The organism is Geodermatophilus arenarius (assembly GCF_042654585.1).
Lineage (GTDB): Bacteria > Actinomycetota > Actinomycetes > Mycobacteriales > Geodermatophilaceae > Geodermatophilus > Geodermatophilus arenarius.
The window spans coordinates 55,226-111,068 of the sequence record NZ_JBHSGR010000018.1 but is presented as its reverse complement, the minus strand read 5'-3'; the positions used below and the strand labels follow the sequence as shown (position 1 = coordinate 111,068).

Here is a 55,843-nt window from a genome sequence, read left to right as displayed (position 1 = left end):
TGGCCTCACGTCACATCGAGGTGACGTGGAGGACACCCGGGTGGAGGGAGCCGGGCGGGCACCAGTGGCCACCAGGACGCCAGGCCGCCGCGCGCAGCGCCGCGTTCGGCTCGGACACCGGCGCTTCGTGAGAGCCAGTCGAGGCCAGGACGGCCGACCAGTGGGCAGGCGAGGGCATCGGTCGCCGGGCTCCGCCCGCGGTCGACCTGACTCCCGGCACCTCGACCACCACCGCCCCGTGGCGCCGCCCGCGGGACCGGCAGGCCGGACGAGGACCAGCCGCGGTGGAGCGACTTCCCTCCCGGCCCGCGGTCTCGCCCGCCCCGAACAGCGCTCCTCGGGTTCCGCTCCCCGGAGGTGCCGGGCGAGCCGATGCGGGTGCAGCCCAGCCGAGCACGCGAGTCGGCCGGCGAGGACGCGTGGTCCCCGGGTCGGCGAGGCGCCGGCACGGCGGTCCCCGACCTGAGTGACCGGCTCAGGGGGAGTGGCCGGGAGGCCTGCGGCCTCCCCGTCGACCGCGACCTGCACCCGGTTGCGCACCGCGCCGCACGAGAGGTCGCCGCACGAGAGGTCATCGCAAGGGTCCGCAACGAGGGGTCACGGGTCCGCTCGACGACGCCGTCACCCCGTCATCCGCTCGCTCCGCGACGACGAGGTCCTCGTCGAGGGCGGGCGCACCTCGCACCGCGCCGACGTCACCGGCCGACGATCCGTCCTGCCGGCGCCGGAGGACCCTGCGCCGGAGGACCCTGCGCCGGAGGACCCTGCGCCGGTATCAGGGCGTGCTGCTGGGGAAGTGCGGCGGGCGCTTCCCCAGGAAGGCCGCCACACCCTCCCGCCCGTCCGCGCTCGCCGCCCGGGCCCGGATCGACAGGGTCTCGCGGCGCAGCGCCGCCTCCGCGGCGGGGGTGGCGGTCTCCCGCAGGAGGTGCTTGGCGGCCACCTGCGCCGTCCGCGAGCCCGCCCGCAGCGTCGCGACCACGTCCTCGACGGCGGCGTCGAGCTCCGCGTCCGGGTGCACCCGGGCCACCAGGCCCACGGCCCGCGCCTCCTCCGCGGACAGCACGGGGTTGAGCAGCGCCAGGTGCAGCGCCCGGTGCAGTCCGAGCGACGCCGTCAGCAGCGTGCTGCCGCCGTCCGGGGAGAAGCCGATCCGCGTGTAGGCGAGGGTGAACCGCGCCGACTCGGCGGCGAGCACGAGGTCGGCGGCCGCGGCCAGCGGCACCCCGGCGCCGGCCGCGGTGCCCTGCACCACCGAGACCACCACCGCGTCCATCCGGTGCAGGTCGCTGACCACGCGGTGCAGCGACTCGGCCAGGTCGTCGACCATCTGCTCGACGTCCGCTGCGGCGGCGAAGGCCGACACGTCCCCGCCCACGCTGAAGGTCCGGCCGGCGGCGGAGAGCACCACGACGTGCACGTCGTCGGCGCGGGCCCGGCGCACCGCGCGGCCCAGCTCCCCGACCGTCGACGGCGTGAGGGGGTTGCCCCGCTCCGGGTCGGCCAGCCGGATCCGCGCGACGCCGTCCCGCTGCTCGTACTCGACCGTGCTCATGGCGGGCTCCTCCGCGGATACGGGGACGACCTGGTCCGAGGGTCCCAGCGCAGCACCCTAGGGCCGCAGGACGGCGCCCGGCGCGTGTCCCCCTCCGTGCATCGCGGCCCGGGCGGCCGCGTCCCTAGCGTCGACGTGGCCGGTCCCACCCGTTCCCCAGGAGGTCCCGTGTCCGACCACGAGCTGCCCGCGCCCAGCACGCGGGCCCGCGAGCTGCGTGACCGCATGGTCACCTTCATGCGGGAGGAGGTCCTGCCGGCCGAGCCCGCCTACCTGGCCCACCGGCGAGCGGCCGGCCCGGACGACCACGCCGTCCCACCGGTCGTCGAGGAGCTCAAGCGGCGGGCGCGGGCGCAGGGGCTGTGGAACCTGTTCCTCCCGGCGGAGTCGGGACTGACCCAGCTCGAGTACGCGCCGATCGCCGAGCTGTCGGGCTGGAGCCTCGACCTCGCCCCGGAGGCGATCAACGGCGCGGCCCCCGACACCGGCAACATGGAGCTGCTGCACCTGCTCGGCACCGAGCAGCAGAAGCGCGACTGGCTCGAACCCCTGCTGGCCGGGGAGATCCGCTCGGCGTTCGCCATGACCGAACCCGACGTCGCCAGCAGCGACGCCACCAACGTCGCCACCCGGATCGAGCGGGAGGGCGACGAGTACGTGATCACCGGCCGCAAGTGGTGGACCAGTGGCGCGATGGACCCGCGGTGCGCCTTCTTCGTGCTGATGGGCAAGACCGACCCGTCGGCGCCGGCGCACCGGCAGCAGACCATGGTGCTCGTCCCCCGGGACACGCCGGGCGTGACAGTCGTCCGCGACCACCCGGTCCTCGGTCACCACGACCGGCACGGGCACGCCGAGGTCTCCTTCGAGGCGGTGCGGGTGCCCGTCACCAACGTCGTCGGGGAGGAGGGCGGCGGCTTCGCCGCCGCCCAGGCGCGGCTGGGGCCCGGCCGGATCCACCACTGCATGCGCGCTCTCGGCGCGGCGGAGCGCGCCCTCGCCCTGCTGACCGCGCGGGCCCGTGAGCGGGTCGCCTTCGGGGGCCCCCTCGCGGACCAGGGGGTCGTGCAGCAGCAGATCGCCGAGTCCCGCCTGGAGATCGAGCAGGCCCGGCTGCTCTGCCACCGCGCGAGCCACGTCATCGACACGCACGGGAACAAGGTGGCCCGGGACCTCGTGGCGATGGCCAAGGTCGCCGTCCCCCGGGCCGCGACGCGCGTCATCGACCGTGCCATCCAGGTCCACGGCGGCGCCGGGATGTCCGACGTCACCCCGCTCGCGGCCATGTACGCCTGGCACCGCGCGATGCGGCTGTTCGACGGCCCGGACGAGGTGCACCTGCGGTCGATCGCGCGCGCCGAGCTCGGCCGCACGCCGGTCCTCCCGCCGCGGGGCTGAGCGCCCCCGGTCAGCCCTCCAGCCGCTCCTTCAGCTCGGCGAGGGCGCTGCGGTAGATGCCCGAGATCGCCTCTGCGAGCCGGGCCTCCTCCTCCGGTGAGCCCGCCGCGAAGTCCGCGGTCCACACGATCTCGGCGCCGCGGGCGTGGTCCCGGACCGAGAGCCGCGAGCGGTACTCCTCGAGCGCCAGGGGGCCGGACAGGTACTCGTAGACGTAGGACCGGCCCGCGTCGTCGTGCTCCACGATCCGCTCGGTGGCGTCCCCGCCACCTCCGGCGAAGGTGGCGTGCCGGACGTCGCCCTCCAGCCGGGAGCTCTCGATGGCGGGCACCCAGGCGGCGATGGCCCCCGCGTCCCCGGCCACCCGCCAGACGGCGTCGGGTGCCTCGGTGATGACGACGGTCTCGGTGACGTTCACGGCAGCTCCTGGTCGGGACGGAGGGTGTCGGGGTGTTCCACGAGGACCCCGGTGAGGTCCTCGACGACCGAGGGGGCGAGGCCACGGGCCCGGAGGAACGGGCGGACCCCGCCGTACCGCTCGTCCACGGCGGCCAGGAACCGGCGCATCGCCTCCGCTTCGACCACCCAGGTCGCGGGCGGGTAGACGTCCACCGCGTCGCCGTAGGACACCATGCCGCGCAGGCGTTCCATGGCGGGTGCGACGTCGTCCGCGCCGGCCGCGTACTCGGCGACGACGTCGTCGCGCCGCACCCCGACCGCGGTGAGCAGCAGCCCGACGACGACGCCGGTGCGGTCCTTGCCGACGGTGCAGTGCACCAGCGCGGGCAGACCACCCGGCCGGGCCAGCTCCCGGAACGCGCCCACGACCGCACCGGCGCCGTGGTCGAGGTACCGGAGGTACGTGTCGACGACCGGGTCGTCCCCGGGCATGGGGGCCACCGCGGAGCCGGGCGCCACGACCCCGCCGACGCGCACGGGGTGCAGGGACTGCCGGATCCCGAGCGCGTCCAGCGGGCCGCGTCCCTCCTGCTCGACCTCGTGCGGCAGCCGGAGGTCGATCGTCGACCGGATGCCGGTGTCGGCCACCAGCCGCCGCGCCGCCTCCGGGCCGAGGAACTGCGGGGTCCCGCTCCGGTAGAGCAGGCCGGGGCGGATCCGCCCGCCGTCGTCGGTCCGCAGGCCGGCGACCTCGCGGAACCCCAGCAGCCCGTCGTAGGTCGCGGTCACTGGGTGGACAGGATGGTCACCACGCAGGCGTTGCCGTCCATCCCGGCGGCGCCGCCGCCCATGGTCTCGACGAGGCCGACGCGGTGCCGGGCCACCTGGCGCGCGCCGGCCCGCCCGCGCAGCTGCCAGGCGATCTCGGCGAGCTGGGCGGTCCCCGTGCCGCCGAGCGGGTGCCCCCGGGACAGCAGGCCGCCGCTGGGGTTCACCGGCTGGGCGCCGTCGCGGGCGGTGTGCCCGGACGGCGCGAGCTCGGCGCCCTCGCCCCGCGGCGCGAGCCCGAGGGCCTCCAGCGTGAGGACCTCGCCGATGGTGAAGGCGTCGTGCACCTCGAGGACGTCGATCTCCCCGGGGGTGCGGCCGGCCTGCGCGAACGCCTTCCCCGCGGCCCGGGCGACCGAGGCGTAGCCCCAGACCTCGTCGCTGCGGTGGTCCCACAGCGCCCCCGAGACCATGGCCGAGGCCTCGATGCGCAGGTCGTCCCGGTTCCCGCGGTCCGGCCCGACGACGGCCGCGCCGGCGCCGTCGCTGGTCGGGCAGCACTGCAGGAAGGTCAGCGGCTCGGCGATCATCCGCGAGGCCAGGACCTCCTCGACCGTCGGCGCGTTGTTCCGCAGTTGCGCGCGGGGGTTGTCCAGCCCGTTGCGCTTGTTCTTGACCGCCACGGCGGCCAGCTGCTCGGGCGTCACGCCGAACTCGTCGACGTAGCGCGCCGCCTGCAGGGCGTAGAGCCCGGGCAGCGGCAGGGACGACGCGCCCTCCGGGTCGGTGGCCTCGGGGACGATCGCGCCGGAGAACAGGGTGGACATCTGGTCGACGCCGAGGACGAGCACGCAGCCGAAGCGCCCGGTCCGGACCGCCTCCACGGCCTCGTGGTAGGCGCTCGTGCCGCTGGCGCAGGCGTTCTCGATCGTCCACATCGGGACGCCGGGGATCCCCATCCCGCGCTGCACCCGGGTGGCGACACCGGGTGGCCCGAAGACCGACCCCACGATGACCGCGTCGATCTCCGCCGGGCTGATGCCGGCGTCCCGGACGGCCTCGGACACGGCGTCCCAGGCCAGGGACTCGACCCGGCGCTCCGGGAAGAGCCCGTAGGCCGAGGTCCCGACACCCCACAGCATCGGCTGGTTCACGGCTGCTCCTCCCGTGCGGCGACCAGGTCGCCGCGATCGGTGCCGGTGATCCGCGCGCGCGTGCCGGCGCGCAGGACCTCCGGTTCGGCCAGGTGGACGAGGACCCGCGGGCCGTCGTCGAGATCCAGGTGGGCCAGCCCGAACGGAGGCCGCCGCTCCCCCACCGGGATGGCGACGACGGTCGAGGACCACACCGTCCCGGTGGCGGCGAAGCGGTCGGGCTCCACGGCGCCGTAGCAGATCGGGCACCAGGGGATCCCCCGCTGTGCGGCGGGGTAGCGGCAGGCGGTGCAGCGCACGCCGAGGACGGCGCCGTCGTCGAACACCGGTCGCGGGTCCGCGACCTCGAGCCCGCCGACCGCCGCGCCGGGGCGTCGCTTCGTCGGCCGGCCGACGCCGAGACCGCTGCCGCCGACACCGGCCTCGCTCGTGCTGGGGGTGGCGGCCGACATCAGTGGTCCCCCTCCAGGGTCAGGGAGAAGCCGGGCCCGTCGACGTGCAGGTAAGCCCCGACCGAGGTCTCGACCAGCTCGCGGACGAAGCGCATCTCCCGCGTCGTGGGCGCGAAGTCGCGCTCGCGCCGCGGGGTGGCCCGCATGACGTCGATGTCGGCCTCGGGCACCAGCAGCCGCAGGATCAGCTCGTCGTCGGAGACGGACTCGCCGAACCGGCGGCGCAGCTCCTGGAGGCTCGGCTGCGGCGGCTGCCAGTCGGTGTAGCTCTTGGCCTTGGGCGTGCTCATGATCGTGTCGAGGACGTCCTGGTCGAGCGGGGCGACGGGGCGGCCGTAGAAGCCGTGCGCGTAGATGAGCACCTCGTCGGGGACGACGGAGTACCGCTGCCCGGTGACGACGTTGAGCACCGCCTGGGTCCCCACGAGCTGGGAGAACGGCGTGGCCATGACGGGGTACCCGAGCTCCTCGCGCACCCGCGACATCTCGTCGAGGACCTCCTCGAAGCGGTCCTCCATGCCCCGCGCCCGCAGCTGGTCCTTGAAGGTGCCGGCCATGCCGCCGGGGAGCTGGTGGCGGTACTGGAACAGCGAGTACTCGGCCGGCCGGCCCACCGGCAGCGCCTCGTACTCGGCCACCCGCAGCAGGTGCTCGGCGACCGGTGCGAAGCGGGACTCGTCGAGGTCGACGTCGAAGCCGGCGTAGCGCAGGTTGGCCACGGTGTTCTCGGTCGAGGGCAGCGAGACGCCGGCGGCCAGCGGGCGGCTGGCGGTGTGCACCCGGTCGGCCCCGGCGAGCACGCCCTCGAGGTAGTTCAGCGGCGCGAGCGCGTTGTTGCTGTGGAAGTGGATCTCCACCGGCAGGTCGCCGGCCGCGCCCTTGATCGCCGAGACCAGGCTGCGGGTCCGCTCGGGGGTGAGCAGGCCCGCGGCGTCCTCGAGCTCGATCCCGTCGGCGCCGAGGGCGACCAGCTCCCGCGTGCGCTCCGCGTAGTACTCGTCGGTGTGGTACGGGCTGTCGGCGAACAGGATGCACGGCAGGGCCGCCGCGCCCTCGGCCTGCACGGTCTTCACCAGCCGGCCGATCTTGTCGGTGTTGAACAGCCCGTCGTAGATCCAGAAGCTGCCGATGCCGTGGGCGCACAGCCGCTGGACCCACAGGTCCATGACGCTGTCCGCGGTCAGGCCGAAGGTGACGATGCCGTTGCTGCGGGTCCCCGCCCGCACGGTGGTGCGCGGCATCGCCCGCGACAGCGAGACCAGCTGGTCCCAGGGGTCCTCCTTGCAGTGCCGCACGAGCACCTCGAAGATCGAGCTACCGACCAGGTCGATGGTGTGGAACCCGGTCCGGTCCAGCTCGCCCGCGATGGGCAGGCCCATGTCCTTGCGCAGCTTCATGCCCCACCAGCTCTGCGGGCCGTCGCGCAGCGTCTGGTCGACGATCTCGATCGTCCGGCGGCGCCCGTCCGCGGTCCTCGGGGCGCGGTCGAGGTAGCTCATCAGGGTCCCTCCAGGTGGTGGGGCAGGCCGTGGGTGGCGATCCACTCGGTGGTGACGCGGCCGGCCCGGAAGTCGGGGTGGTCCAGTGCGGACCGCGCGAAGTCGCGCGTGGTCGGGACCCCGGCCACCTGCAGGCGACCGAGTGCCGCGACGAGGCGGTCGGCGGCGGTGTCGCGGTCCGGGCCGTGCGCGACGACCTTGGCGAGCAGGGAGTCGTAGTACGGGGTGACGACGTAGCCCGGCTCGCAGTGGCTGTCGACGCGGATCCCCTCCCCCACGGGCGGCACCCAGGTGGTGACCGTCCCGGGGTGCGGGGTGAAGCCGCGCGCCGGGTCCTCGGTGGTGATCCGGACCTCGATCGCGTGGCCGTCGACCCGGACGTCGTCCTGGGTCAGCCGGAGCGGTTCGCCCGCCGCGGAGCGGATCTGCTCGGCCACCAGGTCGACGCCGGTGACCATCTCGGTCACCGGGTGCTCGACCTGGATGCGGGCGTTGAACTCGAGGAAGGCGTACCGGCAGGTGTCGGCGTCGTAGATGAACTCGACCGTGCCGGCGCTGTCCAGGCCGAGGGCCTCGCCGAAGGCGACTCCGCTGCGGCGGATGTCCTGCCGCACCTGCTCGGGCAGGTTGGGCGCCGGGGACTCCTCGACCACCTTCTGGTGGCGGCGCTGCAGGGTGCAGTCCCGCTCGCCGAGGTGGATGACCGAGCCGTGCTTGTCGCCGAGGACCTGCACCTCGATGTGCCGGGCGTGGCGGATGTAGCGCTCGACGTACAGGCGTCCGTCGCCGAACGCCGCCTCCGCCTCGCCGGCCGCCGCGGGCCAGCGGGCCCGCAGCTCCGCCTCGTCCTCCACCACCGACATCCCCCGGCCGCCGCCGCCCGCCGCGGCCTTGACCAGCACGGGGTAGCCGAGGTCGGCCGCGGCCGCCACCGCCTCCTCGGTCGAGGAGAGGACCGGCGACCCGGAGAGGACCGGGATGCCGGCGCTGCGCGCCAGTTCCCGGGCGCGGGCCTTGTCGCCGGCACCGGCGACCGCCTCCGGCCGCGGGCCGATGAAGGTCAGCCCCTCCGCGACGCACGCCGCGGCGAAGTCGGGGTTCTCCGAGAGGAACCCGTACCCGGGGTGGACGGCGTCGCAGCCGGTGCCGAGCGCCGCGCTGAGCACCGACGGGATCGCCAGGTAGCTCTGCGTGGCCGGGGGCGGTCCGATGCAGACGGCGCGGTCGGCGAGCCGGGCGGCGAGGCCGTCGCGGTCGGCGGTGGAGACCACGACGACGGTCTCGATGCCGAGCGCGCGGCAGGCGCGGACCACCCGGACGGCGATCTCCCCGCGGTTGGCGACCAGGACGCGGCGGATCGTCGTCCGGACCGGGGCCTCCGGGACCGTGACAGCCGGACTAGCCATCGCTGGGACGGATCCAGAAGAGGACCTGCTCGTACTCGACGAGCTCGGCGTTCCGGGCGCAGACCTCGACGACCTCGCCCGCCGCCGGGGCGACCACCGGGTTCATGAGCTTCATGACCTCGACGATGGCCAGCTGCTGGTCGGCGGTCACCGTGTCGCCGACCTGGACGAACGGCGGCTGACCGGGACTGGGCGCGGTCCAGAAGGCCCCGACGGCCGGCGAGCGGACCGCGACGCAGCCGGTCGTGTCGACCGCGCCCCCGCCGGACGCGGGACCGGCGCCGGCGGCGGCGGCGGCGGCGGGGGCAGCGGCGACCGGTGCGGGCGGCGGGGCGGGAACCGGTGGCGGGGCCGCAGGAACGGGAGGAGCGGCCGGGGGTGCGGCGGCCGGTGCGGCCGCCGGGGCCGGGGTCGCCGCCGCGGTCAGGGCACCGGGCGGGCCGTCCTTCCCGATGGTGATCCGCAGGCCCCGGACCTCCAGCGTCATGCCCGTCCAGTCGGACCGCTGGAAGGTGCGGATCACCTCCTGGAGCTCGCGGAGGGTCGTGCTCAGCGGTACCTCGGCTGCGGCAGCCGGGTCGTCGACCGCGGTCATCGGGTCCCTCCCTGGTGCGCGACGGCCGTCAGCAGGACCGGCAGCCGGTGCGGCGCGACGATCACCTCGACGCCGGCGTCCAGTGCCGCGCGCACGCCGTCCGGGGTGGTGAACAGGGCACCGCGGACGGTCCGGGTGCCGGCGGGGATCGGCGGCAGCTGCTCGCCGAGCTCCTCGGCCGGGACGGCGTCGGAGTCCAGGACCGGCCCGGGCACGTCCGCGTCCGGGTCGGTGACCCGCACCTCGACCAGCTCCTCGGCCCAGGCGGTGAGCCGGCGGAGGTCGTCGTCCGAGCTCTCGTCGACGGCGGAGGACTCGACCTCGCCCAGGTACACCCGGCCGCTCGTCGCGTCCACGGTCACCGTGCGGCCGAGCAGCGCCTCGATCGTCCCCGGGCCGCACCCGGTGACGCACGGGGTGTCCAGCGCCCGGCTGACGACGGCGGCGTGACAGGTGGCGCCGCCCTGCTCGGTGACGACCGCGCCGGCCGCGATCATGCCGTGCACGTCGTCGGGGCTGGTCGACCGGCGGACGAGGACCGACCCCGGCCGCTGCTGGGCCTCCTCGGGCGTCCCGACGGCCAGGCCGGTGGCGACACCGGGGCTGGCCGGCGCGCCGGAGGTCAGCAGCTGCGCCGACGCGGCGGCCCCGGGCGTGATCTCCGGCCGCAGGAGGGTCCGCACCTGCTCGGCGTTGACCCGCCGGACCGCCTCGGCCGGTTCGAGCACCCCCTCGTCCACCAGCTCGACGGCGATGCGGACGGCGGCCCGGGCCGTGCGCTTGGCCGGCCGGGACTGCAGGAGGAACAGCCGACCCTGCTGCACGGTGAACTCGATGTCCTGCGCGTCCCGGCCCTCCCGGTCCAGGCGGTCGGCGGCGGTCATCAGCTCGGCGTGCACGTCCGGCAGCGACTCGGCGAGGGAGCTCAGTGGCCGGGGGGTGACCCGCCCGGAGACGACGTCCTCCCCCTGCCCGCGCGGCAGGTACTCGCCGTAGGGCTCCCGGACCCCGTCGACCGGGTTGCGGGTGAACAGCACCCCGGTGCCGGAGCGGTCGTCGAGGTTCCCGAACACCATCGCCTGCACGGTCACCGCGGTGCCGAGGTCGTCGGGGATGCCGTAGTGCCGGCGGTAGGCGACCGCGCGCCGGGAGCGGCTGGAGGCGAAGACCGCCTCGACGGCCGAGCGCAGCTGCTCCCAGGGGTCGGCCGGGACGGCGCCGACCCCGTCGTCGTCCAGCGCCGCCCGCACCGCCGCGGTGTCCGCGAGGTCGTCGAGGTCCTCGGTGCAGCCCAGGACGAGCCGGCCGTAGAAGGCGGTGAACCGCCGGTGCACCTCGGCGGCGAACGCCGGGTCACCGGTCTCCGCGGCGAGGGCGGCCTCGACGGCGTCGTTGCAGCCCAGGTCGAGGATCGTGTCCATCATCCCGGGCATGCTCACGGCGGCGCCGGAGCGCACCGACACCAGCAGCGGACGCTCGCTGCCGCCGAAGGTCCGGTCCAGCTGCCGCTCGAGGAGGCGGATGCCGGTCTCGAGCTCCTCGGCGAGCCCCTCGGGCAGGCGGCCGCCGGCGGACCAGGCCGCGCACGCCTCGGTGGTCACCACGAAGGCCGGCGGCACGCGCAGCCCGAGCGACCGCATGCGCCACAGGCTCCAGGCCTTGCCGCCCACGAGGTCGCGGCTGGGCTCGCGGGCGGGGTCGTCGGGGACGACGAGCCAGCGGTACCCGGTGCCGTTCGGCCGGGTCACGGTCGGCGCGGTCACTCGGGACGCTCCCGGCCGGTCAGGCGCAGCAGGTGCTCGTGCATCTGGAACCAGACGGTGTGCACCGAGTCGACCCGCACGCCGCTGACGTAGTCGGTCTCGCCGCCCTCGGCGCGGGTGAGGGCGGCGCCGATGCGGTCCAGGAAGCGGTCGACGAGCGGGTCGAGGTCGGCGACCGGGCGGAGCACCTTCGCCGTCCTGTCCACGACCCGCCCCAGCTTGTCGACGATCGCCGCGTCGTAGTCGGGGTCGCCGTGGTCGTTGGGGACGCGGTCCCCGCCGACCTCCTTGGTCTGCCAGTCGGTGGTCAGGGTGAGGACCTGCTTGTTCACGCCGGTCTCGAAGGAGTCCATCGCGTCCGAGACGGCCGGTGACGAGCGGAACTCCGCGAAGGCCTCCGGGTAGACGCCGTCGAGCAGCGCCCGGCCGGCCGGGGTGATCATGAAGTTGCCGCGGGCGGCCATCACCGTCTTCTCCCCCGCGGCCCTCTCCAGCGCCGCCTCCACCTCGGCGACGGGCTGTCCGGTGATCTCGGCGAGCTGCTCGGCGGAGGCGAGCTGCCGGAGCGTGAGCGTGTGCACGGTGAGCTGGTACGGGTCGAGCATCAGACGTCCTCTCGGGTGGAGCCGGCGAGCATGCGGTCGCGCACCTCGCGTCGCAGCGACTTGCCGACCGGACTGGTGGGGAGGTCGGACCACACCTGGACGGCACGTGGTCGCTTGAAGCCGGCCAGCCGGCCGGCGCAGAACCGCTCGATCTCGGCGGGGTCGGCCTCGGTGCGGGTGACGACGGCGGCCGCGACCCGCTCGCCCCACTTCTCGTCGGGGAGCCCGACCACCGCGGCCTGGACGACGGCGGGGTGGCTGAGCAGCGCGTCCTCGACCTCGCGGGGGTACACGTTGAAACCACCGCTGATGATCACGTCGTGCCGGCGGTCGAGCAGGTGGAGGTAGCCCTCGTCGTCCCACCGCCCGATGTCGCCGGTGTGCAGCCAGCCGTCGGGCTCGATCGTCTCGGCCGTGGCCTCCGGCCGCCGCCAGTAGCCGCTCATCGTGTGCGGCCCGCGGGTGAGCACCTCCCCGACCTCCTGCGGGCCGAGCACCCGGCCCTCGGCGTCGCGGACCTGCACCTCGACGAAGGTGTAGGGCTTGCCCGCGGACGTCAGCCGGTCGGGGGTGTGCTCCCAGGGCTGCAGGCAGGTGATGGCCAGCGGCGCCTCGGCCTGGCCGTAGAGCTGGGTGAAGACGGGGCCGAGGACCTCGAGCCCCTTCTGCAGGACCGTCGTGGCGATCGGCGCCCCGCCGTAGCAGAGCCGCTCGAGCGCGAGGTCCGCCCCGGCGGTGGCCGGGTGCTCGAGGAGCATCGCGATCATGGTCGGGACCATGAACGTCGTCGTCGCCCGGTGCTCCTCCGCCGCCTGGAGGAAGGCCTCCGGCGAGAACTTCGGCACGATCACGTTCGCCGCGCCCTTGACCAGGTGCGGCAGGAAGAAGGCGCCGCTGCCGTGGGTGATCGGCGCGGCGTGCAGCATCACCGAGTCCGGGCGCAGGTCCGGCAGCAGGTCGACCAGGAAGTTGGCGACCTCCGCCAGCTCGCTGCGGGTGGTCAGGACGACGGCCTTGGGCCTGCCCGTCGTCCCGCCGGTGTAGGCCAGCCTGAAGGGCGCCTCGGGGTCGCGCCGGACGTCGCAGGGGCCCGCAGGGGCGTCGGCGATCATCCGCGGCAGCTCGTCGGCGGGGACGACGAACTCGGTCTCGGCGGGCGGCTCGCCGGCGAGCACGAGCGCCCGGGCCTGCGAGTCCTCGATCTTGAACGCGAGCTCGTGCGGGGTCTCGCGGGCGTTGAGCGGCACCCGGACGAGCCCGGCCTTGGCCAGCGCGTAGTAGGTGACGACGCCGTCGATGCCGTTGGGCATCAGCACCGCGACGCGGTCGCCGGGTGCGAGGCCGCGGGCCAGCAGCGCGGTGCCCAGGCGGTCGGTCAGCTCGTCGAACTCCGCGAAGCTCACGACGCGGGCGCCGTCGACGAGGGCGGGGGCGGCACCGTACTGGCGTCCGGCCCGCCGGATCAGGTCACCGATCTGCACGGGGTGGTCCTCCTGGGAGCGGGGTCTCCCCGGCCGGCCGCGGGTGCGGGCCCGCGGCCGGCCGGGAGGCGGGGGTGGGTCAGCCGGCGGAGCCGGGCAGGTCGGCGCGGCGCAGGCCGGCGCCGCGGCCCTCGAGGTTCCGCGACCCCCGCTGGGCCAGCCGGTACAGCTCGTCGGCCCGCTCGGTCCGCCAGTGCCGCTTGACCCACTCCTCGTCGAGGTAGCGGTACGGCTCGGCCAGCACGGCCGGCCGGAAGTCCCGGGCCCGGCGGTTGTACTCGTCGACGTCGAGGCGGCCGGCGGACGTCGTCCAGAGGCCGGTCTTGGCGTCGAGGCTGCTGGAGCCGGAGAGCCGGTCCCCCGCCGTCGGGGCGAAGTCGTCGTCGACGAGCACCGAGTACGGGATGCCGGTCAGCATGTTCTGGTTGGCACCCGAGTACCGGGCCATCGAGTACTCGTTCGTCTTCTGGTGCGGGAAGCCGATCAGGCCCACCATCTCGGCGAGGTCGTCGCGGCCGTACTCGTCGTTCATCAGCGGCTTGAAGCGCTGCACGCGGTCGTCGAGGGAGAGCCAGTCGTCCTGCCGGTAGGTGCCGGCGAGGTGGGCGAAGTCCTTGGCCACCGAGGAGTACACCAGCGCGCCGGCGTCGATCATCTGCTCGCGCGTCCAGGTGGCGATCCGCTTCCAGAGGTCGGCGGTCGCCTCGTTGAGGATCTCCCGGTACTGCTCCATCGTCTCGGCCAGCTGCTCGGCGTTCTCCATGCCGACCGGCACGTAGCCGTCGGTGAGCGCGTCGGAGGTGTACATGCCGACGGCGACGATGTTCGCCGCGTCGTAGGCCGGCTCGGCCTCGAACGAGGCCCAGTCGTCCATGAGGTGGAAGTTGGTGTCCTTGAAGACGATGGGGATCGTCAGGTTGGCGACCGGCAGCCGGGTGGCGATGCCGTCCAGCCACGGGTAGTCGCCCTCGGTCAGCTCGAAGAAGTCGCGCACGATGAGCTGGCGGTTGTCCCCGAAGGCGTACGGGCCGCTGTTGTGCAGCCCGATCCGGCACTCGCAGTGCGCCAGGAACGCGTACTGCGACAACTGCGCGACCAGCTTGGTCGCCGCCGTGTGCAGCCGGTCCCCCGGGGTCACGCCGTGCAGGTCGGACTCGAAGACCTGCAGGGTGCGCTCGGGCAGGAGCTGGCTGCGGTCGCCGAACTCCTTGTTGGTGAGGTGCCCGTCGTTGCGGTGGTAGGCGAGGTTGAACCGGCGGGAGAAGTCGAGCACGTCGACGACGTCGTCGACCGCGTCGGCGGGGCCGAGCAGGCCCCAGTTCATCAGCATCTCGCGGCCGATGAGGTAGAACGCCGGCAGTCCCCAGGCGGCGTTGACCGTGTTGACCTTGAGGCTGACCTCGCGGGCGCGGTCGCCCAGTTCCTCGGCCGGGGTCGCCGCGTCGATCTCGCGCAGCAGGGTCGGCCACCGGTAGAAGCTGTTGAGGTAGCTCAGCAGCATGTACGGGTTCATCGGGAAGAGCTTCGACTCCTGGACCGTGCGCGTGATGCACAGCCAGTACGTGGTGTCGCTGAGCTGACGGATGTAGTTGTTGGTCGACAGCAGCGACGGGTAGGTCAGCTTCAGGTTGCGGGCTGTGCCGGTCAGGGGGCTGGCGGTCATGGTCCTCAGGCCTCGCTCTCGACGATCCAGATCCGGGCGTGACCGGTGTCGCCGGTCTCGTAGGCGTCGGCCGCCGGCGGGGCCGCGGTCACCTCGATCTCGACGACGTCGCCGTCCTCCAAGGTGTCGATCCGGCAGTTCATGAGCGTGGGCACGTCGTACTCGCGGGCGAGGATGCCGAGGTGCGAGCGGACGGTGCCGCCGAGGCAGATGACGCCGGTGAAGTGCTCGATGATCGGCGCGGTCAGGGTGCCGCCCGAGTCGTCGATGACCGCGATCGTGCCGTCCGGGACGCCGTCGGCCAGGTACTCCATGACCTGCTCGATGGTCGAGACCAGGGCGACCGGGCCGGTCACGTTCGCGGACTTGCGGATGACGTTGTCACCCACCCCGACCTGGCGTCGCCCGTCGGCGCCCGCCGAGCCCTCGGCGAAGCCGGCGGCGGCGCGCTCGGGGCGCTTGTACTTCTCCGGCTCCGACTCCAGGGAGACCGTCGCCGAGAAGTCGAAGCGGTAGCCCGAGTCGAGCGCCTCCTGCTCGATCGCCTGCGCGTCGGTCAGCGAGAACAGGTCGTACTGGCGGTCGAAGACCACGTCCTTCCACGCCGCGCCGGTGGCCGCGAAGCGCGCCGCGGCCAGCTCGCGGACGGCGGAGTTGAAGCGTGCGGGCAGGGGCAGCATCTCGGTCGTGCCCCACTTCGGGGGCGACACCGCGGGTTCGGACATCGTCACCTCTCTGTGCTCGTCGATGAGCGGGCCGGCGCCGGACGGGGAGCCCGCCGTGTCGCCGGAGGTGGCGCGGCGGGCCGCACCGGGCGGTGGGCTGCGCTGCTGTTCACCTGGACGAAAGCTAGGTAGCGTCGGGAATGTGACCCAGTCCACGTTGGGGGACATTGCCGCGCCGCCGCGACGCCGGACCCCGGCGCGGGCCGTGCTGCGCCAGGTCGACTACGAGCGCGCCTTCGACGTCCTGGAGAGCTGCGCCGTCGCGCCGTCCCTCCCGGACCTCCGCGAGGAGCTGGTGGAGTCGCTGGGCAGCACCTTCGGGCTGCGGCACGTGTCGTTCTTCGCCGGCGCGACGTTCCACAGCACCTTCGGCGACCTGACCCCGCTGACCGAGGGCCTGACCGTGCGGATGCTGCCGGAGTACCACGACCGGTGGTCGCGCTACGACCTGTTCGGTACGCCCGCGGCCATGCGGCAGCTGGTCACCACCGGCGTCTCCTCGCTGGCGGAGCTGCGGGCTATGGGCAGCCTGCCGGCGTCGGCCGACGCCTACGTCCGCCACTTCCTGCACACCACCTGGCGCATGGAGACCGCCGCGGCGATGCGCCTCGAGCTGCCCGGCGGCCACACGGCGCTGGTGGGGATGTTCGACTCGGCGCCCGACCGGCTGGGCCCCCACGAGCTGGCGACGCTCCGCCTGCTCTCCGGGCAGCTGTCCGCGGTCACCCGGCGCCTGCCGGTGTCCCGGCGGCACGCCGCGCTCGCCGGCCTGTCCGAGCGGCAGCAGCAGGTCGTGCAGCTGGTCGCCGACGGGCTGTCGAACGCCGAGATCGCCGAGACCCTGTCGCTGGCCGAGGACAGCGTGAAGAAGTACGTCAGCCGGATCCTGGCCACCACCGGCTGCCAGTCCCGCATGGAGCTGGCGCTCCTCGCCCGCGCGCACGGCTGAGGGCCGCCCGCACGAGGCGGGCGGCCCTCGAGCCGTACCCGAACGGCCACCCCCAGGGTCCCTCCGCCTGCGCCTGCGAGGCGGGGGGAGGGTGGTCCTCCCACTAGAGGAAGGACGACTCCCGGGTCAGGCCGTAGCGGGGGTGCTCGCCGATGACCATGGACTCGAAGATCCCGTAGCCCTCCGCGTCGCCCTCACGGACGCGGATGACGCAGTCGCGCAGCTGGTGGACGGTGCGCGCGGTCTCCGGGTCGGACACGTCGGCGAAGCGTTCCCCGTCGACGTGCGTGGGCCCCAGCCACTGGCCGTGGCGGTGACCCTTGAACCCGAAGTACAGCCCCGTGCCGAGGTGGAACCCGGTGTGGCTGGCCGCCTCCACCTCGATGGTGCGGGTCTGGCCCCAGCCGGCGTCGAACACCATCTTGCCGCCCAGCAGGCGCCGGTTCACCGGGTCGAACTTGAGCTCGTCCTGGAGGGCGTGCAGCGGCCGCTGGGTGCCGTCGGGCAGGTTCTCGAACCCGGAGAAGTACGTCGTCCGCCCGTTGACCCACTGGTGGTAGTGGTGGATCTCGTAGCTGCTGCCGTCGGGCCGCTGCAGCCACATCGGGCTCCAGGTGAGGATGAAGTCCCCGGCGAGCCGGTCGGGCCGGTAGACGTCCGCCGGGGGCTCGCCGACGTCCATCCGCACGCCCCAGGAGTGGTCGCGGAAGCCGAACCACTCCTCGTCGTGGACGTCGATCTGCTCCCCGTCGACCCAGATCCGGCCGCTGACCGTCGAGGGCTGGTGGTAGCGGAGCAGGTCGGAGCAGATCCGGAAGCCGGACGGCTCGCGCTGCGAGTCCTTGGACTCCAGGAAGGGCGGCAGCACCCCGGTGACGGTGAGGTCGAACCGGATCGGCAGCACGTGGTTCTCGCGCAGCACCCACCGGACCTTCCTCAGCGGTTCGAGCACCTCGTAGTCCAGCGGGCCGACACCGACCCGCTCCGGGTCGCTGTCCAGCTGCCGGCTGGCCCGGACGGTCAGCTGCTCCGTGCCGCGGGAGATGCCCGCGAACATGTCGATGACGTTCCGGTTGTGGTACTTGCCCAGACCGACGTCGACCTGCAACGAGCCGTCCCGGGCGAACAGCGACGCCCACAGCTTCTCGGTCCAGGAGACGTCGGCCTGGCTGATCGTCGCGAACGTCTCGGGTGTCTGGTGGCAGAGCAGCTCGTCCGCGGGGACGAGCCGCTGCATCGACTGGCGCATCGATGTCCTCCTGGTCAGGCCGTGCGGGTCGGCGAGAAAGCGCCCGGCATGTCGTTGGCCACCAGCGCGGTCCCGAAGATCGCGGCGGCCTCGTCGTCGTCGTCGAAGGGGTCGGGGTAGAGCGCCAGCGTGTCCGGCGAGAAGGACCAGTCGACCCCGTCGGTCACGCCGGCGACGTCGGCGAACGGCCGCAGCCCGGACGTGTACATCCGGGTCGCGGAGAAGATCCGCTGCTCGCGGTCCATGTCGGCGAACTGCTGGTAGACGGCCAGGTGCGACCGGCTCAGGTCGGCGGTGAGCTGCGCCCACTCCCCCGGGTCGAGGACCCGCTGCTGCCCGTCGGCGGTGTGCCCGACGACGGCGGCGTCGGTGACGGCGCCGAGCAGCTGGTCGGGTTCGGTGAACGTGGTCCCCCAGTCGTTGATCTCGAAGCTGGAGAACGCCGCCGGGTCGTAGGTGAGCACCAGCGTCAGGCCCGTGAAGGGCGGCCGCAGCTCCCGGGCCCACGGGTAGTCGAACGTGCTCGGTCCCAGGGACAGGTAGTCGCGGACGATGGTGTGCCGGCCGTCGGGCTGCACGTACGGGCCGGAGTCGTAGATGCCGACCCGGGAGTCGGTGAAGTAGAGGAACGAGTAGCCGGCGACGGTTGCATTGAGCCGCTTGAGCGCCTTGGCCGCGTCGGCGTCCAGCCGCTGCGTCGCGGCGCTCAGCGAGGTGACGGCCTCCGCCGGGAGGTAGCGGTTGGTGAAGCCGGCGTCCTTGTTGTCCAGGGTGCCGTCGCCGCGGTGGGCCAGGGTGAGCCGGCGCCAGAAGTCGACGACCGTGCGGACCTCCTCGGTCCGCTCGTCCGGGCGGAGCCTCCCCGTGCGGATCAGGCACTCCCGGCCGCACAGGTAGTGGTAGCCGGCCATCCAGATCCACAGCGGGCTGACCTGCCCGGGCGCCGTCCGCAGCCGCCGGCCGATCTCCTCCGCCGGCATCGCCGCGTCGATGACGGCGACCCGCTGCGCGTAGGTGTGGAAGTCGTCGATCACCGACAGCGACATGTACGGCAGCATCGGGAACAGCTCGGAGGTGAACGACGAGCGCCGCGTCATCTCCGGCTTGAACGCACGGCCCATGTGCTGGACCAGGTCGTCGAGCCGCTCGTCGGTCAGCGGCTCGGCGATCAGGGCCTCGAGGTCGGCCGGGGAGACGTCGACGTCGAAGTCCTTGACGCCGATGTCGTCGCCGACCCGGCGGACGTAGGCCCACCACCGCTCGGACACGTCCTCCCGTGCCGGCGGCGCGGCGGTCGCCGCCGGGGCCCCCGCCGAGGACAGCGACACGAGACCGAGGTCGCCGTCCTGGACCTGCAGGGTGAGCTCGGCGCCGTCGTCGGGGACCTCGACCAGCTCGGTGCCCACGAGGCAGGGGACCTCGAACTCCCGGGACACGATGGCGAGGTGGGAGCGCAGCGTGCCGTCGCGGGCGACGATGCCGCCGAGCCGCCCGAGGATGGGCGAGAGGAACGTCGTGCCGCCGGACTCCACGAGCGCGATCGTCGCCTCGAGGTCGGAGTCGATCGCCTCGATGACGTCGGACGGCGAGCGGAACCAGCGGGCCCGGCCCGTGACCGGGGGGAAGCGGTAGGAGGGGATCCCCTTGCCGATCTGGGACATGGTCATCGCTCCTGTCCGAGGGGGCGGAAACAGCCGTCCCGGTCCTGCGGGACGAAGACGCCGCCGATGAGCCGCAGGGCCAGGTCGGGGTCGCTGAAGCGGGCGTAGGACTCCGCGATGCGCGGGGTGACGGTCCAGTCGATCTCGTCGAAGCAGCCGGCCAGGCGGGCCCAGGGCTTGAGCTTCCACGCGTACATCTGCGTCGCGTAGAGGTTGCGCTCCTCCGGGTCGGTCTCGGCCAGGCGCTGGTAGAGGGCCCGGTGGGCGCTCCGGATGGCCTTGGTCGCCGCCTCGACCTCGTCGGCGCCCAGCGGGCGCAGGGTGCCGTCGTCGGTGCAGAAGACCTGCGTCTCGATCAGGGCGGACTGGTGGTCGCTGGGGCTGAACCAGGCGGTGCCCCAGACGTTGTTGTCCATCCGGACCGAGCCGGGCAGCCGGTGCGCGATGACGAAGTGGTGGTACGGGAGGGTCTCCCGGATGCCGTCGACCCACGGGAAGTCGCCGTCCCGGTCGGTGCACGTCTCGCGGAGGGCGAGGAAGGAGCCGTCCTCGAGCACGTACGGGCCGGTGTCGCAGACGGCGGTGCGCGCGTCGCAGTTCTCCAGGAACGCGTAGGCGGTCAGCCGGGCGCCGAACTTGCGGATCGTCCCCTTCAGGCCCTCGTCGGCGGGGAGCAGTTGCCCGCGGATCTCGTCGAGCAGCGACCGGGGGACGACGTGGGAGCTGTTGGCCGGTTCGGCGTCCATGTTGAACAGCACGCCGTCCGTGCGGGCGGCGATCGTCGCCTCCCGCCAGAAGCGCAGGACCGTCAGCTGGTCCTCCAGCCCGTCCGCGAGGCCGTTCTCCCCCAGGTCGACGAACAGCTCACGGCCGGTGAGGTAGTGCAGCGGCATCGCGGCCAGGTTGATGAAGCTGCGCTTGGTGCCGATCGGCAGGTCACGGCTGACCAGTTCGGACGGCGTGGCGTGCCGCAGGATCGTCCGGAGCCGGTCGGGGACCTGGAGGTAGTCCTCCATCATCGACATGAGGATGTAGGTGTTCATGCCGAACAGCTCGGACTCGAAGACGGTGCGGGCCGCGAGCTCGGACCTGTAGGCGGCACCGGCCTTCTGCACCAGCCAGTTCCACTCCGCCAGGGACGGCTCGTACGCGGCGTCGGTGTACAGGGCCGTCAGGTCGGCCGGCGTCTCCAGCGAGAGGGTCATGCCGTCACCGCCGCGCCCGTCACCGAGATCCGGGCCGTCTCACCGTCGGTGAGGTCGAGGACCACCGTGTCCCCGTCGGACACGGTCCCGGTCAGCTGCGCGGCGAGCACGCACGGCACGTCGGACTCCCGCGACAGGATGGCCAGGTGCGACTCGCGGCTGCCGGCCGTGCACACGATGCCCTTGAGGTCGGGCAGGATCGGCGACAGGAAGGTCATGCCGCCCTTGTTGACGAAGGCGACGGTGTCCTCGAGGTCGTCGTCGTCGATGGACAGGACGTCGGACGTGTCGTTGAACCACCGCGCGGTGCCCGTCACCGTGCCGGCGACGAAGAGGTTGGTGCCGGTCGCCACCTCACGTGGATTGCCGCTCATGAGTGCTCCGTCCCGCCCCGACGCCGGGGCGATCGATGGGCCACGCCGCGTTCTGCTACGGCCAGCCCGGACGGTATGAGCGGCGTCACACCCGACCCAGTGCACTTAGGGGGACACTCCCCCGTCAGGGCACCCGCTGGGTCGTCGCAGCGCTGACGGGGGCGCCGACCCTAGGGTCGGTCCGTGATCCGGGTCTGCTTCGCCGGCGTGACCGGCTGGACCGCGCCGCCGATCCTGGCCGCCGTCGACGCCGCCGACGACCTGGTCCTCACCGCGGGGGTGTCCCGCTCCGCGGCCGGCCGGGCGCTGTCGGAGGTGACGGCGTCGCGCAGCGAGGGCAGGGTCTTCGGATCCGTCGCCGACGCGCTCCACTCGGCCGAGGTCGACGTGCTGGTCGACTACACCAGCGCCACCGCCGTCGAGGAGAACGTGTGGACCGCCGTGCAGGCCGGTGTGCACGCGGTCGTCGGTTCCAGCGGGCTGACCGACGACGACTACACCCGGCTGGACCGGCTCGCCCGTGACCGGGGCGTCGGGGTGATCGCCGCGGGCAACTTCTCCGTCCAGGCAGCGGTCCTGCAGCGGGCCGCCACACTGGCCGCCGGGCTCATCGACCGCTGGGAGATCGTCGACTACGCGAGCGCCGGCAAGCCCGACGTGCCCAGCGGCACCGCCCGCCAGCTCGCCGAGGCCCTCGGTGCGGTCCGCACGCCGGCCTCCGCCGTCCCGCTGCCGGAGCTGCACGGCCCGGTCGAGGCGCGGGGCGCGGAGGTGGCCGGCAGCCGCGTCCACTCCGTCCGGCTGCCGAGCTTCGTGGTCAGCACCGAGGTCGTCTTCGGCGGCACCGGGGAGCGACTGGTCATCCGACACGACGCCGGCGAGTCCCCGGACCCCTACGTCGCCGGCACCCTGCTGGCCGTCCGGCGGGTGGCCGAGGCGCCGGGCGTCCGCCGCGGCCTCGACTCCCTGCTGTTCGACCAGCCCTGACCGGACCGGGCTCGGCCCGGCCGGTGCAGGGTCAACCGACCGCGACCGGGCCGTCCGGTGTGCGGGGACCCGGTGGCGGCTCGGCCGCGGCCAGGATGCGGGCGACGTTGTCCGGCGCGAAGAACTCGGCAGGTGACTCGACCCCGGCGTTGACCCGCGCGAACCGGTCCATCGCCTCCCGGTTGCCGGCAGCGGCGGCGAGCAACCGCTGGAGCTCGGGCGGGGCCGGCTCCAGGGACGCGAACTGCAGGGTGAACTCGTACATCGGCAGGACGCGTGCGTCCCGGCGGGAGTGGTACTCGCCCAGGGCGGCGTCGAACGGACGCCCGCCGGCGAGGGTCTCGTGCAGCGCGGTGGCGCACAGCTCCGCGTCCAGGAAGGCGTCCTGGATGCCCTGCGCCGTGACGAAGTCCTTGTTGTAGCCGGCGTCGCCCACCAGGACCCAGCCGGGCCCGTGGGGCTTGCGGAGGTAGTTCGGCACGACCGCACCGACGAGGCGGGTCTCGCGGGTGGCTGCACGGAGCCGCTCGGCGAACGACGGAGCCAGGCCGAGGGTCTGCAGGTACGCCCCCTCGAGGTCCTGCTTCCTGGCCTGGAACTCCCGGTACGGCCATCCGGCGATGACCAGCGTCAGGTCGTCGTTCGTGGCCCACGCGGCGAAGGCCCGCTCCGGACGGTCGTAAGCCTCCCAGCGGCCGTGCATCGGCAGGCCGCTCCAGTAGGCGTAGTAGCCGCACAGCAGCGGCGGGTGCTCCCGGTACTGCTCCGGGCGGACGACCCGGGCCACGAGCGAGTGCAGACCGTCCGCGCCGACGACCACCCGCGCGCGCTCGTCGACCGGGCGGCGCTCGTCCCGGCCGTGGCCGCGGACCCCGACGACCGCGCCGTCCTCGACGAGCAGCTCGTCGACCGGGAAGCCCTGCCGGACCTCGGCGCCCGCCTCGGCCGCCGCCTCGACCAGCAGCTCGTCCAGCACCGTCCGCCGCGGGGCGTACGCGACCGGGCTCTCCGGGGTGCCCGGCGCGCCGGCGAGGGTGAAGTGCCCGAAGTCGAACGCGTAGGTGTCGATCGCCGGACACCCCGAGGCGACGACCCGGTCGAGGAGGCCCCAGCGCTGCAGCGCCGCCACCCCCGGGGGGTGGAGACCGTGTCACTGGGGAAGGTGGCCCGGTCGACGACCAGGACCCGGTGGCCCTGGCGGGCCAGCAGCAGGGCGGTGGCGGAGCCCGCACACCGGGCTCCGACGACGACGACGTCGTACTGGTTCTCGTGCACGTCGCACCAGCCGGACGGTCGAGGGGATGGCGGACACGGGGCCGCGGGGTCAGCCCCGCGGCGGCAGCGGCGGTCCGACGAACCGCTGCCCGTACCGCGCGCCGATCTCTCCGAGCGTCTGCGGGTCCGGCGGCTCGCCGGGAGGCAGCGTCGCCGCGAACGCCGAGGCGTCCCGGAAGAACCCCTCCACCCCGGCCGGACCGAAGAACAGGAGCACTCGCGCCTCGTCGGAGCTCATCGTGAACGCGTGGGCGACCCCGCGTGGGCCGTAGACGACGGACCGCGGCCCGGCGTCGGTCACCTCGTCACCGAGACGGAACCGCACCTCGCCCTCGAGCACCACGAAGAACTCGTCGTCGTGGCCGTGCACGTGCAGCGGCGACCCGAAGCCCCGCGGACCCCAGAACTCCACGGCGGCGTACCTCCCCTGCGTCTGCGCGGCGGTCGCCTTGATCGTGAGACGGGCCCCGCCGAACCAGGAGTCCAGTGCCTCGCCGGCGCCAGGGTGCAGCACGTACCCGTCGGTGCCGTCCGGGAGCGTCAGGACGGTCATCGGTCATCACCTCCCTGTGACGGCAGGTGCGAGTGGTGGACAGGCTCGCGGAGTCCCCGCGACGCCGCCGCGGCCGAAGGTCCCGTCGACGAGGGCACATGGGACCGTGTCGGTCCCGACCGCCGCGAGCGGTCACCGTCGCCGGGCGTCGGCCTCCGGCCCACCGGACACGAAGGCCAGGACCGCGCTCGCGAACAGGTCCGGCGCGGTGAGCATCGCGACGTGCCCCTGGCCCGCCAGCGACACGATGCGTGCTCCCGGCAGCGCCGCCGCCACCGTCGCCGTCGACTCCGCCTCCGGCGGCGGGCTGTCCGAGCCGAGCAGCAGCAGCGTGGGCACGGAGAGGGCGGCGAACCGCTCCGGCCGGAGGCGGTAGGCGTCGTGGGCGCGCACCTCGCGGACGACGGTGTGCGCCGCGGCCACCCGGTTCGGCCAGGACGGCAGCAACCGCATGCGGGCGAGCTGGCCGGCCGAGACCCCCGCGGCCACGGTGAGCAGGCGGGTCACGACCTCCTCGCGCCGGTCGGCGGCCAGCGACGCGGCCAGCTCGTCGGTGAGCCCGGGCGGAGTGGGCACCCCGGCTCCCGCCTCGTAGAGGACCGCGCGGCGGATCCGGCGGGTCCGTGTCAGCGCCTCGAGCAGGCACAGGCCGCCGTAGGAGTGGCCGAGCACGTCGACCGGGCCCCCGGTGGCGGCGGCCACCGCCTCGACGACGGCGGCCACGTCGGCGCCCTCCTCCTCGATCCGGTACCCGGCGGCGTCCCCGCTCCCGCCTCGGCCCCGCCGGTCCATCGCGTACACGGTGACGTGCGGCTCGAGCAGCGGGAGCACCGTCTCCCAGCGGGTGTGGTCGGCGGTGGCGCCGTGTACCAGGACCAGCGCCGGTCCCTGCCCCGTGCGCCAGTACGCGATACGGGTGCCGTCCCGGGACGTGGTCGTCAGCCGGCTCTCCGTCCGGACGTCCATGGTGATCCCCTCCCACCGGTCGGATCGGTGGACCGAGGGTGGGACCGGGGCCGGCGGGACGGCATCGGGTGATCGCCCCATCCCCCGAGCAGGTCGTGCTCCATGGCGAACAGGGCCGCGGCCGGGCGCGTGGTGACGCCGATCTTGGCGTAGACGTGCTCGACGTGGTGGCCCACGGTCTTCGCCGAGATCCCCAGCCGGCGGGCCACCTCCCGGTTGGAGCACCCGTGGGCGATGAGCCGGAGCACCTCCACCTCCCGTTCGGACAGACCCGCCGGGCGGGCGCCTCGCGGGCGGCCGGCGGCCTGTCCCTCGACCGTCAGGACCGCCTCGACCGCCGTCCGGTCGAGGCGACCCTCGGCCGCCTCGCGCCACAGCACGTCACGGACCGCGGCAGAGGTGGACGCCGGGCGGTGCGGCCGGTCCTCGCGCAACGCCGTCCAGACGTCGGCGGCGGCGAGCAGGCGCGCCGGGCCGGGGAGCTGCGCGGCAGCGCTGCCCCGGTGGTAGCCGGACCCGTCGAGCCGCTCGTGGTGGGCGCCGGCGAGGGCGGCGACCGGCCGCAGCTGCGCGCACCTGCCCAGGACGCGTTCGGAGAGGTAGGGGTGCAGGCGCACCCGCTCGACCTCGGCCGGGCCCAGTGGTCCGGGGCGCTGCCAGATCCCGCTCGGGACACCGACGGCGCCGACGTCGGCGACCGACGCGGCACGGGTCAGGGTGGCGAGCTCCGGACCGGACAGCCCGCAGGCCCGCCCGGCGGCCCGCGCCGTCGCGGCGAGCCGCGACGAGCGCCCCCGTGTCCACGTCGACCGCAGGTCGGTGAAGTCCCCGACCGCGGCCATCGCCCGGTCCAGCCCGGCGGACCCGACGCGGCGCACCGGTTCGGGCTCGCCGGCCAGCACCTCCTCCCACACCGCCGGCTCGTCCGGCGCGGGGATCCCGACGGCGAGGACGGCGTCCACGGCGGCCGGGTCGTAGGCCCGGCCGCGGCGGCGGGTCAGGACGTCCGTCGCCGCGTCCGGCCCGGCCGCCCGGTGCCACAGGACGGCGTCACGCGCGACCACGACCACCCGGACCGGGACCGGGATCTCGGCGCCCGACAGCCCGTTCGGCAGGCCACGGCCGTCCCACCGCTCGTAGGCGTGCGCCAGCGCCTCCACCACCCCGGGTCCCAGGCCGAGGCGGGCCGCCAGGCGGGCGCCGACCTCGCAGTGCGACACCTCGGCGCGGGCGGAGGCCAGCGCCTCGGCCAGCAGGCCGGCCCGGCGGGGCGGCGAGAGACCCCGCCCGGCGCTGCGCACCAGCGTCCGGACCTCCTCCCTGGCCGAGCCCGTGGCCACCGGAGCCATCGCGGCCATGAACCCGAGGTTGTCCCCGCCCGCGAGCCGCGCCATCTCCGGCGCGTCGGCGGTGCAGCCGAGGAACCGCAGCAGGGCGACGAAGTGGACGTCGGCGACCGTGCCGGCGTCCAGTCCGAGGGAGCGGGCGACGGTCACCGCCAGCCGGCAGGTCCGCAGGGCGTGCTCCATCGGCTGGCCCGTCACCAGGTCGGTGGCCAGCGAGATCGACGCGACGAGCTCGGTCAGCCGGAGCCCGTCGCCGTCGGGCACTCCACCGCTCGGCACCGCACCACCCGTCAGCGCCGCGAGTGCAGGAGGGGCCCGCGGAGGTCGAGGTAGGTGGGCGGCTCCTTGGCCAGCCGCGTCAGTTCCTCGACGACCTCCCGCCACTCCGCCGGGGGCTCCCTGCGCTCGCCCTCGCGGGCCTCGTCCTCCGACGTGAACCAGGTGACCTGGACCCAGCGCCCGTCATCGGAGCCGATGCGCATGGTGGCCAGGACGTCGGGCCGGTACTCGGCCAGCCGCTCCCGCGGCATCTGCCGCACGAGCTCCCTGGCGCGCTCGAGGTCGGTGGTCTGGCCCTGCATGACCTGGACGAAGCCGGCGCGGTCCGGGTCCCCGAACAGGTCGACGGTCACGTCCTCGCTGTCGAGGAACGCGGGCTCGCCCTCGAACAGGTGCCGGACCCCCTCCCACCACCGGCCCTGCTCGGGACGGTCGGAGTTGCGGCGGGCGGCGTCGGCCGACTCGAAGCGGACGACGGTGACGAACCAGCCGTCGTCGGTGACGCCGGTCGTGCTGCCGAGCCACCCCTCCGCGGCGGGCGACAGCTGTGCCACCCAGTCCTCCACGGCCGAGAACACGGCCTCGGTGTCCGTCGTCCTGCCCTGGATGACCTGAGCGAACATGGCGTGCCTCCCGCCGACGGCGTCTGTCCGGCCCCCGTGGGACCTCGAACGCTACGACCGGGCGGCACCCGGGTCGATGGGTTCGCGCCCGGTGGACCACGGGCCCTTCTCCCGGTCCGCCGGCGGGTCTAGCGTCCGGACGTCGCACGGGGGACGCACCGAGCGGAGTCCCGATGACCGCCGACACGCACACGCCGCCGCGCACTCTCGACCCGGCCCGGGTGGAGGCCTTCGCCGGCCGGTTGATGGCCGCCTACACCGACAGCCTGGTCACCCTGCTCGTCGACCTCGGGTACCGCACCGGCCTGCTGGAGGCCCTCGCCGCGGGCGACGGCACCAGTGCCGAGGTCGCCGCGCGGGCCGGGCTCGCCGAGCGCTACGTCCGCGAGTGCCTGGGCGGACTGGTGACCGCGGGCGTCGTCGAGTACTCCCCCGCCACCGGCAGCTACTCGCTGCCCGCCGAGCACGCCGCGTGCCTGACCGGCGGCGGCCCGCTGGACCTCGCGCCGATGAGCCGGATGACCGGGCTGCTCGGCCGCCACGTGGGCGAGGTCGCCGAGGCCTTCCGGACCGGCGGCGGTGTCCCCTACAGCGCGTTCCGGCCGGAGTTCACCGACGTCATGGACGAGGCCAACCGCGGTCTGTTCGACGGCCACCTCCTGGACGACGTCGTGCCCCTCGCCGGCGGGCTCCCGCAACGGCTGGCCCAGGGCACCGGCGTGGCCGACGTCGGCTGCGGCACCGGGCACGCGGTGAACCTGCTGGCCCGGGCGTACCCGCGGTCGCGTTTCGTGGGCTACGACTTCTCCGCCGACGCGATCGCCCGCGCCCGCGCCGAGGCGGCCGACTGGGGCCTGGCCAACGCCGCGTTCGAGGTGTGTGACGCGACCGAGGTGCCGGTCGACCCGCCGTTCGGCGCCGTCCTCGCCTTCGACGCGATCCACGACCAGGCCGACCCGGCCGGCGTGCTGGCCCGCGTCCACCGGGCGCTCGAGCCCGGCGGCGTCTTCCTGATGCTCGACATCCGGGCCGCCAGCGCGCTGGAGGACAACCTCGGCAACCCCTTCGCGCCCTGGCTCTACGGGGTCAGCACCCTGCACTGCCTGACGGTCTCGCTGGCCCAGGGCGGCGCCGGCCTCGGCGCCGTGTGGGGCGAGCAGCGCGCCCGGCAGATGCTCGCCGCGGCGGGCTTCACCGATGTCGAGGTGCACGAGGTCCCCGACGACCCGCTCGACTCCGTGTACGTCGCCCGCAAGCCGCGGGCAGGTCACGGCTCGCCCCTCTGACCCCACGCGCCTCGGAGCCGCTGCGGTTCCTGTACCGGTGGGTCCGCTCGTCGGACGATGACGGGCCGCCGCACCGGAGCACCCACGGGGAGAGCACACATGGCGTCGTCGTCCGACCCTGCCGTCGAGGCCGTCCTGCGGCACCACACCGGACGGTCGCCGGGGACGCCGATGCGCGCGGTCGTGTCCAAGGCCGCGGCACTCGGCTACGACGTCGCGCCCGAGCCGTGGGGGACCGAGCCCACGCTGCGCCTGGTGCGGCGGGCGCCGTCGGGGCGCAGCATCACGCTCCTGGTGGACGGCCGGCAGCTCACCTCGCCCTCCCCCGCGGAGCGCGCCTTCGCCGCCGCGCTGCCCGGCGCCGACGCGACCCGGGTGGACGTCCGGTTCCCCTTCGCCGGCAGCGACCCGTTCGACGTCCTGGTGGCCTTCTCCGCCGAGGCGGACCGCGCGCCGGCACCGTTCCTCCCGCCCGCGCCGGTCCTCCCGCCGGTGCCCAGCCCCACCGGGGACCGGCGGCAGCGGACGGTCCTCGGCGTCGTTGCCGCGGTCGCCGTGCTGCTCGTCGTCGCCGGGACCACGACCTCGGGCGTCCCCGGTGGGCTGCTGGCGCTGGGTCTGGTGGCGCTGCTCGTCGGTCTCGGCGCGGTCGTCACCGGCCGGGCGCGGTGGGCGTTCATCGCCTCCCGCCGGGTCGGCGGGGCCGTGGTCGCGGCGGGTCTGGCGGCCGTCGTCGTCGGCGGGGTGACGGCGCCGCGCGCCGAGCCGACCGCCGTCTCGGCCCCCGCGCGCACCTCCCCGGCCGCGCCCACCACCTCCGCGGCCGAGGAGGGCGCCGCCGCGGAGGCCGCCACCGAGGTCGCCGAGGACGCGCTGGCGCAGACCGAGACCGCCGAGACCGCCGTCCCCGCGGTCGACTCCGCCACCGGGCTGCTCTCCGACGACGCCACCGACGACGCCGTCGGGTCCGCCGCCCCGACCACCGCGCTGGCCGCCCTCGCCGCCGTCCCGGTGCAGGGCCGGGCGCCGCGCACCGGCTACGACCGTGACCTGTTCGGCGACGGCTGGGTGGACACCGACCGGAACGGCTGCGACACCCGCAACGACGTGCTCGCCCGCGACCTGACCGGGGAGACGTTCAAGCCGGGCACGCGGGACTGCGTCGTCATGACCGGGACCCTCGACGACCCCTACTCCGGCCGGACCATCGCCTTCCAGCGCGGGCAGACCACCAGCGACGACGTCCAGATCGACCACGTCGTCGCGCTGTCGGACGCGTGGCAGAAGGGCGCCCAGCAGTGGGACGGCGCCCGCCGCGCGCAGTTCGCCAACGACCCGCTCAACCTGCTCGCCGTCGACGGGCCGCTGAACACGCAGAAGGGCGACGGTGACGCCGCGACCTGGCTGCCGCCGGACCGCTCCTACCGCTGCGCCTATGTCGCCCGGCAGGTGGCGGTGAAGGTCAGCTACGGACTCTGGATGACGCAGGCCGAGCGCAACGCGGTCGCCACCGTGCTGAGCACCTGCCCGGCCGAGCCGCTGCCCGGCGGCGTGGTCGCCGCCGTGCCGCGGACGGCGGCGCCGACCACCCCGGCGCCCACGACCCCCCGGCCGACCACGCCGGCCCCGGCGCCCACTCCTGCGCCGGCCCCTGCGCCCGCACCCGTGCCCGTTCCTGCTCCCGCGCCGGTGCCCGACACCTCGGTCAGCTACGCCAACTGCGACGCCGTCCGCGCCGCCGGGGCGGCTCCCATCCACCCCGGGGACCCCGGCTGGGACGAGAAGTTCGACCGCGACCACGACGGCGTCGGCTGCGAGTCGTGACCGCCGGCCCGACCCCCACCCCCGTGGCGCGGGTCGGGCCGGCGAGATCGAGGGGTGCTCAGTCGGCGAGCAGAGCGGCGTGCGCGCCCAGGCGGTGCGCCAGGGCCGCGGCGGCGCCGGTGGAGCGCAGGACGTCGGCGAGCAGCTCGGCGAGCTCGACCGGGCGCTCCTCCAGCTCCCCGGCCAGCAGGGCGTCGAGGTCGGCCGTGTCGAGGTCGGCGAGCTCCACGAGCACCAGCGGCTCGGCGGGACGCGCGGTGGTCTCCATGACGGGCTCCTCGGGTCGGCGGGCCGGGGTCCGTCCCGGCACCGACGACCCTGACCGGCCTCCCGCAGCCCTCCCTCCACGGAACCGCAGGGTTCCCGCAAGACCGGTCCCGGCAGGTCCGCGCCCCGACGCGCGCGGCCCCGGGGCGACCGGAGGGGGCCGGGACGGCTATGGTCTGCGCGTCGGGAAGGCCCTGCGCACTGGCAGGACCCCGATGCACCATCGCAGCTAGGAGCGAGCGCAATGCCCGAAGGAACTGTCAAGTGGTTCAACGCGGAGAAGGGGTTCGGCTTCGCCACCCCTGACGGTGGCGGACCGGACGTCTTCGTCCACTACTCGGCCATCCAGACCAGCGGTTACCGCACGCTCGACGAGGGGCAGCGCATCTCGTTCGACGTCGAGCAGGGTCAGAAGGGCCCGCAGGCGGCGAACGTCACCCCGCTCTGATCGCCTGAGCCTCCGTCAGCGCCCCCGTCCGGTCCGCCGGGCGGGGGCGCTGTCGCGTCCGGGGCCGGTTCAGCGGGCCCGGGGCACGTAGCCGCCGACGAGCGCCTGCATGAACAGCGCCCCCGCGTCCGGGCCCACCGCCTGGGCGGCGTCGGCGAAGGCCCGCCAGCGCTGCCGCTCGACGTCGGTCGGCGCCTTCTCCGCCCGGGTGGCCGCCTGCTCCAGCAGCCGCTCCCACTCCCCCTGCGGGGTCGGCCACAGCCCCGCGAGCCGGCGGGCCTCGGCGGAGATCCCGGTGATGCGGACGATGTCGCCGGCGTGGTTGGTCAGCGGCTCGATGTAGCCGGCGGCGGCGAGCGCCTTGGCCGCGGCGATGACGTCGGCCTTCGGCAGCCCGCTGCCGGGGACGACCGAGCCGAGCAGGTACGGCGCGCCGCCGTGCCTCGGCTCGTCGACCAGCCGGGCGATGGCCCGCAGCACGGGCAGGTCGCGGCGGAACCAGGTGTCGGGCAGGGGCCGGTCGAGCGGCGGCTGGCCAGGAGGTGTCACCCGGGAAGTCTCCGCCGCACGCGACGGCGCCCCGCCACCCGGGGTCACGGGGTGGCGGGGCGCCGCGGTCGGGTTCAGCGCGCGCCGGTCAGGTGGGGGCGGGTGGCCAGGACGATCCCCAGGACCACGTAGCCGACGAGCAGGTGGGCGGCGCCGACGTACTGGGTGACCGAGGGCAGCAGGAAGGCCGTGGGCACGGTGACCGGCGCCCAGCTCTCGGCGACCACCGGCCAGGCGCGGGCCACGCCCGTCCACCGCCCGGCGATCGCGATGCGGACGCCGATGGCGGCCATGCCGAGCATCGACAGCGGCCAGAACAGGTCGATCACGAAGAAGAGGCCGGTGTCGTAGAGAGAGGGCGTGAGGGCCCACATCAGCGACGACACCATCGCCACCGCGAGCAGCGCGTGCTCGACGTGCAGCAGCGTCCGGGCCAGCCGGCCGGTGCCGATCGCCCCGGTGCGCATCTGCGCCGACACGAGGAACACGAGACCGACCTGGAAGGCGAACGCGGTCAGGTTGACCACCGTGGCCTGCCAGGTGCCGGCCGGCGGCGTGGTCCCGAGCAGGGCGCAGGCGGCCGCCCAGGACGTGGAGCCGGCGGTCACCGCGATCCCGGCCGTGCGGACCGAGCGGATCGAGGCGGCCGGCCGGGCGCCGGCCGCTGCGGCGAGGTCGGTGCGGGCGGGAGCGGGGGCGGTGGTGAGGGACATCGGGTCCTCCGTCGTCGTGCGGCGCCCTGTGCGCCGTCCGGGGAGAACCGTCGCGGGAACGCGTCCCGGGCACCCAGGGCCCGCCGCCACGGATCCGGTCACGTCCCGTGTCCCGGGGGACACGGGACAGCTGCCTCGTGCCCGTCGGGACACCGGCAGGCGAGGATGCGCGCGTGCAGGCGCAGGCCCCGGTGGACGGGCGGACCGATCCGGCACCGGAGCCCCTTCCCCGGCCCGGTGCCGGCGGGCGGCGGTGGGCGCGGACGACGGCGGCCGCGGGGGTCCTCGCCGTCGTCGTCGGCTCGGCGGTCACCGCCGCGGTCCTCGACGCCACCACGCCGCCGGCGGTGCGGGCGGCGCTGGGCCGCGAGCCGGGCTGGCCGGCCACCCTGCCCGGCCTCGCGCTCGCCGTCCCCGCGGTGCTCCTGCTGCTGCGCGCGCCGCGCAACGCCGTCTCGTGGGTGGTGGCGGGCACGGCCGCGTTCTGGGCCGTCGACGGGCTCGCCGAGTCGTGGGTGTCGTGGTCGCTGCAGGACGGCACCGCGCGCGTCGGCGGCAGCCTGGCGTTCTGGACCGTCGAGCGCCTCGGCTCGGCCCTGCTGCTGGGGCTGCCGCTGCTGCTCCTGCTCTACCCCGACGGCCGGCTGCCCGGCGGCCGGTGGCGCCCGCTGAGCGTGGCCAGCCTCGCCTCGACCGCGCTGCTGCCGGCACTGCTGCTCGTCGTCCCCGCGGACGTCGCCTTCACCGCCGACGAGGGGACGGCGATCGCCCCCCTCCACGGCGCCCTCGACCTGGACCTCACCTCGCTGCCGCTGCCCGCCGCCGTCGCGCTGCCGCTGCTGCGGATCGGCTTCCCGCTCGCGGTGCTGGGCATCGCGGTCCCGGCCGCCTCGGTGGTCGCCCGGTACCGGCGGGCGGACGGGGAGGACCGCACCCGGATGCGCTGGCTGCTGTGGGCCGCCGTCGTCGACGTCCTCGTCATGCTCGCCACGCTGCTGCTGCCCGCCGACCCGAGCACCCTGGCGCTGGCCGTCGCCGTGGCGCTGACCGGGTCGGCGGTCGCGGTCGGCGTGCTGCGGCCGCGCGCGGTCGACGTCGACCGGCTGCTGGGCGGCACCCTCGTCCACGGCGGCCTCGCCGTCGGCGTGGTGCTGCTCGACCTGCTGGTGCTCGCCGCCGCCGGCGCCCTGCTCGGCGACGCCCTCGGCGGGCGCGACGCCACGCTGCTCACCCTGCTGCTCGTCGCCGGCGTCTACGTGCCGCTGCGCGCGCCGCTGTGGCGGCTGGTCCGCCGCTGGGTGCTCGGCGAGCGCGAGGACCCCTACCGCGTCGTGTCCGGCCTGGCCGAGCGGCTGGAGCGCTCCGACGGCGCCGAGGAGCAGCTCATGGCGGTCGCCGCCGGCATCGCCGAGGCCTTCCGCACGCCCTACGTCGGCGTCGAGGTGGACTCCGCCGACGGCGGCCGGCTGGTGGCCGAGCACGGCACCCGCCCCACCGTGGTGCAGTCGCTGCCGATCGCCTACCGCGGCGAGCAGGTCGGCCGGCTGCTGCTCCCCCGCGACGGCGTCCGCGCGCAGCTGGTCACGCGCGACGAGCGGCTGCTCGCGGACGTCGTCCGGCAGGCCGCCGCGGCCGCCCGCGCCGGCTCGCTGGCCGCCCAGCTGCAGGCCAGCCGCGAGCAGCTGGTCGCCGCGCGGGAGGAGGAGCGCCGCCGGCTGCGCCGGGACCTGCACGACGGCCTGGGCCCCTCGCTCGGTGCCGTGGTGCTGCGCATCGACACCGCCCGCAACCTCGCCGCCGCCCGGCCCGAGGACGCCGACCGGCTGCTGCGCCAGGCCCGCGACGACGTCTCCGCCGCGCTGGCCGACGTCCGGCGGCTCGTGCACGACCTGCGCCCGCCCGCGCTCGACGACCTGGGCCTGGCCGGGGCGGTGCGCCAGCAGGCCGAGCGGCTGCTCGCCCCGCCGGTCACGGTGACCGTGGACGCCGAGGGCCTGGACGAGCTGCCCGCCGCCGTCGAGGTGGCCGCCTACCGGATCGCGTCCGAGGCGCTGGCCAACGTGGCGCGGCACGCCGCCGCCTCCCGCGTGCGGGTCACGCTGGCCCGCGCGGACGGCGACCTGGTCGTCGCGGTGGCCGACGACGGCGTCGGGATCGCGCCGGACCGCGCGGCCGGCGTCGGGCTGGTGTCGCTGCGGGAGCGGGCCGCCGAGCTCGGTGGCCGGTGCACGGTGAGCTGCCCGCCCGAGGGCGGGACGGAGGTGCGGGCGGTGCTGCCCGCCGAGGGAGGAGCGACCGGTGACCGAGCCTGACGAGCCGCTGCGGGTGGTCGTCGCCGACGACCACCCGGTCTACCGGGACGGGCTGGCGCTGCTGCTGGGCTCGGTGCCGGGCCTGGAGGTGGTCGGCACGGCGGCCGACGGCGCGGCGGCGGTCGAGGTGGTGCGCGAGCAGCTGCCCGACGTCGTCGTCATGGACGTGCAGATGCCGGTGCTCGACGGCATCGAGGCCACCCGGCGGATCACCGGGGAGGCGCCGTCGGTGGGCGTGGTGGTGCTGACCATGAGCGAGGACGACGGGACGGTGTTCGCCGCCGTCCGCGCCGGCGCCCGCGGCTACCTGCTCAAGGGCGCCGACCAGGAGGAGGTGGTCCGCGCGATCACCACCGTCGCGTCGGGCGGCGCGGTGTTCGGCGCGGCGCTGGCCCGGCGGATCGCCGAGTTCTTCACCGCCGGCCCCGCCGGGCCCGAGACGGCGTTCCCGCAGCTGACCGCCCGCGAGCGCGAGGTGCTGGAGCTGGTGGCCGCGGGGCGGTCGAACGCGCAGATCGCCGCGGTGCTGTACCTGTCGCCGAAGACGGTGCGCAACGTCGTCTCCAACGTGCTGACCAAGCTGCAGGTCACCGACCGCGCGCAGGCCATCGTGCGGGCGCGGGAGGCGGGCCTGGGGCGGTGAGGCGGGGAATCGGGCGAGGAATCCGGGAGTGGCGCGGGTCGTTCTCCCCGGCATGACGACGTCCGCTTCGCAGCCGAAGGTGACCAAGAGCGACGAGGAGTGGCGCGCCCAGCTGTCCCCGCAGGAGTACGCGGTGCTGCGCCGGGCCGGCACCGAGCGGCCGTGGACCGGGGAGTACGTCGACACGAAGACCGTCGGCGTCTACACCTGCCGGGCCTGCGGCGCCGAGCTGTTCCGCTCGCAGACCAAGTTCGACTCGCACTGCGGCTGGCCGTCGTTCTACGAGCCGTCGTCCGCCGACGACGTGGTGCTCCGCGAGGACCGCAGCCACGGGATGGTCCGCACCGAGGTCCTCTGCGGCACCTGCCACAGCCACCTCGGGCACGTCTTCGACGACGCCCCGCAGACGCCGACCGGCGACCGCTACTGCATCAACTCCGTGTCCATCCGGCTGGTCCCCGCCGAGGGCTGAGCCGACGCCGTCCCGCCGTCCTGGCTCACGCTGACGCGTCCGGGCTCACCTCCCACGGTGAGCCCGGAAGCAGCACGATCAGGTCAGCTGATCGTTCGCGGGCCCGGCCTCACGCCAGGTCGCGGACCAGCTCGGCCACCGGCTTGCGCATGCCCGTGTAGAACGGCACCTCCTCGCGCACGTGCCGGCGGGCGCGGCTGGCGCGCAGGTCGCGCATGAGGTCGACGATGCGGTGCAGCTCGTCGGCCTCGAAGGCGAGCATCCACTCGTAGTCGCCCAGGCCGAACGAGGCGACGGTGTTGGCCCGCACGTCCGGGTAGGGCCGGGCCTGCATGCCGTGCTCCTTGAGCATGTCCCGCCGCTCCTCGTCGGGCAGCAGGTACCACTCGTAGGACCGCACGAACGGGTAGACGCAGACGTAGCGCCGCGGCTCCTCGTCGGCGAGGAACGCCGGGATGTGGCTGCGGTTGAACTCCGCCGGGCGGTGCAGCGCCATCTGCGACCACACCGGCTCCAGCGCGCGGCCGAGCTCGGTGCGGCGCAGCCGGGTGTAGGCCTCCTGCAGCGCCTCCGGGGTCTCGGCGTGCCACCAGACCATGAGGTCGGCATCGGCGCGCAGGCCCGCGAGGTCGTAGGTGCCGCGGACGACGACGCCCTTGCCGGCCAGCTCCTCGAACAGCCCGGTGACCTCGTCGGCGGCGGCGGTGCGCCGGTCGTCGGCCAGCGGCCGGGCGAGGCGGAACACCGACCACATCGTGTAGCGGATGAGGGCGTTGAGCTCGTTGGCCCGCTTGCCGACGCTCTTGGTCTCCGTCTGCTCGCTCATGCCCCCATTGTCGCGCGGCCGGTCAGCGACCGGCGGCGATCCCCCGGCAGGCCAGCGAGGCGATCGTCACGACGACGACGTCCTCGGCCAGCGCCGCCGGCAGGTCCGGCACCCGCCGTCCGGCGAGCTCCCGCCACCGCGCGCCGCCGAGGGTCCCCGCCGCGGCGCCGGCCGCGCCCGCGAGCACCGGCAGCAGCGGGCCGCCCTGCCGGCGGGCCAGCAGCGCGCCGCCGGCGGCACCCGCCGCGAGCCGGACGGCGACGCTCGGCGGGATCGTCCGGGACGGCGTGGCCGGCAGCTTGTCGGCGACCAGCTCCCCCGCGACGGCGGCGAGCGCGGCCAGCCGCACCGGCCGGCGCCGGGAGGCGGTGAGCGCCGGGGCGGCGAGGCCCAGGGAGCTGCGGCCGCCGGCGGCGATCCCGAGCAGCGCGGCCCGCAGGACGAGGGAGGAGGTCACCGGCACACCCTGCCAGCCCCGGTCAGATCAGCGCCTCCACGGCGCGGCGCGCGCCGCGGATGCAGGCCGGGACGCCGACGCCGTCGTACGCCGCGCCCGCGACCGCCAGCCCGGGCACCGCGGCGACGGCGTCGCGCACCGCCACCACCCGCTGCGGGTGGCCGACCAGGTACTGCGGCAGCCCGCCGCCCCAGCGCACCAGGCGCGCCTCCACCGGCTCACGGCGCTCGAGGCCGAGCAGGTCGGCGACGTCGGCGACCACCGCGGCGGTCAGGTCGTCGTCGTCGCGCTGCAGCTGCACCTCGTCGCCGTAGCGGCCCACCGACGCGCGGACGCGCAGCAGGCCGTCGCCGGACAGGTGCGGCCACTTCGACGACGACACCGTCACGCCCTTGACCAGCCGCCCGGTCACCGGCGGGACGAGCAGCCCCGACCCGGCGTCGACCGGCTGGGCGGGGAACGCCATCGCGACCACGGCCATCGAGGCGTACGGGATGCCGCGCAGCGGCTCGACGGCGTCCGGCGCCACCCCGGCCAGCAGCCGCGCGGACTTCCCGGCCGGCGCGGTCACGACGACGGCGTCGGCCTCCAGGACCTCCGGCGCCGCCACCGTGCCGACGGCGACCTCCAGCCGGCCGCCCGCGCGGCGGATCGCGTGCGCGGGCGTGCGCAGCCGCACCTGCGCGCCCGACGCCGCCACCAGCGCGGCCGGCAGCGCGCCGATCCCGTCGGCGACGGTGACGAACACCGGCCCGTCGGCGTCGCCGCGGCTGCGGGCACCGGCGTCGCGGGCGGCGTCGGCGCGGCCGAGCACCGACTCGGCGCGGGCGAGCTGCGCGGCCAGCGCCGGCATGGTCGCGGCCAGCGAGAGGTCGTCGGGGCGGCCCGCGTAGACGCCGCCGAGCAGCGGCTCGACCAGCCGGTCGACCACCTCGTCGCCCAGCCGCGCGCGCAGCAGCCCGCCGACCGAGACGTCGCCCTCCAGGCGCAGCGGCGGCAGCTCGGCCTCCGCCCGCACCCGCGCGACGCCGTCGGGGGTGAGCACGCCGTCCAGCCCGTCGGCCGACGTCGGCACGCCCTGCACGGTGCCCGGCGGGAGCGGGTGGCGGCCGTCGGGGAGCACGATCGACGCCTGCGTGGTGCGCGGCGCGACCAGCCGGTCGGCCAGGCCGAGGTCCCCGACCAGCTCGACCGCCTCCGGCACGCGGGCCAGCACCGCCTCGGGCCCGGTGTCGTACCAGACGCCGGCGAGCTCGACCCGGTCGAGCTTGCCGCCGATCCGCCCGCCGGCCTCCACGACGACGACCTCGTCGGCGGGCCGCCGCCGGCGCCACTCGAACGCCGCGGTGAGCCCGGCGATGCCGGCCCCGACGACGACGACGCGGGCTGCCGGGGCGGCGGGGCGGGACGACATCACCGCGCCGAGAGCTCGTGCACCAGCTCGACGACGTGGGTGAGCACGCCGGGGTCGGTCTCGGGCAGCACGCCGTGGCCGAGGTTGAACACGTGCCCGCGGGCGGCGCGGCCCTGCTCGACGACGCGGCGGACCTCGCGGTCGACGGTCTCCCGGTCGGCCAGCAGCACGGCCGGGTCGAGGTTGCCCTGCAGCGAGCGCTGCGGCCCCACCCGGCGGGCGGCCTCGTCCAGCGGCACCCGCCAGTCGACGCCGACGACGTCGGCCCCTGCGTCGCCGATCAGCGCGAGCAGCTCGCCGGTGCCGACGCCGAAGTGGACCCGCGGCACGTCGCGGTCCCCGAGCCCGTCGAAGACCGCGCGCGAGTGCGGCAGCACCCGGGTGCCGTAGTCGGCGGCGGACAGCACCCCGGCCCAGGAGTCGAACAGCTGCACCGCGGAGGCGCCGTTGTCGACCTGCACGCGCAGGAAGGTGGCCGCCGAGACGGCGAGCCGGTCGAGGAGCCGCTTCCACGCCTCCGGCTCGGCGTACATGAAGGCCTTGGTGCGGGCGTGCTCCTTGGACGGGCCGCCCTCGATCAGGTAGGTCGCCAGCGTGAACGGCGCCCCGGCGAAGCCGATCAGCGGCGTCGGGCCGAGCTCGGCGACCAGCCGGCGCACCGCCGTCGCGAGGAACTCCAGCCGGTCGGGCTCCAGGTCGGGCAGCGCGTCGACGTCGGCGACGGTGCGCACCGGGCTCGCCACCACCGGGCCGACGCCCGGCTTGATCTCGATGTCCACCCCGGCCACCACCAGCGGGAGCACGATGTCGGAGAAGAGGATCGCGGCGTCCACACCGTGCCGGCGGACCGGCTGCAGGGTGATCTCGGTGACCAGGTCGGGGTCCTGGCAGGCCTCGAGCATCGCGGTCCCGGCGCGCAGCGCCCGGTACTCCGGCAGCGACCGGCCGGCCTGCCGCATGAACCACACCGGCGTCCGTCCGACGGGGAGGCCGCGGGCGGCCCGCACGAGGTCCGAGTCGGCGGGGGACGGCGGGACGGCGGGTGCGGTGCTCACGACGCCCGATCCTCCCAGACCCCGCAGCGGCGGCGCGTCCGAGACAGACCGGGCCCGCGGCCCCTACCCTGCGAGCGTGGAGCCACACAGCCTGGCCGGGTCCCGGGACGGGTCCGGTGCGCGTGCGGGCTCCGACGACCGTCCGGCCGCCTTCGTCGCGGGCCTGGAGTCGCTGGCCGCGGTGCGGGTGCGCCCCGAGGTCGTCCTCGAGACGATCCCGCCGCCCCAGCGCCTGGCGCCGTACGCGCACGCGCTGGCCGCCCGGGTCGTCGAGGGGGAGGGCGACGACGAGGTCGAGGTCGCCGTCGCCCGGTTCATCGTGCTGTACGACCCCGACGGCCACGAGGCCTGGGACGGCACCACCCGCTGCGTCGGGTACCTGTCGGCGAGCACCGACGAGCACATGGTCGACGACGCGATGTTCTCCGAGGTCGCCTGGAGCTGGCTGACCGACGCCCTGCAGGAGTGCGGCGCGGCCTCGCACGCGCTCGGCGGCACGGTCACCCGCACCGCCTCGACCCGCTTCGGAGACCTCGCCGGTCCCGAGCACACCGTCGACGTCGAGCTCCGCGCCTCCTGGACCGCCGAGGACACCGCGCTCGGCCGCCACCTCGACGCCTGGCTGCAGGTGCTGGCCAACGCGGCCGGGCTGCCGCCGCCGGGCGTCGCCCTGCTCGGCCCGTCCGGCCCGGTCCCCGGCACCCCCTGACGCCCGCCCCCTGACCGGCCGGTCCACCGCGGTCTCTACCATCGGTGGTGACGGGACGCACTCCCCCGGGTCCGCGCCGCTCGGCCTGCACACCCCGGGAGCCGGCGGGACCGGTGGCGCGCACGGACGGGACGGCGAGTAGGTGGACGGCAACTGAGCACCGAGCCCCTTCCCCTCGACGGCCTGGAGACCGCCCCGGAGTCCGCTCCGGAGGCGCCCGCCCCGGTGCCCCTGCTCGCCCCGCGCGACGGGCTGCCGCCGGTCATCGACACCCCCGACGCGCTCGCCCGCTACGCCGACGCGCTGCGCGCGGGCACCGGCCCGGTCGCCGTCGACGCCGAGCGCGCCTCCGGCTACCGCTACGGCCAGCGCGCCTACCTGGTGCAGCTGCGCCGCGCCGGCGCGGGCACCGGGCTGGTCGACCCCGTCCCGCTCGGGGACCTGTCGGTCGTGCAGGACGCGATCGCCGACGCCGAGTGGGTGCTGCACGCCGCCAACCAGGACCTCCCCTGCCTAGCGGAGATCGGCATGGTGCCGAGCCGCCTGTTCGACACCGAGCTGGCCGCCCGCCTCGCCGGGCTGCCCCGGGTGGGGCTGGCCGCCGTCGTCGAGTCGCTCCTCGGGTACTCGCTGGTCAAGGGCCACTCGGCCGCCGACTGGAGCACCCGCCCGCTGCCCGAGGAGTGGCTGGTCTACGCCGCCCTCGACGTCGAGGTGCTCGTCGACCTCCGCGACGCGCTCGCCGCCCTGCTCGAGGAGCAGGGCAAGACCGAGTGGGCGCGGCAGGAGTTCGCCGCCGTCCTCGCCGCCGGCCCGCCGGCGCCGCGGCAGGACCCGTGGCGGCGCACCTCCGGCGTGCACGGCCTGCGCAACCGCCGTCAGCTCGGCATGCTCCGCTCGCTGTGGCAGGCGCGCGACGACATGGCCCGCCGGCGCGACGTCGCCCCCGGCCGGGTGCTGCCGGACGCCGCGATGGTCGCCGCCGTCCAGGCGGATCCGCAGACCGAGGCCGCGCTGCTGGAGCTGCCGGTCTTCCGCGGCCGGGCCAACCGGCGGCTGGTGGGGACCTGGTTCGGCGCCCTGGCCCGCGGCCGGGCGCTGCCGGAGGCGGAGCTCCCGCCGCACAGCCGCCCCGGCGACGGGCCACCGCCGGTCAACCGCTGGGCCGACCGCGACCCCGCCGCGGCCACCCGGCTACAGACCGCGCGCAAGGCCCTCGCGGCCCTGTCCGAGGAGCTCAGCGTGCCGGTGGAGAACCTCCTCTCCCCCGACCTGGTGCGCCGGCTGATGTGGACCCCGCCCGAGCCGCGCGACGCCGGGACGGTGGCCGCGGCCCTGCGCGCCGGGGGCGCCCGCGAGTGGCAGGTCGAGCTCACCCGCGACCTGCTCACCGACGCACTCTCCCGGGCCTAGCCCGAAACGACGACGGGCCCGCCGTCCGGTACCGGACGGCGGGCCCGTCGTGAGGTGCTGGAACGGCCCCCTCGCCCCCGCCGCGAGCGTGGGGGCGGGGAGGGTCCTCCTAGTGCCCCGTGGCCGCGGCCCGCCGGCGGGCCAGCGCGTCCACGCTGGCGGCCAGCAGGAGGACTCCACCGGTGATGATGAAGTTCAGGTACGCCTCGGTGCCCAGCAGGCCCAGGCCGTTGGCGATGATCGCCACGACCAGGCCACCGAGGACGGCGTCGCGCACCCGGCCCCGGCCACCGAAGAGGCTGGTACCACCGATGACCGCGGCGCCGACGGCATAGAGCAGCGTGTTGCCGCCGCCGGAGCCCGGCGCGACCGAACCCAGGCGGGCGGCCGCGACGATGCCGCTGATCGCGGCCAGCGTGGAGCCGATCACGAACACGGCCACCCGGATCTTCGTGACGTTGATGCCGGCCCGCCGGGCCGCCTCGGCGTTGCCGCCGACCGCGTAGACGTGCCGGCCGAAGCCCGTGCGGCCGAGCACGAACGTCAGGAACAGCAGCAGCAGGACCACGAGCGGGATGGCGTACGGGATGCCGGCGAGCACCACGCCGACGGCCGGGGCGCGGTCGACGCTCAGCACCGCCGTCACCAGGACGACGACGGCGGCGATCACGCCGATCCGGACGAGCACCACCGCGAGCGGGGCGTGCGCCAGGTTCCTGGCCCTCTGGACCCGGAACCGGTTGAGCTGCAGCGCCGCGTACACGGCGATCGTCAGGAGGGCGAGGACCCAGCCGAGCGCGACCGGCACGTTCTTGTCGCTGATCGCCGAGATCACCGGGTCGCGCACCGGCACCGTGCCGCCCTCGCCGATGAGCCGCAGGGTGAAGCCCTGCCAGCCCAGGAACAGCGCGAGGGTGACGACGAACGACGGGATGCCGACCATCCCGACGAGGCTGCCGGTGAACAGGCCGATGACCACGCCGGTGACGATCGCCGCCAGGACCGCGACCCACCACGGCGAGCCGGCGTCGGCGAGCAGCTTGGCCATGACCGCGGCGCAGACGCCGCTGACCACACCGGCGGACAGGTCGATCTCGCCCAGCAGCAGGATGAAGACCAGGCCCATCGCCAGGATGATGATCGGCGCGGCCTGGTCGGCCAGGTTGGCCATGTTGCGCGGGGTCAGGAACGTCTCGGGCCGCAGCGCGAAGAACAGCAGCCCGAGGACGACGATGCCGAGGATGGCCGGCAGCGCCCCGAGGTCACCGCCGCGGACGCGGTCGACGTACGCCCGGACGGACGCGCCGAGGGACTCCGCGCCGCGGTCGGCCTCGAAGCCCGACGGGGCCCCACCCGGCTCCTGCGAACTGGTCGGCTTGGAGATGGTGCTGGACACGGGTCAGACCTCCACGGCCGCGGCTTCGGCGGGTGCGATGCCCAGGTCGCCCGACCGGCCCGCCGTGATGAGCTCGATCACCTGGGGGCGGTCGACCTGCGAGATCGGCACGTCGGCCGCCATCCGGCCCAGGTACAGGGCCGCGATCCGGTCGGAGACCTCGAAGACGTCGACCATGTTGTGGCTGATGAAGACCACCGCGTGACCGGTGTCGGCCAGCCGCCGGACCAGGTCGAGGACCTGCCTGGTCTGCGCGACGCCCAGGGCCGCGGTCGGCTCGTCGAGGACGACCAGCTTGGACTCCCAGAGCACGGCCTTCGCGATGGCGACCGTCTGCCGCTGACCACCGGAGAGGCTGGAGACGAGCTGGCGTACGGACTTCAGGGTCCGGACGGAGAGCTTGCTGAGGGTGTCCCGGGCGGCCTCCTCCATCGACGTCTCGTCGAGGAGGATGCCGTTCTTGCGCTCGCGGCCCAGGAACATGTTCTGGACGACGTCGAGGTTGTCGGCCAGGGCGAGGTCCTGGTAGACGATCTCGATGCCGAGGGCCGCGGCCTCGCGCGGCCCGCTGACGGTGACCGGCCGTCCCTCGAAGAGGAACTCGCCGGAGTCGATGGCGTGGATGCCGGCGATGGACTTGATGAGCGTGCTCTTGCCCGCCCCGTTGTCGCCGACGAGCGCGGTGACCTGTCCGGGGTAGACCTTCATGTGCACGTCGTGCAGGACCTGGATGGCACCGAAGCTCTTGTTGACGCCGCGGAGTTCCAGGGTGGGGGTGCCGTCCTGGGGACGGTCGGTGGGAGCGGACACACCGGGCCTCTCGGTCGCGCTGGTGGGGCTACGGCAGCAGCCGCCGGGGCGTCCATGATGGGCGCCCCGGCGGCTGGTGACCACTAGGAGATGCCGAGCTCCTGGCACGCGGCGGCGAAGTCGCCGGTGCACAGCTCCTCGGCGGTCACGAACTCGTCGTCCACGACGTCCTTGACGTTGTCGCGGAAGATCGCCTGCGGCGTCAGCAGGACCGACGGGACCTCGCGGCCGCCCTCGGTGTCCTCGACGGTGCCGGTGGTCTCGCCCTCCTCGCCGTTGATCAGCGAGACGGCCAGCTCGGCCAGCGCGTTGGCCTCGTCGCGGACCGACTTGTAGACCGTCATGCACTGGTCGCCGTTGAGGATGTTCTGCAGGCCCTCGACGGTGGCGTCCTGACCGGTCACGTTGGCCTGACCGGCGGCGTTGTTGCGGCCGAGGATCTGGATGACCGAGTTGGCGAGGCCGTCGTTGGCGGCCAGCACACCCTGGATGTTGCCGCCGGCCTGGGTGTACATCTGCTCGAAGATCGTCGCGGCCTGCTGGTTGTCCCACTCCGGCACGGCCTGCTCGGCGACCTGCGTGTACTGGGTCAGCGGGTCGAGGACCTCGTGGGCACCCGAGGAGAACAGCGTCGCGTTGTTGTCGTCCGGCGAGCCGTTGAGGAACGCGATGTTGCCCTGGGTGACGCCGTTGGCCTCGAGGCACTGCTGCAGGCCCTGGCCCTGCAGGCGGCCGACCTCGGTGTTGTCGAAGGAGACGTAGTACTCGGCCGACCCACCGAGGGTGAGCCGGTCGTAGTCGATCGTCTGGACGCCCTCGGCGGCGGCCTGCTCCTGGATCTGCGCGCCGGAGGCCGAGTCGAGGTTGACGATCGCGAGGACGGTGGCGCCCTCGGTGATCATCTGCTCGGCGATGGTCGCCTGCCGCTGGGCGTCGCCCTCGGCGTTCTGGATGTCGTACTCGACACCGGCCTCCTCGAAGGCCGCCTCGAGGTAGGGCCGGTCGAAGTTCTCCCACCGCACCGAGGACTCGGTGTCGGGGAGGATCACGCCGACCTTGCCGGCGGCCTCGCCGCCACCGCCGCCGCCGCCGCTGTCGCCGCCGCCGCCGTCGCCGCCGCCGCTGTCGCTGCCGCACGCAGCGAGGCTGAAGACCAGGGCGGCCGCCAGGGCCGTCATCGTGGTGCGCCGTCGCGCCATGGATGGGTCCACCGTTCCGTCGGGAATCTGCAGAAGTGCGGCGGCCAATATGCGCCCCGGGTCACACGGGTCGCAACCCCGGGTCGGTGGCGTTGCCGGACCGTGACCTCCGTCCGGGTGAGGTGTCGGGGGCCCCGGTGCCCCGCGCGGGTCGGGTCGCGCTTGGAGCGGCGGTTACCCACGGGTAACTTCACCTGCGCCGTCCCCGTGCCCGGGCCGGCTCCCCCTGCTGCGGAGGTCCCATGTCCCGCTCGCTGCGTGAGGTCGTCTTCGTCGACGGCGTACGCACCCCCTTCGGCAAGGCCGGCCCGAAGGGCGTCTACGCGGAGACGCGCGCCGACGACCTGGTCGTACGCGTGATCCGTGAGCTGCTGCGCCGCAACCCGGCGCTGCCGGCCGACCGGGTCGACGAGGTGGCCATCGCCGCCACCACCCAGATCGGCGACCAGGGCCTGACCATCGGCCGCACCGCCGCGCTGCTGGCCGGGCTGCCGAAGTCGGTCCCCGGCTACGCGATCGACCGCATGTGCGCCGGGGCCATGACCGCCGTGACCACCACCGCGAGCGGCATCGCCTTCGGCGCGTACGACGTCGCCATCGCCGGCGGGGTCGAGCACATGGGCCGCCACCCGATGGGCGAGGGCGCCGACCCCAACCCGCGGTTCTTCAGCGAGCAGCTCGTCGACGGCTCGGCGCTGGTCATGGGCTCCACCGCGGAGAACCTGCACGACCGCTTCCCGCACCTGACCAGGGAGCGCGCCGACGCGTTCGCCCTGGCCAGCCAGCAGAAGTACGCCAAGGCCCTCGCCAACGGGCAGATCGGCCCGGAGCTGGTGCCCGTCGCGACCCGCTCGGCCGAGCACGGCTGGGGCCTGGCCACCGCCGACGAGCCGCCGCGGCCGAACACCACCCTCGAGGGCCTGGGCACGCTCAAGACGCCGTTCCGCCCGCACGGGCACGTGACCGCCGGCAACGCCGCGGGCCTCAACGACGGCGCCACCGGCTGCATCCTGGCCGCCGAGGAGGTCGCGCAGGAGCTGGGCCTGACCGCCGGCATGCGGCTGGTCGGCTACGGCTTCGTCGGCGTCGAGCCCGAGGTCATGGGTGTCGGCCCGGTCCCCTCGACCGAGCGCGCGCTGGCCCGCACCGGCCTGACCATCGACGACATCGGGCTGTTCGAGCTCAACGAGGCCTTCGCCGTCCAGGTGCTGGCCTTCCTCGACCACTTCGGCATCGCCGACGACGACGAGCGGGTCAACCCGTGGGGCGGCGCGATCGCCGTCGGCCACCCGCTGGCCTCCTCCGGCGTCCGCCTGATGACCCAGCTGTCGCGGCAGTTCGCCGAGCGCCCCGACGTCCGCTACGGCCTGACCGCCATGTGCGTGGGCCTGGGCATGGGCGCCACCGTCATCTGGGAGAACACCAACTGGGAGGGTGCGGCCAAGTGAGCACCGCCGTCTTCGAGAACGAGGTCGTCACCGCCGCCAAGGTGCGGTACGTGCGGGTGCCCGGCCTGGCCGGCGAGATCGCGCTGATCACGCTGGACAACGGGCACGACCACACCCGGCCGTCCACCTTCGGCCCCGGCGGGCTCGCCTCGCTGGACGCCGCCCTCGACGGGATCGCGGCGCACACCCCCGCGCCCGCGGCCATCGCCGTCACGGGCAAGCCGTTCGTGTTCGCCGTGGGCGCCGACCTCTCCGGCGTCGCGGCGGTGACCGACACCGCGGCCGCCCGGGAGATCGCCGAGACCGGCCACCGGGTGTTCCGGCGGCTCAAGGACGCCGGCGTCCCGACGTTCGCGTTCGTCAACGGCGCGGCGCTCGGCGGCGGCCTCGAGCTGGCGCTGCACTGCACCTACCGGACGATCGCGAGCACCGCCGTCGTCGCCTTCCCCGAGGTGTTCCTCGGGCTGGTGCCCGGCTGGGGCGGCACGCAGCTGCTGCCGGACCTGATCGGGATCGACCCGGCGGTCACGGTGATCGTCGAGAACGCGCTGGCGCAGAACAAGGTCACCTCCGGCCCGCGGGCGGCGGAGCTGGGGATCGCCGACGCGCTGTTCGAGCCCGCCGACTTCCTCGAGCGGTCGCTGGAGTGGGCCGTGGCGGTCCTCAACGGCGACGTGACCGTCGCGCGGCCCGCGGTGGACCGGTCGGGCTGGGACGCCGCGATCGAGCGGGCCCGGGCCGTCGTCCGGGCGCGGACCCGCGACGCCTCCCCCGGCGCGCTGCGCGCCGTCGAGCTGCTCGACCTCGCCCGCAACGGCGTCGAGGGCGAGGCGTTCACCGCCGGCACCGCCGCCGAGGACCAGGCGCTCACCGACCTGCTGATGAGCGACGAGCTCCGCGCCTCCCTCTACTCGTTCGACCTGGTCAACAAGCGGGCCAGGCGGCCGGCCGGCGCGCCGGACGAGTCGCTGGCGCGGAAGGTCACCAAGGTCGGCGTCGTGGGTGCCGGGCTCATGGCCTCGCAGCTGGCGCTGCTGTTCGTGCGCCGGCTCCAGGTGCCCGTCGTCCTCACCGACGTCGACCAGGCGCGGGTGGACAAGGGCGTCGGCTACGTCCACGGGGAGCTGGAGAAGCTCGCCGCCCGCGGCCGGCTCTCCCCCGACGAGCTCAACCGGCTCGAGGGCCTGGTCACCGGCGCGCTGGACAAGGCCGTCTTCGCCGACGCCGACCTCGTCATCGAGGCCGTGTTCGAGGAGATGTCGGTCAAGCAGCAGGTGTTCGCCGAGGTGGAGGCCGTCGTCTCCCCCGAGTGCGTGCTGGCGACCAACACCTCGGCGCTGTCGGTGACCGAGATGGCCTCGAAGCTCGAGCACCCCGAGCGGGTCGTCGGGCTGCACTTCTTCAACCCGGTCGCGGTCCTGCCGCTGGTGGAGGTCGTGCGCGCCGAGCAGACCGACGACGCCGCGCTGGCCACCGCCTTCGCCGTCGGCAAGGCGCTGAAGAAGTCCTGCGTGCTGGTCGCCGACGCCCCGGCGTTCGTCGTCAACCGGCTGCTCACCCGCTTCCTCGGCGAGGTCACCTCGGCCGTCGAGCAGGGGACGCCGGTGGCCGTCGCCGACCGGGCGCTGGACCCGCTGGGCCTGCCGATGTCGCCGTTCGAGCTGCTCACGCTGGTCGGCCCGCCGGTGGCGCTGCACGTGGCCGAGCGGATGCACGAGGCCTTCCCCGACCGGTTCGCCGTCGGCGAGGGACTGAGGAAGATGGTCGAGCTGGGCAAGACCAGCGTCTACTCCGAGCCCGGCGTGGTCGACCCCGACCTGGCCGGCATCGACGCGGGCGACTCCCCGCTGACCGAGGACGAGGTCCGCGACCGCGCCGTGCGGGCGCTGGCCCAGGAGATCCGGCTGATGCTCGACGAGGGCGTCGTCCAGGCCGTGCAGGACGTCGACCTGTGCATGGTGCTGGGCGCCGGCTGGCCGTTCTGGCTGGGCGGCATCTCCGCCCACCTCGACCGCACCGGCGTCTCCGAGGCGGTCACCGGCTCGCGGTTCCTGCCGAGGGGCGTGGCCAGCCTCCCGGCCTGATCCCGTGCACCTCCGCGGAGGTGCGCACCGGACGACGACGGCCCGGGTCCCCGCGCGGGGGCCTGGGCCGTTCGCCGTCTCAGCGGAACTTGTGGGTGAGCGACTCGATCGTGCGGTCGACCGAGGCGACCTTCACGTGCGAGATGCCGCTGGTGGCGCCCGCCGCCAGCATCGCCTCGTGCGCGGCCCGCAGGGTCGCCCACACGGCGTCGGCGTCGCCCTCCAGCGTGGTCCCGAGCGCCCCGACCTCGCAGTGCAGGCCGGACGCCTGGATCACCCGGACGGCGGCCTCCACGTACGCGTGCGGGTCGTCGGGCGTCCCGGCCGGGGACGGCGCGACCTGGATCTCCGCGATGACCTGCACGACGGCCTCCGGTCCGACGTCCCCGGCCGGCCCCCGTCCGGAGGCTCGCCCCGAGCCTGCGGAGGGTGAGGGGGACGGGGTCCTCCGACTACTGCTGGGCGCCGTCCACGGGCTCGGCGGCCAGCTGCTGCTCGGCCCGCTCGGTGAGCACCGCGGTCCACTCGGCGATCCGGCGGGCGACGTCCTGCTCGGTCAGGCCGCAGTCGGCGAGCACCTGGCCCCGGCTGCCGTGGTCGAGGAACGCCTGCGGCAGGCCCAGCGCGCGCACCGGCACGTCGTGCTGGCGGTCCTGCAGCGCCTGCGACAGCGTCGTCCCGACGCCGCCGGCCCGGCCGCCGTCCTCCACGGTGACGACCAGCCGGTGCGCGGCGGCCGTCTCGACCAGCTCGTCGGAGACCGGCAGCACCCAGCGCGGGTCGACGACGGTCACCTCGATGCCGTGGTCGGCGGCCCGCTCGGCGGCGGCCAGGCACATCGGCACCATCGCGCCGACGGCGACCAGCAGCACCTCCTCCCGCTCCCCGCGCCGCAGCACGTCGACCGGGCCGCGCCGCTCCAGCGCCGGGATGTCCAGCGGCGGCGGGCCCTTGGGGAAGCGCACCACGCTCGGCGCGTCGGAGATCGCGACCGCCTCGCGCAGCGCCTCGCGCAGGGTCGGCTCGTCGCGCGGCGCGGCCAGGTGCAGCCCCGGCACGACCGAGCAGATCGACATGTCCCACATGCCGTTGTGCGAGGCGCCGTCGGTCCCGGTGACCCCGGCGCGGTCGAGGACGACGGTGACCGGCTGGCGGTGCAGCGCGACGTCCATGAGCAGCTGGTCGAAGGCCCGGTTGAGGAAGGTCGAGTAGACCGCGACGACCGGGTGCAGCCCGCCCATCGCCATGCCGGCCGCGCTGGTGAGCGCGTGCTGCTCGGCGATGCCGACGTCGTAGGTCCGCTCGGGGAAGCGCTCGGCGAAGGCGGCCAGGCCGGTCGGGTGCAGCATCGCCGCGGTGACCGCGACGACGTCGCTCCGCTCGGCGCCGATGCGCACCAGCTCGTCGGAGAACGCCGTCGTCCAGTCGCGGGCGACCGCGGGGCTGGTGCCGCTGTCGGGGTCGAAGACGCCGGTGGCGTGCCAGGCGTCGATCTGGTCGGTCTCGGCCGGCGGGTAGCCGAAGCCCTTCGTGGTGACCGCGTGCACGATCACCGGGCGGCCGAACGACCGCGCCCGGCGCAGCGCGGACTCGAGCACCTCGACGTCGTGGCCGTCGACCGGACCGACGTACTTGAGGCCGAGGTCCTCGAACATGCCCTGCGGCGCCAGGACGTCCTTGACGCCCTTCTTCAGGCCGTGCAGCGCGTCGTAGAGCGCCGAGCCGACGACCGGGGCCTTGTGCAGGGCCTGACGGATGGCCAGCAGCGCCTGCTCGTAGCCCGGCCGCAGCCGCAGGCCCGCCAGCGCGTCGGCGACGCCGCCGATGGTCGGCGAGTAGGAGCGGCCGTTGTCGTTGACGACGATGACCACCGGCCGGTCCTGGGCGGCGGCGATGTTGTTCAGCGCCTCCCAGGCCATGCCGCCGGTCAGCGCGCCGTCGCCGACGACCGCGACGACCGGGCGCTTGTCACCGCGGACGGCGAAGGCCTTGGCCAGCCCGTCGGCGTAGGACAGCGCGGTCGAGGCGTGGCTGTTCTCGACCCAGTCGTGCTCGCTCTCGCCGCGGCTCGGGTAGCCCGACAGCCCGCCGCGCTGGCGCAGCCGGTCGAAGCCCTCGACCCGGCCGGTGAGCATCTTGTGCACGTAGGCCTGGTGGCCGGTGTCGAAGACGATCGGCTCGTGCGGGGACTCGAAGACCCGGTGCAGCGCGATGGTGAGCTCGACGGTGCCGAGGTTCGGCCCGAGGTGGCCGCCGGTGCGGGCGACGCTGGTGACGAGTGCGTCACGGATCTCCGCGGCCAGCGCGGGCAGCTGCTCGGGGGGCAGGGCCCGGAGGTCGGCGGGGTCGCGGAGCGAGCGCAGGAGCGACACGGGGCGGCGGTGTCCTCTCTGTCGGCGGCGGGGCACGGCCCTCCGACGGCCGCCGACCCACTGTAGTCGCGCGACGGCGCGCACCTCCTGTCGAACCGGGTCCGAGACGGGACGGTTCCGTCACTCCCGACGCGCCGCACCCCGCTCACCCGACCGATGGGCGCCCCTTCTGTCGGTGATTGACAGAACACGGGCACGCTCGGACGATGCCCGCCATGGACCTCCGCCCGTGGCTGCCCGACGTCACGGGCCCCTCGCGGCGGCTGGTCGAGGCACTGCGGGTGAGCGGCCCCTCGACGCGGGCGCAGCTGGTCGAGCGGACGGGGCTCTCCCGCGCCACGGTCTCCGGCTACGTGGCCGACCTCGTCGACCGCGGGCTGGTGGCGCCCGGGGACGACGCGGGCGCGGTGGAGACCGGCGGCCGGCCCGCGCGGCTGGTGCACCTGACCCGCCGGGCCGGCGTGGTCGTCGGGGTCGACATCGGGCGCACCCACGTCCGGGTCGCGGTGGCCGACCTCTCGCACGAGATCGTCGGCGAGGAGACCACCACGCTGCCGGTCGCCGACCTGGACTCCGACGCGGTCCTCGACACCGTGGCCGGGCAGGTGCGGGCCGAGCTGCGGCGGGCCGGCGCCTGCACCGAGGACGTCGTCGGCGCGGTGGTCGGCCTGCCGACGCCGGTGGTCGGCCGGGCGGCGAGCTCGCGCGGCACCGTGGCGCGGTCGAACATCCTGCCGAGCTGGTCGGGCCGGACGCCGGCGCCGGCGCTGCAGGAGCGGCTCGGCGTCCCGGTCATCGTGGAGAACGACGCCAACCTGGGCGCCGTCGCCGAGGTCCGCTGGGGCGCCGGCCGCGGCTCGTGCGCCACCCTCTACCTGAAGATGGCGACCGGCGTCGGCGGGGCGCTGGTCATCGACGGCGACCTGCTGCGCGGCGTCACCGGCACCGCCGGCGAGATGGGCCACGTGAGCCTGGACCCGACCGGCCCGCTGTGCCGCTGCGGCAACCGCGGCTGCCTGGAGCTGACCGCCGGCGGCACCGCCCTGCTGCGGGCCATCAACACCGCCGCCCCCCACTACACCGACCTGCGGTCGCTGGTGGCCGGCGCCCAGGACGGCGACCAGGCCTGCCGTCGGCTGATCGCCGACGCCGGGGCCTCGGTCGGCTTCGTGCTCGGCGGCCTGGTCAACGTGCTCAACCCCGACCGCATCGTCGTCGGCGGCGAGCTGGGCACCGCCGGCGACCTGCTCGTCGACCCGCTGCGGCGGGCGCTCGAGCAGTCCGCCATCCCCGCCGCGGCCGAGCAGCTGACCGTGGTCCCCGGCTCGCTCGGGGCCCGCGCGGAGGTGCTCGGCGCGCTGGCGGTCGCGCTCCGGGAGGCCGACCGGCTGACCGGCTAGGGCCCCGGGGGCCCGCGGACGACGACCGGGCCCCCGGGTGCCACTACTACAGGCGGGGGACCCAGACCTCGCCGCGCAGCGCCCCGGCGACCACCTCGACGCCGCGCGCCGCCGCGGCCAGCCGCGCGCCCTCCCGCTCGTAGGCGGTGACGGCGGCCTCGATGGCGTCCGGCGGCAGGTGGTCGGCCAGCTCGACGCGGACCGTGCGCCAGCCCGCCCGCGCCGCCTCGAGGCCGGCCGCGACGTGGTCGCCGGCGAACCGGGCGAGCAGCAGCGGATAGCGGCGCAGCACCTCGTGGGCGCGGTAGTCGGGCGGGACGAGGTCGAACAGCCAGGCCACCGCGGTGTGCTCCCAGTCGGGGGCGCCCGGGGGCCGCACCTGCTCCGGCCAGCCCGGAGGCACGCTCGCACCCACGTCCGGCATCCTGCCGCAGGTCGAACACGTGTTCGACGGGAGGCGCGCCGTCGTCACCCGCTCGTGATCACCGACGGACCGGCCCCACCACGGTCGCGTCGATCATCCGGCTGCGTGCCGCCCGTACCGGCGTGTCGGCGCGCGTCGCGTGCACGCAGCCGATGATCGACACGGGCGGAGCGCGATCAGTCCCGCTGTCGCTTCAGCCAGAACTGCTCGAAACCCCAGGTGCCCGCACCGCTCGAGTGGTAGCTGACCAGCTCCCAGCCCTCGCCGCCGAGCCGGTTGAGCACCGAGCTGGTGTCCCCCTGCTGCCGCTCCAGCGAGCCGCCGGGGAGCTTGACGCTCACCCCCGCGCGCTGCGACTCGGTGTCGTTGGCCGTGATGACCGAGGCGTACTCCCAGGTGGTCACGGAGGACACGGTAGCGAGGCGCCGTCCGGCAGCCCCAGCCGCGCCCGGGAACCGGCGCCGTGGCCGGTCGCCGGGTCGGAGGAGAAGACGCTCCCCTGCCCCGGCTGGTCCCACCACCGGGCGATGGGCACACCGAGCACCCGGCACACCAACGACGTCACCGGCCTTGCGCCCGGCGCTGGAGACGACCCGCGCCAGCCGGACCGTCCACGGCAGCGCGACCAGGTGCTGCAGCCGCGCGGCGAGCGTCGGACAGCCCCCCTCGGGGACGGCACGGCCGGGTCGACCAGGACCCCGGGATGGGTGACGACGTGGACCTGCACGCCCCGCCGCCCACGGTGCCGGGCCCTCCCCGTGGGGCCGATCAGGGGGCGGGCACCAGCAGGGCGACGCACTCCACGTGCGCGGTCATCGGGAAGGCGTCGAAGGCGCGCAGGGCGGCCAGGCGGTACCCGGCACCGGTGAAGGCGGCGACGTCGCGGCCCAGCGACGCCGGGTCGCAGGCGACGTAGACGACGGCCCGCGCCCCGGTGCCGGCCAGCACGCGGCTCACCGCGGCACCCGCCCCGGCGCGCGGCGGGTCCAGCACCACGACGTCGGGCACGCCGCCGAGCTCCTCGAGCAGCCCCGTGAGCCCCTCGGCGTCCACCTCGCCCTGCCACACCTCGGCCTGCGGCAGGTCGCCCAGGTTGACCTCCGCGGCGGCGCACGCCTCGGCGTCGGCCTCCACGCACACCACCCGGCCGGACTCCCCCACCCCGGGCGCCAGCGCGCCGCCGAGCAGCCCGGCGCCGGCGTACAGGTCGAGCACCGTCTCCCCCGGCCGCACGCCGGCCAGCGCGGACACCGCGCCCACCAGCGCGTCGGCGGCCGCCTCGTGCACCTGCCAGAAACCGGTGCCCTCGACCTCCCAGTCCCGCCCGGCGGCGTGGCGCCCGGCCCGCCCGGCCGGCTCGGCGGGGACGTCGTCGCCGGCCCGGAGCACGCGGGTCGACGTCGGCACGCCGCGGCGGTCCAGCCGCGTGGTGGTCACCGTGCCCGCCGAGTCGACGGCGACGTCCACCGTTCCGGCCCCCGGCCAGCGCCGCGACAGCACCGCCCGCGCGGCCGGCTCGACGGTGATCGGGCAGTCGTCGAGGACGTGCACGTCGTGCGAGCGGTGCCGGCGCAGCCCGGGCACCCCGTCCCGGCCGACGGCGAACCGCGCCCGGGACCGCCAGCGCAGCGGCCCGCCGGGCAGCGCCTCGACGGCGAGGCCGGCCAGCACCGGGTCGGCGGCGTCCAGGCCACCGAGCCGGGTGAGCTGCTCGCGGACGACGTCGGCCTTGAGCCGGCGCTGCCCCTCCCAGGAGACGTGCTGCCAGTCGCAGCCGCCGCAGCGCCCCGGGCCGCTGTGCGGGCAGGGCCGCTCCACCCGGTCGGCTGCCGCCTCGAGCACCTCCACGGCGTCGGCGCGGCAGTAGCCGGGCTGGCGGTCCTCGGTGACCCGGACGACCACCCGCTCACCGGGCAGCGCGTGCCGGACGAACACCACCCGGCCCTCGTGCCGGGCCACGCAGTGCCCGCCGTGCGCGACCGGGCCGACGGTCACCTCGAACTCCCGGCCGGTCCACCCCGCACCCCGGTCGGGCCGGGGCGGGCGGGCCGGGCGGGCTGCCGGCCGGCGCCGCCGGTCAGCCATAGGGGGTGGCCTCGACCTGGTCGTCGGTGAGGCCGCGGCGCAGGTCGCCGGGCATGGGGCCGGAACGGCGGTCGTCCTCGTCGCCGCGGCCGATGGAGCTCTCCAGCTGCCACGGCACCGTGGTGATCATGACGCCGGGCTGGAACTGCAGCCGGGCGCGCAGCCGCAGCGCGCTCTGGTTGTGCAGCACGTTCTCCCACCAGTGGCCGACGACGTACTGCGGCACGAACACGATGACCAGCTCGCGGGGGCTGTCCCGGCGGATGCCCTTGACGTAGTCGACGACCGGCCGGGTGATCTCCCGGTACGGCGACTCCAGCACGGTCAGCGGGACCGGGACGTCGTAGCGCTCCCAGTCCGCCTGCAGCGCGCGCGTGTCGCCCGGGTCCACGTTGACCGTCAGCGCGGTCAGCACGTCGGGCCGGGTGGCGCGGGCGAAGGCCAGCGCCCGCAGCGTCGGCTTGTGCACCTTGGACACCAGCACGATCGCGTGCACCTTGCTCGGCAGCATGCGGGCGTCGGTGTCGGGCACCAGTTGCGAGGCCACGTGCGAGTAGTGCCGGTTGATCGCCTTCATCAGCAGGAACAGCACCGGCATCACGAGGATGACCAGGTAGGCGCCGCGGGTGAACTTCGTGACCACGATGATCACCAGGACGACGGTGGTCAGGCTGCCGCCGATGGTGTTGATGACCTGCGAGCGGCGCATCCGCCGCTTCTCGGCCGCGTCGCCCGACAGCCGGATCTCCCGGTTCCAGTGCCGCACCATGCCCCACTGGCCGATCGTGAAGCTGGTGAAGACCCCGACGATGTACATCTGGATCAGCCGGTTCGGGTCGGCCTCGAAGGCGAGGATCAGCAGCGCCGCGAAGCCGGCCAGCAGCAGGATGCCGTTGCTGTAGACGAGCTTGTCGCCGCGGGTGTGCAGCTGGCGGGGCAGGAACCGGTCCTGTGCGAGCACCGAGCCCAGCAGCGGGAAGCCGTTGAAGGCGGTGTTGGCGGCGAGGATCAGCACCAGAGCGGTGGCCGCCTGGATGTAGAAGAAGCCGACCGAGGTGTCCCCGCCGAAGGTGGCCGCGGCGAGCTGGGCGATGACCGTGCGCTGGGGGTCGGTCTCGCAGTCGCCCGGGAAGCCGACGAGGTCGCAGGTGTTCTCCGCGTACCGGACGTCGCCGAACAGGGCGAGCGCGGTGACGCCGGCGAACATCGTCGCGGCGATCCCGCCCATGAGCGCCAGCGTCGTCGCGGCGTTCTTGGACTTCGGCGGGCGGAACGCGGGGACGCCGTTGGCGATGGCCTCGACGCCG

General features: G+C 75.1%; 51 protein-coding genes and 2 pseudogenes (1 of these 53 only partly in view). 14 read left to right on the top strand and 39 right to left on the bottom strand.

The genetic code is table 11. The features are described from left to right. Window positions 1-775: 775 nt before the first annotated feature. Window positions 776-1,555 (bottom strand): enoyl-CoA hydratase-related protein, encoded by a 780-nt coding sequence (locus ACFO3M_RS16410; protein ID WP_387991010.1) that lies wholly within the window; start codon window positions 1,553-1,555, stop codon window positions 776-778. A 168-nt stretch (window positions 1,556-1,723) separates the two neighbouring features. Here ACFO3M_RS16410 and ACFO3M_RS16405 point away from each other — a divergent pair, with 168 nt between their 5' ends. Next, window positions 1,724-2,953, top strand: a complete 1,230-nt coding sequence (locus tag ACFO3M_RS16405; protein ID WP_387991007.1) for an acyl-CoA dehydrogenase family protein — start codon at window positions 1,724-1,726, stop codon at window positions 2,951-2,953. A gap of 10 nt (window positions 2,954-2,963) precedes the next feature. Here the strand turns inward: ACFO3M_RS16405 and ACFO3M_RS16400 are convergent, their stop codons facing one another. From ACFO3M_RS16400 to ACFO3M_RS16345, 12 genes are all read right to left on the bottom strand, one after another. Then, window positions 2,964-3,371, bottom strand: a complete 408-nt coding sequence (locus tag ACFO3M_RS16400; protein WP_387991004.1) for an SRPBCC family protein — start codon at window positions 3,369-3,371, stop codon at window positions 2,964-2,966. Further along, window positions 3,368-4,141 carry a tyrosine-protein phosphatase gene (locus tag ACFO3M_RS16395; protein ID WP_387991001.1) on the bottom strand — a complete coding sequence of 258 codons (774 nt, stop codon included), beginning with the start codon at window positions 4,139-4,141 and terminating at the stop codon, window positions 3,368-3,370. Before ACFO3M_RS16395 ends, ACFO3M_RS16400 begins: the two co-directional genes overlap by 4 nt. Beyond that, window positions 4,138-5,274, bottom strand: coding sequence for a thiolase family protein (locus ACFO3M_RS16390; protein ID WP_387990998.1), 1,137 nt, complete (start codon window positions 5,272-5,274; stop codon window positions 4,138-4,140). The genes ACFO3M_RS16395 and ACFO3M_RS16390 overlap by 4 nt, the downstream gene beginning before the upstream one ends. Continuing rightward, complete coding sequence (locus ACFO3M_RS16385) at window positions 5,271-5,726, bottom strand: Zn-ribbon domain-containing OB-fold protein (protein ID WP_387990995.1); 456 nt, start codon at window positions 5,724-5,726, stop codon at window positions 5,271-5,273. Before ACFO3M_RS16385 ends, ACFO3M_RS16390 begins: the two co-directional genes overlap by 4 nt. Next, window positions 5,726-7,225 carry a hypothetical protein gene (locus ACFO3M_RS16380; RefSeq protein WP_387990992.1) on the bottom strand — a complete coding sequence of 500 codons (1,500 nt, stop codon included), beginning with the start codon at window positions 7,223-7,225 and terminating at the stop codon, window positions 5,726-5,728. Before ACFO3M_RS16380 ends, ACFO3M_RS16385 begins: the two co-directional genes overlap by 1 nt. Continuing rightward, entirely contained in the window at window positions 7,225-8,631 is a 1,407-nt protein-coding gene (locus tag ACFO3M_RS16375; RefSeq protein ID WP_387990990.1) for an acetyl-CoA carboxylase biotin carboxylase subunit, read from the bottom strand. The genes ACFO3M_RS16380 and ACFO3M_RS16375 overlap by 1 nt, the downstream gene beginning before the upstream one ends. After that, the gene (locus ACFO3M_RS16370; protein ID WP_387990987.1) at window positions 8,624-9,226 is read right to left on the bottom strand and encodes an acetyl-CoA carboxylase biotin carboxyl carrier protein; all 603 of its coding nucleotides are present in this window, start codon (window positions 9,224-9,226) and stop codon (window positions 8,624-8,626) included. Before ACFO3M_RS16370 ends, ACFO3M_RS16375 begins: the two co-directional genes overlap by 8 nt. Further along, complete coding sequence (locus ACFO3M_RS16365) at window positions 9,223-10,989, bottom strand: pyruvate, phosphate dikinase (protein ID WP_387990985.1); 1,767 nt, start codon at window positions 10,987-10,989, stop codon at window positions 9,223-9,225. Before ACFO3M_RS16365 ends, ACFO3M_RS16370 begins: the two co-directional genes overlap by 4 nt. Continuing rightward, window positions 10,986-11,594, bottom strand: a complete 609-nt coding sequence (locus tag ACFO3M_RS16360) for a hypothetical protein (protein WP_387990982.1) — start codon at window positions 11,592-11,594, stop codon at window positions 10,986-10,988. Before ACFO3M_RS16360 ends, ACFO3M_RS16365 begins: the two co-directional genes overlap by 4 nt. Continuing rightward, complete coding sequence (locus ACFO3M_RS16355) at window positions 11,594-13,075, bottom strand: class I adenylate-forming enzyme family protein (protein WP_387990980.1); 1,482 nt, start codon at window positions 13,073-13,075, stop codon at window positions 11,594-11,596. The genes ACFO3M_RS16360 and ACFO3M_RS16355 overlap by 1 nt, the downstream gene beginning before the upstream one ends. A gap of 79 nt (window positions 13,076-13,154) precedes the next feature. Beyond that, window positions 13,155-14,738, bottom strand: coding sequence for a hypothetical protein (locus ACFO3M_RS16350; protein WP_387990977.1), 1,584 nt, complete (start codon window positions 14,736-14,738; stop codon window positions 13,155-13,157). A gap of 5 nt (window positions 14,739-14,743) precedes the next feature. Further along, window positions 14,744-15,463 carry a PEP-utilizing enzyme gene (locus ACFO3M_RS16345; protein ID WP_387990974.1) on the bottom strand — a complete coding sequence of 240 codons (720 nt, stop codon included), beginning with the start codon at window positions 15,461-15,463 and terminating at the stop codon, window positions 14,744-14,746. Between the two features lie 142 nt (window positions 15,464-15,605). On the opposite strand from ACFO3M_RS16345, the gene ACFO3M_RS16340 reads away from it, so the two are divergent. Then, on the top strand, window positions 15,606-16,412 hold the full coding sequence (locus ACFO3M_RS16340; RefSeq protein WP_387990971.1) for a helix-turn-helix transcriptional regulator: 807 nt from the start codon (window positions 15,606-15,608) through the stop codon (window positions 16,410-16,412). Between the two features lie 103 nt (window positions 16,413-16,515). Here ACFO3M_RS16340 and ACFO3M_RS16335 read toward each other — a convergent pair whose 3' ends face one another. Genes ACFO3M_RS16335 through ACFO3M_RS16320 form a run of 4 tightly spaced genes read right to left on the bottom strand, consistent with a single transcriptional unit; the run spans window position 16,516 to window position 20,901 of the window. Continuing rightward, a complete protein-coding gene (locus tag ACFO3M_RS16335; RefSeq protein WP_387990968.1) occupies window positions 16,516-17,661 on the bottom strand; it encodes an Rv3169 family protein in 1,146 nt (381 codons plus the stop codon). A 14-nt stretch (window positions 17,662-17,675) separates the two neighbouring features. Then, complete coding sequence (locus ACFO3M_RS16330) at window positions 17,676-19,328, bottom strand: PEP-utilizing enzyme (RefSeq protein ID WP_387990965.1); 1,653 nt, start codon at window positions 19,326-19,328, stop codon at window positions 17,676-17,678. Continuing rightward, window positions 19,325-20,527: a hypothetical protein gene (locus tag ACFO3M_RS16325; protein WP_387990962.1), complete on the bottom strand. Its 1,203-nt coding sequence runs from the start codon at window positions 20,525-20,527 to the stop codon at window positions 19,325-19,327. The genes ACFO3M_RS16330 and ACFO3M_RS16325 overlap by 4 nt, the downstream gene beginning before the upstream one ends. Then, on the bottom strand, window positions 20,524-20,901 hold the full coding sequence (locus ACFO3M_RS16320; RefSeq protein WP_387990959.1) for a PEP-utilizing enzyme: 378 nt from the start codon (window positions 20,899-20,901) through the stop codon (window positions 20,524-20,526). Before ACFO3M_RS16320 ends, ACFO3M_RS16325 begins: the two co-directional genes overlap by 4 nt. A gap of 183 nt (window positions 20,902-21,084) precedes the next feature. On the opposite strand from ACFO3M_RS16320, the gene dapB reads away from it, so the two are divergent. Further along, on the top strand, window positions 21,085-21,888 hold the full coding sequence (gene dapB / locus ACFO3M_RS16315; RefSeq protein ID WP_387990956.1) for a 4-hydroxy-tetrahydrodipicolinate reductase: 804 nt from the start codon (window positions 21,085-21,087) through the stop codon (window positions 21,886-21,888). A gap of 31 nt (window positions 21,889-21,919) precedes the next feature. Here dapB and ACFO3M_RS16310 read toward each other — a convergent pair. From ACFO3M_RS16310 to ACFO3M_RS16285, 6 genes and pseudogenes are all read right to left on the bottom strand, one after another. Then, window positions 21,920-23,026: pseudogene (locus ACFO3M_RS16310) on the bottom strand (NAD(P)/FAD-dependent oxidoreductase); the annotation flags it as partial. A 26-nt stretch (window positions 23,027-23,052) separates the two neighbouring features. Next, window positions 23,053-23,163 (bottom strand): annotated as a pseudogene (locus ACFO3M_RS16305) (FAD-dependent monooxygenase); the annotation flags it as partial. 49 nt (window positions 23,164-23,212) lie between these two features. Then, on the bottom strand, window positions 23,213-23,716 hold the full coding sequence (locus ACFO3M_RS16300) for a cupin domain-containing protein (protein ID WP_387990953.1): 504 nt from the start codon (window positions 23,714-23,716) through the stop codon (window positions 23,213-23,215). Between the two features lie 132 nt (window positions 23,717-23,848). Next, window positions 23,849-24,682, bottom strand: coding sequence for an alpha/beta fold hydrolase (locus ACFO3M_RS16295; protein WP_387990950.1), 834 nt, complete (start codon window positions 24,680-24,682; stop codon window positions 23,849-23,851). After that, a complete protein-coding gene (locus ACFO3M_RS16290) occupies window positions 24,655-26,307 on the bottom strand; it encodes an HD domain-containing phosphohydrolase (protein ID WP_387990947.1) in 1,653 nt (550 codons plus the stop codon). Before ACFO3M_RS16290 ends, ACFO3M_RS16295 begins: the two co-directional genes overlap by 28 nt. A gap of 11 nt (window positions 26,308-26,318) precedes the next feature. Continuing rightward, a complete protein-coding gene (locus ACFO3M_RS16285) occupies window positions 26,319-26,930 on the bottom strand; it encodes a hypothetical protein (protein WP_387990944.1) in 612 nt (203 codons plus the stop codon). Window positions 26,931-27,103: 173 nt separating this feature from the next. Between ACFO3M_RS16285 and ACFO3M_RS16280 the strand changes: the two genes are divergently transcribed. Next, window positions 27,104-28,216, top strand: coding sequence for a methyltransferase domain-containing protein (locus ACFO3M_RS16280; RefSeq protein ID WP_387990941.1), 1,113 nt, complete (start codon window positions 27,104-27,106; stop codon window positions 28,214-28,216). A 99-nt stretch (window positions 28,217-28,315) separates the two neighbouring features. Then, a complete protein-coding gene (locus tag ACFO3M_RS16275; protein WP_387990938.1) occupies window positions 28,316-30,040 on the top strand; it encodes a GmrSD restriction endonuclease domain-containing protein in 1,725 nt (574 codons plus the stop codon). 58 nt (window positions 30,041-30,098) lie between these two features. Here ACFO3M_RS16275 and ACFO3M_RS16270 read toward each other — a convergent pair whose 3' ends face one another. After that, window positions 30,099-30,308 carry a hypothetical protein gene (locus ACFO3M_RS16270; RefSeq protein WP_387990935.1) on the bottom strand — a complete coding sequence of 70 codons (210 nt, stop codon included), beginning with the start codon at window positions 30,306-30,308 and terminating at the stop codon, window positions 30,099-30,101. Between the two features lie 243 nt (window positions 30,309-30,551). On the opposite strand from ACFO3M_RS16270, the gene ACFO3M_RS16265 reads away from it, so the two are divergent. Then, on the top strand, window positions 30,552-30,755 hold the full coding sequence (locus tag ACFO3M_RS16265; protein ID WP_387990932.1) for a cold-shock protein: 204 nt from the start codon (window positions 30,552-30,554) through the stop codon (window positions 30,753-30,755). A 69-nt stretch (window positions 30,756-30,824) separates the two neighbouring features. Here ACFO3M_RS16265 and ACFO3M_RS16260 read toward each other — a convergent pair whose 3' ends face one another. Both ACFO3M_RS16260 and ACFO3M_RS16255 read right to left on the bottom strand, forming a co-directional pair. Further along, window positions 30,825-31,304, bottom strand: coding sequence for a hypothetical protein (locus tag ACFO3M_RS16260; RefSeq protein WP_387990929.1), 480 nt, complete (start codon window positions 31,302-31,304; stop codon window positions 30,825-30,827). A gap of 74 nt (window positions 31,305-31,378) precedes the next feature. Beyond that, entirely contained in the window at window positions 31,379-32,017 is a 639-nt protein-coding gene (locus tag ACFO3M_RS16255) for a hypothetical protein (RefSeq protein WP_387990926.1), read from the bottom strand. A gap of 173 nt (window positions 32,018-32,190) precedes the next feature. Here ACFO3M_RS16255 and ACFO3M_RS16250 point away from each other — a divergent pair, with 173 nt between their 5' ends. The 3 genes from ACFO3M_RS16250 to msrB are packed head-to-tail and all read left to right on the top strand — an operon-like array spanning window position 32,191 to window position 35,444. Continuing rightward, on the top strand, window positions 32,191-34,329 hold the full coding sequence (locus ACFO3M_RS16250; protein WP_387990923.1) for a sensor histidine kinase: 2,139 nt from the start codon (window positions 32,191-32,193) through the stop codon (window positions 34,327-34,329). After that, a complete protein-coding gene (locus ACFO3M_RS16245; protein ID WP_387990920.1) occupies window positions 34,316-34,972 on the top strand; it encodes a response regulator transcription factor in 657 nt (218 codons plus the stop codon). Before ACFO3M_RS16250 ends, ACFO3M_RS16245 begins: the two co-directional genes overlap by 14 nt. Before the next feature lie 52 nt (window positions 34,973-35,024). Continuing rightward, window positions 35,025-35,444, top strand: a complete 420-nt coding sequence (gene msrB / locus ACFO3M_RS16240) for a peptide-methionine (R)-S-oxide reductase MsrB (RefSeq protein WP_387990917.1) — start codon at window positions 35,025-35,027, stop codon at window positions 35,442-35,444. A 109-nt stretch (window positions 35,445-35,553) separates the two neighbouring features. Here the strand turns inward: msrB and hemQ are convergent, their stop codons facing one another. Genes hemQ through hemE form a run of 4 tightly spaced genes read right to left on the bottom strand, consistent with a single transcriptional unit; the run spans window position 35,554 to window position 39,196 of the window. Then, on the bottom strand, window positions 35,554-36,270 hold the full coding sequence (gene hemQ, locus ACFO3M_RS16235; protein ID WP_387990915.1) for a hydrogen peroxide-dependent heme synthase: 717 nt from the start codon (window positions 36,268-36,270) through the stop codon (window positions 35,554-35,556). Between the two features lie 22 nt (window positions 36,271-36,292). Beyond that, window positions 36,293-36,727, bottom strand: a complete 435-nt coding sequence (locus ACFO3M_RS16230; protein WP_387990912.1) for a hypothetical protein — start codon at window positions 36,725-36,727, stop codon at window positions 36,293-36,295. A gap of 22 nt (window positions 36,728-36,749) precedes the next feature. Further along, window positions 36,750-38,141, bottom strand: a complete 1,392-nt coding sequence (gene hemG / locus ACFO3M_RS16225; protein WP_387990910.1) for a protoporphyrinogen oxidase — start codon at window positions 38,139-38,141, stop codon at window positions 36,750-36,752. Then, window positions 38,141-39,196 (bottom strand): uroporphyrinogen decarboxylase, encoded by a 1,056-nt coding sequence (hemE, locus tag ACFO3M_RS16220; protein ID WP_387990907.1) that lies wholly within the window; start codon window positions 39,194-39,196, stop codon window positions 38,141-38,143. The genes hemG and hemE overlap by 1 nt, the downstream gene beginning before the upstream one ends. Before the next feature lie 76 nt (window positions 39,197-39,272). Between hemE and ACFO3M_RS16215 the strand changes: the two genes are divergently transcribed. Both ACFO3M_RS16215 and ACFO3M_RS16210 read left to right on the top strand, forming a co-directional pair. Then, complete coding sequence (locus ACFO3M_RS16215; protein WP_387990904.1) at window positions 39,273-39,905, top strand: DUF3000 domain-containing protein; 633 nt, start codon at window positions 39,273-39,275, stop codon at window positions 39,903-39,905. Between the two features lie 225 nt (window positions 39,906-40,130). Next, on the top strand, window positions 40,131-41,318 hold the full coding sequence (locus ACFO3M_RS16210; protein ID WP_387990901.1) for a ribonuclease D: 1,188 nt from the start codon (window positions 40,131-40,133) through the stop codon (window positions 41,316-41,318). A gap of 109 nt (window positions 41,319-41,427) precedes the next feature. Here the strand turns inward: ACFO3M_RS16210 and ACFO3M_RS16205 are convergent, their stop codons facing one another. From ACFO3M_RS16205 to ACFO3M_RS16195, 3 genes are all read right to left on the bottom strand, one after another. Beyond that, complete coding sequence (locus ACFO3M_RS16205; protein WP_387990898.1) at window positions 41,428-42,714, bottom strand: sugar ABC transporter permease; 1,287 nt, start codon at window positions 42,712-42,714, stop codon at window positions 41,428-41,430. Between the two features lie 3 nt (window positions 42,715-42,717). Further along, entirely contained in the window at window positions 42,718-43,524 is an 807-nt protein-coding gene (locus tag ACFO3M_RS16200; RefSeq protein WP_387990895.1) for an ATP-binding cassette domain-containing protein, read from the bottom strand. Window positions 43,525-43,607: 83 nt separating this feature from the next. Next, window positions 43,608-44,723: a sugar ABC transporter substrate-binding protein gene (locus tag ACFO3M_RS16195; RefSeq protein ID WP_387990892.1), complete on the bottom strand. Its 1,116-nt coding sequence runs from the start codon at window positions 44,721-44,723 to the stop codon at window positions 43,608-43,610. Between the two features lie 242 nt (window positions 44,724-44,965). Here ACFO3M_RS16195 and ACFO3M_RS16190 point away from each other — a divergent pair, with 242 nt between their 5' ends. Both ACFO3M_RS16190 and ACFO3M_RS16185 read left to right on the top strand, forming a co-directional pair. Beyond that, window positions 44,966-46,171 carry a thiolase family protein gene (locus ACFO3M_RS16190; RefSeq protein ID WP_387990889.1) on the top strand — a complete coding sequence of 402 codons (1,206 nt, stop codon included), beginning with the start codon at window positions 44,966-44,968 and terminating at the stop codon, window positions 46,169-46,171. Then, complete coding sequence (locus tag ACFO3M_RS16185; RefSeq protein ID WP_387990886.1) at window positions 46,168-48,255, top strand: 3-hydroxyacyl-CoA dehydrogenase NAD-binding domain-containing protein; 2,088 nt, start codon at window positions 46,168-46,170, stop codon at window positions 48,253-48,255. Before ACFO3M_RS16190 ends, ACFO3M_RS16185 begins: the two co-directional genes overlap by 4 nt. A gap of 79 nt (window positions 48,256-48,334) precedes the next feature. Here ACFO3M_RS16185 and ACFO3M_RS16180 read toward each other — a convergent pair whose 3' ends face one another. After that, the gene (locus tag ACFO3M_RS16180) at window positions 48,335-48,619 is read right to left on the bottom strand and encodes a thiamine-binding protein (protein WP_387990883.1); all 285 of its coding nucleotides are present in this window, start codon (window positions 48,617-48,619) and stop codon (window positions 48,335-48,337) included. Window positions 48,620-48,707: 88 nt separating this feature from the next. Next, complete coding sequence (dxs, locus tag ACFO3M_RS16175; protein ID WP_387990880.1) at window positions 48,708-50,627, bottom strand: 1-deoxy-D-xylulose-5-phosphate synthase; 1,920 nt, start codon at window positions 50,625-50,627, stop codon at window positions 48,708-48,710. Between the two features lie 215 nt (window positions 50,628-50,842). Here dxs and ACFO3M_RS16170 point away from each other — a divergent pair, with 215 nt between their 5' ends. After that, on the top strand, window positions 50,843-52,027 hold the full coding sequence (locus ACFO3M_RS16170) for an ROK family transcriptional regulator (protein ID WP_387990877.1): 1,185 nt from the start codon (window positions 50,843-50,845) through the stop codon (window positions 52,025-52,027). A gap of 46 nt (window positions 52,028-52,073) precedes the next feature. Here the strand turns inward: ACFO3M_RS16170 and ACFO3M_RS16165 are convergent, their stop codons facing one another. From ACFO3M_RS16165 to ACFO3M_RS16150, 4 genes are all read right to left on the bottom strand, one after another. Next, complete coding sequence (locus ACFO3M_RS16165) at window positions 52,074-52,451, bottom strand: hypothetical protein (RefSeq protein ID WP_387990874.1); 378 nt, start codon at window positions 52,449-52,451, stop codon at window positions 52,074-52,076. 176 nt (window positions 52,452-52,627) lie between these two features. Next, window positions 52,628-52,855 carry a DUF4177 domain-containing protein gene (locus tag ACFO3M_RS16160; protein WP_387990871.1) on the bottom strand — a complete coding sequence of 76 codons (228 nt, stop codon included), beginning with the start codon at window positions 52,853-52,855 and terminating at the stop codon, window positions 52,628-52,630. A 364-nt stretch (window positions 52,856-53,219) separates the two neighbouring features. Next, window positions 53,220-54,536, bottom strand: a complete 1,317-nt coding sequence (locus ACFO3M_RS16155) for a class I SAM-dependent RNA methyltransferase (RefSeq protein ID WP_387990869.1) — start codon at window positions 54,534-54,536, stop codon at window positions 53,220-53,222. Continuing rightward, window positions 54,529-55,843, bottom strand: the 3' portion of a protein-coding gene (locus ACFO3M_RS16150) for an APC family permease (protein ID WP_387990866.1). Its footprint extends 731 nt past the window's final position; only the last 1,315 of its 2,046 coding nucleotides appear in the window; the start codon falls outside the window, past its right edge; its stop codon occupies window positions 54,529-54,531. The genes ACFO3M_RS16155 and ACFO3M_RS16150 overlap by 8 nt, the downstream gene beginning before the upstream one ends.

Excerpts from the sequence above, each read along its gene's own strand:
- ACFO3M_RS16410 (WP_387991010.1), bottom strand. The coding sequence starts at position 1,555 with ATGAGCACGGTCGAGTACGAGCAGCGGGACGGCGTCGCGCGGATCCGG.
- ACFO3M_RS16385 (WP_387990995.1), bottom strand. The coding sequence starts at position 5,726 with ATGTCGGCCGCCACCCCCAGCACGAGCGAGGCCGGTGTCGGCGGCAGC.
- ACFO3M_RS16380 (WP_387990992.1), bottom strand. The coding sequence starts at position 7,225 with ATGAGCTACCTCGACCGCGCCCCGAGGACCGCGGACGGGCGCCGCCGG.
- ACFO3M_RS16375 (WP_387990990.1), bottom strand. The coding sequence starts at position 8,631 with ATGGCTAGTCCGGCTGTCACGGTCCCGGAGGCCCCGGTCCGGACGACG.
- ACFO3M_RS16370 (WP_387990987.1), bottom strand. The coding sequence starts at position 9,226 with ATGACCGCGGTCGACGACCCGGCTGCCGCAGCCGAGGTACCGCTGAGC.
- ACFO3M_RS16360 (WP_387990982.1), bottom strand. The coding sequence starts at position 11,594 with ATGCTCGACCCGTACCAGCTCACCGTGCACACGCTCACGCTCCGGCAG.
- ACFO3M_RS16350 (WP_387990977.1), bottom strand. The coding sequence starts at position 14,738 with ATGACCGCCAGCCCCCTGACCGGCACAGCCCGCAACCTGAAGCTGACC.
- ACFO3M_RS16345 (WP_387990974.1), bottom strand. The coding sequence starts at position 15,463 with ATGTCCGAACCCGCGGTGTCGCCCCCGAAGTGGGGCACGACCGAGATG.
- ACFO3M_RS16335 (WP_387990968.1), bottom strand. The coding sequence starts at position 17,661 with ATGCGCCAGTCGATGCAGCGGCTCGTCCCCGCGGACGAGCTGCTCTGC.
- ACFO3M_RS16330 (WP_387990965.1), bottom strand. The coding sequence starts at position 19,328 with ATGACCATGTCCCAGATCGGCAAGGGGATCCCCTCCTACCGCTTCCCC.
- ACFO3M_RS16325 (WP_387990962.1), bottom strand. The coding sequence starts at position 20,527 with ATGACCCTCTCGCTGGAGACGCCGGCCGACCTGACGGCCCTGTACACC.
- ACFO3M_RS16320 (WP_387990959.1), bottom strand. The coding sequence starts at position 20,901 with ATGAGCGGCAATCCACGTGAGGTGGCGACCGGCACCAACCTCTTCGTC.
- ACFO3M_RS16300 (WP_387990953.1), bottom strand. The coding sequence starts at position 23,716 with ATGACCGTCCTGACGCTCCCGGACGGCACCGACGGGTACGTGCTGCAC.
- ACFO3M_RS16295 (WP_387990950.1), bottom strand. The coding sequence starts at position 24,682 with ATGGACGTCCGGACGGAGAGCCGGCTGACGACCACGTCCCGGGACGGC.
- ACFO3M_RS16285 (WP_387990944.1), bottom strand. The coding sequence starts at position 26,930 with ATGTTCGCTCAGGTCATCCAGGGCAGGACGACGGACACCGAGGCCGTG.
- ACFO3M_RS16280 (WP_387990941.1), top strand. The coding sequence starts at position 27,104 with ATGACCGCCGACACGCACACGCCGCCGCGCACTCTCGACCCGGCCCGG.
- ACFO3M_RS16275 (WP_387990938.1), top strand. The coding sequence starts at position 28,316 with ATGGCGTCGTCGTCCGACCCTGCCGTCGAGGCCGTCCTGCGGCACCAC.
- ACFO3M_RS16270 (WP_387990935.1), bottom strand. The coding sequence starts at position 30,308 with ATGGAGACCACCGCGCGTCCCGCCGAGCCGCTGGTGCTCGTGGAGCTC.
- ACFO3M_RS16265 (WP_387990932.1), top strand. The coding sequence starts at position 30,552 with ATGCCCGAAGGAACTGTCAAGTGGTTCAACGCGGAGAAGGGGTTCGGC.
- ACFO3M_RS16255 (WP_387990926.1), bottom strand. The coding sequence starts at position 32,017 with ATGTCCCTCACCACCGCCCCCGCTCCCGCCCGCACCGACCTCGCCGCA.
- msrB (WP_387990917.1), top strand. The coding sequence starts at position 35,025 with ATGACGACGTCCGCTTCGCAGCCGAAGGTGACCAAGAGCGACGAGGAG.
- hemQ (WP_387990915.1), bottom strand. The coding sequence starts at position 36,270 with ATGAGCGAGCAGACGGAGACCAAGAGCGTCGGCAAGCGGGCCAACGAG.
- hemG (WP_387990910.1), bottom strand. The coding sequence starts at position 38,141 with ATGTCGTCCCGCCCCGCCGCCCCGGCAGCCCGCGTCGTCGTCGTCGGG.
- ACFO3M_RS16195 (WP_387990892.1), bottom strand. The coding sequence starts at position 44,723 with ATGGCGCGACGGCGCACCACGATGACGGCCCTGGCGGCCGCCCTGGTC.
- ACFO3M_RS16190 (WP_387990889.1), top strand. The coding sequence starts at position 44,966 with ATGTCCCGCTCGCTGCGTGAGGTCGTCTTCGTCGACGGCGTACGCACC.
- ACFO3M_RS16170 (WP_387990877.1), top strand. The coding sequence starts at position 50,843 with ATGGACCTCCGCCCGTGGCTGCCCGACGTCACGGGCCCCTCGCGGCGG.
- ACFO3M_RS16165 (WP_387990874.1), bottom strand. The coding sequence starts at position 52,451 with ATGCCGGACGTGGGTGCGAGCGTGCCTCCGGGCTGGCCGGAGCAGGTG.
- ACFO3M_RS16155 (WP_387990869.1), bottom strand. The coding sequence starts at position 54,536 with ATGGCTGACCGGCGGCGCCGGCCGGCAGCCCGCCCGGCCCGCCCGCCC.